Here is a 56,813-nt window from a genome sequence, read left to right on the forward strand (position 1 = left end):
TGCGCACGATCGGATCTTCGGGGGCCAGCGACACGGCGAGCGCGAGGTCGGCCAGCGCTTCCTCGTCGCGTCCTTCACGCTCCAGCCAGAGCGCGCGCAGGTTGAACAACAGCGGATGGCGCTGGCCGGCTTCGAGGGCCGCGCGCGCCAGGCGGATCGCGCCGTCCACGTCGCCGCGCTGGATCGTGCTCTTGATCTCGCGCAGGCGATCGGAGTCCGCCACGATCGGGTTGGATGCGTCCTGCATCATCTTCCTCGTTCCACTCGCCCAGAGTGATGCCCATGACCAAGCCGCCCAGCAAGCAGAAGCCGAGACGACTGTGTGTCAGGGGACGCCTTCTTGTTTGTGGCGGGCGGCGACCGGCGATACGTTGGGTGCGAAGGCGGCCTGCGAAGCCGTAGGGCGTTGTGTCTAGAGCGGTGGGTATGAGCAAGACTTCCAATAAGCGCATGGCGTCGTCCGGCGGCGATGTCATGCCCGCCGTCCACGCGGCGCTTGCGGCGGGAGACACCACCCGTGCGGTCACGCTGGCGCAAGCCGCCCTGGCGCAGGGTGTGGAGGCGCCGCTGCTGTTGAACCTCTGCGCCTACAGCCTGGAGCTGGAGGGGCGGCTGGTCGAGGCGATGGACCTGCTGGACCGGGCGTTCCGGCTCGCCCCCGCCGATCCCACCATCCTGAACGCCATCGGGCGCAACTACTCCAAGCAGGGACGGGCCGACGAGGCCCTGCGCGCCTTCGACGTCGCCATCTCCGTGCTCCCGAGCTACGCGCCGGCCCATAACGGCCGTGGTCTGGCGCTCGAGATGCTGGGCGATCCCGAGGGCGCGTGGGCCAGCCAGGAGACGGCGTCCCGATTGGAACCCCAGTATCCCGACCCCCTCGGCGCCCTGGCCGCGCTGGCGGTGCAGCGGCAGGACTGGACCGCGGTGCGCGCGCATGCGGAACGCGCCCTGGCGCTGGATCCCTATCAGTCGGCCGCCACCCTGAGCCTGGCGACCCTGGAGCAGCATGAGGGTGACACCGCCGCCGTCGTCGCCCGCCTCGCGCCCCTGCTGCAGCAGGGCGGCCTCGCGCCCCTGCACGAAGCCTCCGCCCAGCGCATGCTCGCGGACGCGCTCGATACTCAGGGCCGCGCGGCGGAGGCCTTCCCCGCCTACGCCGCCGCCAATCGCCTGCTGCGCCACGCCCATCAGTCCACCTTCGGTCGCGATGGGGTCGAGGGCGGGGTCGCGCTGACCGAACGGCTGGGCGCCTATTTCGAGGCGGCCGATCCCGCAGCGTGGGCGGGCGCGCCGGGCGAGCCCGGCAAGGGGCCGGACGTCCTGGGCCATGTGTTCCTGGTCGGCTTTCCGCGTTCGGGGACCACCCTGCTGGAGCAGGTGCTGGCGAGCCATCCCAAGATCGTCGCGCTTGAGGAACGCCCCACGCTTGGCGATGTGGGCGCCTTCTTCTTCACCGCCGAGGACCTCGACCGGCTGGCCGATCTGGATGGACCCGCCGCCGATCGGCTTCGCGCGGACTACTGGAAGCGAGTGGCCGAATGTGGGATCGATCCCGCAGGCAAGGTGTTCGTCGATAAACTGCCGCTGGCCACGCTCTGGCTACCCTACATCGCCAAGCTGTTCCCCGACGCCAAGGTGTTGTTCGCCCGTCGCGACCCGCGCGACGTGGTGCTGAGCTGTTTCCGCCGCCGCTTCGTGGTCAACGGCGCCCTGTACGCCTTCACCGAGTTGGAAGACCTGTCGCGGTTCTACGCCGGGACCATGGGCCTGGCGGAGGTCTACCGCGAGAAGCTGTCCCTCGCCTGGCAGGTGCACCGCCATGAAGACCTGATCGAGGATTTCGACGCCGAGGCCAAGTCCATCTGCGCCTTCCTCGACGTGAAGTGGGACAAGGCCATGCGCGACTTCGCCGAGACCGCCAAGCGGCGCGACGTGCGCACGCCCAGCGCCAGCCAGGTCCGGCGCGGCCTGTATCGCGAAGGCATGGCCCAATGGCGCGCCTATGCCGAACCGATGGCCCCAGTGCTGCCGATCCTGCAGCCGTGGGTCGAGCGTTTCGGTTATCCCGCCGCTTGAGCGCCATCCTCGATATCGCCGCTTCGCCGGCCCTCTATCCGATCCAAGACCACGGCGCGGACGTCCGGTCGATCCGGCTGGAGGAGGGGGACTACGTCCGCGCCAGCTTCCTGGATGAGCGGTTGAGCGGGCCGGGGATGGTCGAGGATCAGCGCCCGTGGACCGAGGTGGCGGAGGCGGTCGCAGGCCTGCCTCGGCGCGCCGACTTCGTCTTCCATATCGGCCATGTGGGTTCGACCTTGATGGCGCGCCTGCTGGGCGAGCATCCCCGGGTGTTCAGCCTGCGCGAGCCGGCCCTGTTGCGTCCGCTGGCGGCGGTGTGGCCGACGCCCTCGCTCGAAGCGGAGGCGCGGCTCGACACGCTGATGCGCCTGTTCTCCCGCACCTGGCGCCCGGAGCAGACCGCGCTGATCAAGGCCACCAGCTTCATTTCCGAAATGGCGGAGGACCTGCTCGTGCGCGACCCCGAGGCGCGGGCGATCGCCATGGGCGTGACGCCGCCGAGCTATCTTCGCGGCATCCTCGGCGGCCCAGGTTCGCGCGAGGAGATCGCCTTCATGGTCCCCCAACGCCTGGCGCGCCTGGAACGTCGGTTGGCGGCGGCGGTCGTGATCCGCTCCGAGGGCGAACAGATCGCCATGAGTTGGCTATGCGAGACCCTGGCGCTGCACGCCGCCGCCGAGCGCCATGGCCCGCGCGTGCTCTGGATCGACTTCGACCGCTTCCTGTCCGATTCGGCGACGAGCCTCGGGGCCGCTTTCACCCATCTGGGCGCGGAGACGCAGGCGGATTTCGTCGACGGCCTGGTTCGCGGTCCCCTGATGCGGCGCTACTCCAAGGGGCCGGAGCACGCCTACGACGCCGATCTCCGCCGCCAGGTCCAGGCCCAGGCCGAGCAGGAACATGGAGTCGAGGTGCGCGCGGGCATGGACTGGCTGCAGCGCATGGCCCATGCGCATCCCCTGGCGCTGGCGGCCCTGCGCCGCGCCGCTGCCGCCGCCCGACCGGTTGCGGCGACCGTCCCCGCTCGCTAGAGCAGGATAGCCGAAAGTGGACGCCGGTTTCGGCGACTATCATGCTCTAACTATTAAAGAATATGAGCATTTTTGTTTCGAATCAAAAATGCTCTAGCCTGATCCTGCCGAGGCGGACCCGCTCATGTTCCTGGAAATCGCCGATCTCCTCACGCCGCCGGAACTGGCGCACCTGCAGCAGGCGGCGCGCACCGGCAGCTTCATCGACGGGCGCATCACCAACCCGCATTCCAAGGTGAAGAACAACCTGCAGCTCGGCTATGGCGATCCGCTCTACCGGGAGACTTCGCGGCTGATGGCCGAGGCGTTGCAGCGCCACGAGGACTTCCGCAACTCGGCCTTCCCCAAGATCATGGCGCCGCCGATGCTGACCCGCTACCCGCCGGGCAACGCCTACGGCGCCCATTCCGATTCGGCGTTCCTGCCCATCGGCGAGCGGCCCCTGCGCTCGGACCTGTCCTGCACCATCTTCATCTCGCCGCCCGGGGCCTACGAAGGCGGCGAACTGGTGGTGCGGCTTGGAACCCAGCAGGTGCGGATCAAGGGCGCGGCGGGTTCGGCGGTGATCTACCCTTCCGACACCCTGCACGAGGTGACGGCCGTCACCGCCGGCGAGCGGGTGGTCGGGCTGACCTTCATCGAAAGCCGTATCGCCGACCGGGCGCGGCGTGAACTTCTGTACGATCTCAACGAGGTCGCGGCGCTCGAAGGGCTCGGCATGAGCTGGGAGAACTACACCCGGATGCAGCACGTGCAGATGCGCCTGCTGCGCATGTGGGCCGATCCCGGTTGATGATCTCAGCCACATTGCGGGATGGACGCGGGCGGCTTAGGCTCTAACTCAGATTCTCTCGAAATCGCGGGTCGCCCATGTCCGACACCAACGCCCAGGAACCGACGATGGAGGAAATTCTCGCCTCCATCCGCCGGATCATCTCCGAAGACGATGCGCCGGCCGCTGCGGCGCCCTCGGAGAGCCATGTGCCGCCGTTGCAGGCCGAGCCCGCGCCGGCGCCGGTCCATGTGCCGCCGCCGAGCATCCTGCACGACGAGGACGACGTGCTGGAGCTGACCGAGCCGCTCGACCCGCCGACGGCCTACGTCGCGCCCGAGCCGATAGCCCAGGCGCCGCACTTCGAGGAGACGGTTGGCGATCTCGATGTCTTCTCCAGCAAACCCGCCGCGGTCGCGGCGACGCCCGCCTACAGCACATCTTCGCCGGCGCACGAGGAGCCGCTGGTCGGCGGTTCGGTGGCGGACAGCAGCGCCAGCCATTTCGGCGCGCTCGCCCGCACCGTGACCATGCCCAAGGATGGCCGCAACCTGGAGGACGTGGTGCGCGAACTGCTGCGGCCGATGCTGAGCGACTGGCTCGACCGACACCTCACCGCCATCGTGGAAGCCCGGGTCCAGGCCGAGGTGGAACGGATCGCCCGCCGCCACGACTACTGAGGCCGGGGCGCATCCGCCCGCCTGTCTCGACCCTGCGTCGCCTCATGGGGCGCAGGGCTTTGCGTCCAAAGCGACGGGCCCAGCCCCGTCTCGACGCTGACCCTCGCGACGTTCGCTCGCCAACGCCGATTTCGCTTGCCAGCCGTACGTGCATCGCGCTTTTCCGACCCCCATCATGCTCGACAAGACTTTCGACCCGAAATCCGCCGAACCCCGCCTGTATGCGACCTGGGAGGCGTCCGGCACCTTTCGTCCCGAGCACGTCCTGAGCCGCGATTCCCACGCGACGCCGTTCTGCATGGTGATCCCGCCGCCCAACGTGACCGGCTCGCTGCACATCGGCCATGCGCTGAACAACACGCTGCAGGACATCCTGGCCCGCTATCACCGCATGAGGGGCCACGCGGTGCTCTGGTTGCCGGGCACCGACCACGCCGGCATCGCCACCCAGATGGTGGTGGAGCGGCAGCTCGCCGCCGAGGGCAATGTCGGCCGCCGCGAGATGGGCCGCGACGCCTTCGTCGAGCGCATCTGGGCCTGGAAGGCGCAGTCGGGCGGGACCATCACCCAACAGCTCCGGCGGCTGGGCGCGTCCTGCGATTGGAGCCGCGAGCGCTTCACCCTGGACGAGGGCCTGTCGCGCGCGGTGCGCAAGGTGTTCGTCGAGCTGCACAAGGCCAACCTGATCTATCGCGACAAGCGGCTGGTGAACTGGGACCCGCACTTCCAGACCGCCATCTCCGACCTGGAGGTCGAGACCCGCGAGGTGCAGGGCAAGATGTGGCACTTCGCCTATCCGCTGGAGGGCGAGCCCATCGACGGGGTCAGCGAGATCGTCATCGCCACCACCCGGCCCGAGACGATGCTGGGCGACGGCGCGGTCGCGGTGCATCCCGACGATCCGCGCTACACCAGGTTCGTCGGCCGCCAGGTCCGCCTGCCGATCGCCGACCGGCTGATCCCGATCATCGCCGACGAATATCCCGATCCCGAGAAGGGCTCGGGCGCGGTGAAGATCACCGGGGCGCACGACTTCAACGACTTCCAGGTGGCGGCCCGCCACGGCCTGTCGATGATCTCGATCATGGACGAGCGCGCCCGCATGGCCGGCCCGATCCCCGAGCGCTATCTGGGCGTGGACCGCTACGCGGCGCGCAAGATGGTGGTCGAGGAGATCGAGGCGCTGGGCCTGCTGCGCCAGATCGAGGAGCGGGTGATCGCCCAGCCCCACGGCGACCGCTCCGGCGCGGTGATCGAGCCCTACCTGACCGACCAGTGGTACGTCGACGCCAAGACGCTCGCCGCCCCCGCCATCGCCGCGGTCGAGGACGGGCGTACGGTGTTCGAGCCGAAGAACTGGGAAAAGACCTACTTCGAGTGGATGCGCAACATCGAGCCCTGGTGCATCTCGCGCCAGCTCTGGTGGGGCCACCGCATCCCGGCCTGGTACGCGCCCGACGGCGAGGTGTTCGTGGCCGAGGACGAGGCCTCAGCCAAGGCCGCCGCGCGCGCCAAGCTCGGCCGCGATGTCGAGCTGCGCCAGGACGAGGACGTGCTCGACACCTGGTTCTCCTCCGCCCTGTGGCCGTTCTCCACCCTGGGCTGGCCGAACGAGACCCAGGACCTGAAGCGGTTCTACCCGACCTCGACGCTGGTCACCGGCTTCGACATCATCTTCTTCTGGGTCGCCCGGATGATGATGATGGGCATCCAATTCATGGACGAGGTCCCGTTCCAGCGCGTGGTCATCAACGGCCTGGTGCGCGACGAGCGCGGGCAGAAGATGTCCAAGTCCAAGGGCAATGTGATCGACCCGCTGGACGTGATCGACGACCTGGGCGCGGACGCCCTGCGCTTCTCCATGGCCATCCTGTCGGGCGCGCGCGACATCAAGCTGTCGAAGAACCGGATCGAGGGTTATCGCAACTTCGGCACCAAGCTGTGGAACGCCGCACGCTTCTGCCAGATGAACGAGTGCACGCCAGACGCCGCCTACGACCCGGCCGCGGTCAAGGAAACGCTCAACCGCTGGATTCGCAGCGAGACGGTGAAGACCGCCCAGGCGGTCAGCGCGGCGCTGGACGCGGCCGACTTCGCCGAGGCGGCCAACGTGCTCTACCGCTTCGTCTGGAACGTGTTCTGCGACTGGTATCTGGAGCTGGCCAAGCCGATCCTGAACGGCGACGAAGGGAGGGCCAAGGCCGAGACCCGCGCCACCGCCGCCTGGGCGCTCGACCAGATCCTGCGCCTGCTGCACCCCATTTCGCCCTTCATCACCGAGGAGCTGTGGGACAAGACCGCCGAGTTCGGCCCCCGCCGCGACGGCCTGCTGATCGAGGCCAAGTGGCCGGCGCTGTCCGGCGAATGGATTGACGAGGCGGCCACCGCCGAGATCGACTGGCTGATCGGGCTGGTCAGCGAGGTGCGTTCGATCCGCTCCGAGATGAACGTGCCGCCCTCCGCCCGGCCGCCGCTGGTCCTGGTGGGCGCGGGGCCGCTCACGCAAGAGCGGCTGAAGCGCAATCGCGACCGCCTCTGCACCCTGGCCCGGCTGGAGGCCGTGCGCGAGGCGCCCGCGACCCCGCATGGCGCGGTGCTGTTCGTGGCCGGCGAGGCGACGGCCGCCCTGTCGGTGGCCGAATACATCGACCTCGCCGCCGAGAAGGCGCGCCTGGCCAAGGCCCTGGCGGCGGCGGAGCAGGACGTAGCCCGCATCGCCAGGAAGCTCGATAACGCCGACTTCGTCGCCCGTGCGCCGCCGGAGGTGGTGGAGGAGAACCGCGAGAAGCTCGCCGAGGCCGAGGCCGCGCTGGAGAAGCTGAAGGCGGCGGCGGCGCGTCTGAAGACGGTGAGTTAGCCTTCTTCTCACCTGCGCGGCGGCTATGGGAACTCGTCGTGGGCGCAGAGCCTGCGGCCGAGCCGGGTGGCGCACATGCCCATGTCGTAGCTGCCGGAATGCAGCGGGACCCACTGGTCGAAGCGGCACTTGTCCCAAACCCGCATGTAACGGTGCTCGTCCTCGCGCCTGAACACCGGATGTAGGTTGACGGTGTAGAACGGCGTCATGTTGTCGACGCCCGTGTCCCACCGATTGACCAGCCCACAGATTTGGCCCCTCCGCGTGGACCACACCGCACCGAGTTCAAGCGGTAGGGGCTGCTGCGGCAGGCGCTGGACCAGACGGGCGTAGACGACGCGCCATGCCGCGTGAGCCGCCGGCGCGGCGGCTGCGGTCTCGGCCGGGGTGGGCGGTCTCGGCGGCGCCAGCTCGATCTGATCGATGGTCACTTCCACCACGACCGCGATCAGCCAGCAGAGCCCCAGCGCCGCGACCAGGATGTCCATAAGGCTGGGCCGCTGTCGCTCCATCCGGGCGCTCTCATGACGATATGGAACGACTACACTTGTAGATTTTGTCTATTACAAGCGTAATCTGCTCATATCAATCGAGCGCTTTAGTCTTTTCCTCCCCCGCTTTGCAGGGGCGGACAGCTGTCAGTCCCGGTAGTCCAGCCCGATATCCAGCACCCGCGCGCTGTGGGTCAGCCAGCCGGCGGAGAGCAGGTCGACGCCGGTTTCCGCGATGGCGGGGGCGGTCTGGGGGGTGATGCGGCCCGAGGCCTCGGTGATGGCGCGGCCGGCGACCATGGCCACCGCCTGGCGCAGCAAGTCTGGTCCCATGTTGTCGAGCAGCACGGCGTCCACCCCGATCGCCAGCACCTGTTCGAGCTGGGCCAGCGTGTCGACCTCGACCTCGAGCTTCACCAGGTGGCCGACATAGGCGCGGGCGCGTTCGATGGCGGGGCGCACGCCGCCGGCGACTGCGATGTGGTTGTCCTTGATCAGCACCGCGTCATCCAGGCCGAAGCGATGGTTCATGCCGCCGCCGAGCCGCACGGCGTGCTTCTGCAGGGCGCGCAGGCCGGGCGTGGTCTTGCGGGTGTCGGCGACGCGGGTGCGGGTGTGGGCGATGGCGTCGGCGATGGTGGCCGTGCCGCTGGCGATCCCGCTCAGGTGGCCAAGGAAGTTCAGGGCCACCCGCTCGCCGGTGAGCAGGCCGCGCGCCGGGCCGGAGACGATGGCGATGTCGTCGCCGGGGACGATGCGCGAGCCGTCGCCCTTCAATACCTCGATCTTCAGGTTCGGGTCGATCAGGCGGAAGGCCATGATCGCCACGTCCAGGCCCGCGACCACGCCAGGCTCGCGGGCGGCGAGCGCCGCGCGGGCGGTGGCGTCCGCGGGCACGATGGCGTCGGTGGTCAGGTCGCCCGCGCGGCCGAGGTCCTCCAGCAGCGCGGCGCGCACCAGCGGCTCGATCATCACGGCGGGCAGGGGGGGGGGAAGGGTCATCGGGGCCTGCGGCTTGGTGCGGGTGGGATGCGCTTGCAGGAGCTATCGCCCGTCCCCTTCATTGTCATCCCGGAAAGCGCGTCAGCGCTTATCCGGGACCCAGGGGCGGCGCGCGATCACCTGGGTCCCGGCTCTCCGCTCTGCTGCGGCCGGGATGACAGGACATGTAAGGCGAGGAGGGGGCTAGGCGCTGACCAGCAGCGACAGTTGGCGCTCGTTGGGTTCGTTGCGGCCTTCGGCGATCTCGCGGTCGAGCAGGCGGGTGGGGTAGTCGCCGGTGAAGTAGTGGTCGGTGAACTGGGGCGTCACCGGATCGCGCTGGCCGACGCCCATCGACCAGTAGAGGCCGTCCACCGATAGGAAACCCAGGCTGTCGACCTCCAGCATCTCCTTCATCTCCTGCATGGTCTTGGTGGCGGCCAGCAGGCGGTCGCGGTCGGGCATGTCGATGCCGTAGAAGTCCGGCCACTTGATCGGCGGCGAGGCGGAGCGGAAGTGGATCTCCTTGGCGCCGGCCTCGCGCACCATGCGCACGATCTTCAGCGAGGTGGTGCCGCGCACCACCGAATCGTCGATCAGCACCACCCGCTTGCCGGCCAGCACCTGGCGGTTGGGGCTATGCTTCATGCGCACGCCCAGTTCGCGCACGCCCTGGCTCGGCTGGATGAAGGTGCGGCCCATATAGTGGCTGCGAATGATGCCGAGCTCGTAGGGGATGCCGCTCTCCTGGGCGAAGCCAAGGGCGGCGGGCACGCCGCTGTCGGGCACGGGCACCACCACGTCGGCCGGCACCCCGGTCTCCTGGGCCAGCCGCGCGCCCATGCGCTTGCGCACGTCGTAGACAGAGCGGCCGTTCACCACCGAGTCCGGGCGGGAGAAGTAGACATACTCGAACAGGCAGGGACGGGCCTGGGCGGCGGGGAAGGGCCGCGAGGAATGAATGGTGCGCTGACCGGAGATCACCACCACCTCGCCGTGCTCGATGTCGCGCACGAACTTGGCCCCGATCATGTCGAGCGCGCAGGTTTCCGACGCCAGCACATAGGCGCCGTTCAGGTCGCCCAGCACCAGCGGGCGGATGCCCAGCGGGTCGCGGGCGCCGATCAGGCACTCGTTGGTCAGGGCCAGCAGGGCGTAGCCGCCCTCGATCTTGGACAGGGCGTCGATGAACCGCGCCTCCATCGAGCCTTTGCGCGAGCGCGCCACCAGATGCAGGATCACCTCGCTGTCGGAGGTGGACTGGAAGATCGACCCCTCGGTGACAAGCTGGGCGTGCAGGGCGCGGAAATTGGTCAGGTTGCCGTTGTGGGCGATGGCGATGCCGCTGGCCTCGAGGTCGGCGAACATCGGCTGGACGTTGCGGATCACGCTGGCGCCGGCGGTGGCGTAGCGGGTGTGGCCGATAGCGTAGCGGCCGGGCAGGCGATGCATGAGGTCGTTGCCCGAGAAGGCCTCGCCGACATGGCCCATGTGGCGCTCGGTATGGAACAGCTGGCCGTCGTAGGCGGCGATGCCGCACGCCTCCTGTCCCCGGTGCTGCAAGGCGTGCAGGCCGAGGGCTGTGACCGCACTGGCCTCGGCGGCGTTCCACACGCCGAACACGCCGCATTCCAGGCGCATCTGGTCGTCGTCGGGTTCTCGGACATGACCCTGCACGTCGCTTAGCGAAGTCAGACGAGGAGACGTCATAGGGTCACTCCACCGGCTCGGACGGATGAACATGGCGATGATGATGCGGCCGTTCCGGCTCGCCGGTCATCACTTGCAAAGTGCGGTGCGACGGCTCGGGCGGGGGTGGCGCGGGCGCATCGGTGTCGGGCGGGGGGGGCGGGGGCAGGACGGCGGAGACGCCGCTCTGCTCCGCGCCGGGATCGGTGTCGGAGGCCGCGTTGCTGGCCCGATCCTTCAGGATTCGGCCCAGGCCCGACATGTTGTGCAGGCTGCCCGGCGCCAGGGTGGCCAGGGTCTGGCCCGAGGCGCGGCAGAGCGGATAGAGCCGGGCGCGCGTCACCAGGGCGGGGGGATGGCCCAGCGGGGTGGCGTTGAAGATCAGGTAGAAGACGCCGAAGATCACCAGCGCGCGGACCACGCCGAAGCCCAACCCGACCGCCCGGTCGATAGTCCCCAGCGTCGCCTGGCTGCGCAGCGCCTTGGAGATCGAGGAGCCCAGCACCCGCAGTGCGATGTAGGCGATCAGGAAGGCGATGATCACCGCCACCGCATTGGCCGCCCAGGCCGGATGGACGCCATGGCGCGCGATCGGCGCAGTGAAGGGCAGCAGATAGACCGATAGCGCCGCCGCTATGGTGAAGGCGAACAGCGTCACCAGCTCCAGCACCGCCCCCCGGCTGAAGCCGACGATGGCGGAAACGAGGAGGATGAGGCCGGCTGCGAGGTCGAACAGGTTCACGCGCGCTTTCCGATTGGCGCTCCGTAGCCTGACGAGGTCTCATCGCCAATCACCGTCGCCAATTCGTCGCACGGCGTCGGCCAACCGCGTCGCGCCGGCCACGGTGACGGGACCGCTGACGGACGGGCCGGGGGCCAGCGCGCGAGCGAAGCCGAGCTTGGCGGCTTCCTTCAGGCGCGAGTCGGTGCGGCCCACCGCGCGGACGTCGCCCGAGAGGCTGATCTCACCGAAGACGACGCAATCCTGTGGCAAGGGCTGATCCAGGGCCGAGGAGGCCAGCGCCGCGGCTGCGGCGAGGTCCGCCGCCGGCTCTGTGATACGCAACCCACCGGCGACATTCAGGTAGACATCGCGATCCCCGAATCCAAGCCCGCAACGCGCTTCCAACACCGCCAGGACCATGGCCAGACGCCCGGAATCCCAACCGACCACCGCCCGGCGAGGCGTTCCGTAGGCGGACGGAGCGACAAGGGCTTGAAACTCCACCAGAACCGGACGCGACCCTTCGATGCCGGCGAACACGGCGGCGCCGGCCGACCGCTCGCCGCCGTCATTGAGGAACAGGGCCGAGGGGTTCTTCACCTCGCGCAGGCCGCCGTCGCCCATCTCGAACACGCCGATCTCGTCGGTGGCGCCGAAGCGGTTCTTCGCCGCACGCAGAATGCGGAAGGGATAGCCGCGCTCGCCCTCGAACGAGAGCACCGCGTCGACCATGTGCTCGACCACGCGGGGGCCGGCGATCTGGCCGTCCTTGGTGACGTGGCCGACCAGGATCACGGCGATGCGGCGCTTCTTGGCCAGCCGCACCAGTTCGCCCGCCGCCGCCCGCACCTGGGCCACCGAGCCGGGGCCGGCTTCGAGCTGGTCGCTCCACAGGGTCTGGACGGAGTCGATCACCACCAGATCGAAGGCGTCGCGCTTCAGCCCTTCGACGATGTCGCGCAGCGCCGTCTCGGCGGCCAGCTTCACCGTGGCGTGGCCCAGGCCCATCCGCTGGGCGCGGGCGCGGACCTGCTCGATCGCCTCCTCGCCCGAGATATAGGCGACGCTGGCCCCGTTGATCGCGGCCGACGCGCAAACCTGCATCAGCAGGGTGGACTTGCCCACGCCGGGGTCGCCGGCGAGCAGGATGGCCGAGCCGGGCACGACGCCGCCACCGCAGACGCGGTCGAATTCCTCCATGCCGGTGACGATGCGGGGCGGGGCGGGGGTTTCGACGTCGAGGGTCTCAAAGGTCAGTCCGCCCCGGACCTTGCCGGACTTGGCCGGGGCCAGCGCGCCGGGCGGGCGGCTGGATGACACCTCCTCGACCAGGGTGTTCCAGGCGCCGCACGCCGTGCACTGGCCGTTCCACTTGTTGTGGACGGCGCCGCAAGCCTGGCAGACGTAGATCGCGCCGTCGCGCGCCATGGGCGGACCTGCTGTTACGCAAGGAAAAGGAAGTCTGCCGCGAGTCGCACTTGCGCGCGCCCTTTGACAGCGTTGGCTGCCTAGATGCGCGCCTAAGTCGCCAGATCAAGTGGCCGCTGCGTTGCGCCGCAGCACGGCTGTCCTCTATAAGCCCCCGCAGCATCGCGAGCGCAGCAGAGTTCACAGACCCATGAACATCCACGAACACCAGGCCAAGGCCGTCCTGAAGGAATTCGGCGCGCCGGTCCCGCAAGGCTATCCCGCCTTCACCGCCCAGGAAGCCGAGGACGCCGCCAAGAAGCTGGGCGGCCCGGTGTTCGTGGTGAAGTCGCAAATCCACGCCGGCGGGCGCGGCAAGGGCAAGTTCGAGGGCCTGGGTCCCGACGCCAAGGGCGGCGTCCGCGTCGTGAAGTCGGTCGAGGACGTGCGCAAGAACGCCGAGGAGATGCTCGGCCGCGTGCTCGTCACCCACCAGACCGGCCCCCACGGCAAGCAGGTCAACCGCCTCTATATCGAGGAAGGCGCCGACATCGCGAAGGAGCTGTACATCTCGCTCCTCGTCGATCGTGCGACCTCGCGCGTGGCGGTGGTCGCCTCCACCGAAGGCGGCATGGACATCGAGGAGGTGGCCACCCACACCCCTGAGAAGATCATCACCATCCAGATCGACCCGGCCACCGGCGTGTTCCCGCACCATGGCCGCGCCCTGGCCGAGGCGCTCGAGCTGAAGGGCGACCTGGCCAAGCAGGCCTACAAGCTGCTCGGCCAGCTCTACGCCGCCTTCGTGGCCAAGGACATGGACATGCTGGAGGTCAACCCGCTGATCATCACCGGCGACCAGCAGCTCCGCGTGCTCGACGCCAAGATCAGCTTCGATTCCAACGCCCTGTTCCGCCACAAGGATATCGTCGAGCTGCGCGACATGTCGGAAGAGGACGCCAAGGAGATCGAAGCCTCCAAGTACGACCTGTCCTACATCACGCTGGACGGCGAGATCGGCTGCATGGTCAACGGCGCGGGTCTGGCCATGGCCACCATGGACATCATCAAGCTGTACGGTTCCGAGCCCGCCAACTTCCTCGACGTGGGCGGCGGCGCCAGCAAGGAGAAGGTGACCGCGGCCTTCAAGATCATCACCTCGGACCCCAGCGTGAAGGGCATCCTGGTCAACATCTTCGGCGGCATCATGCGTTGCGACATCATCGCCGAGGGCGTGATCGCGGCGGTGAAGGAAGTTGGCCTGAAGGTGCCGCTGGTGGTGCGCCTCGAAGGCACCAACGTGCAGCAGGGCAAGGACATCCTGAACGCCTCGGGCCTGAACGTGATCGCCGCCAACGACCTGTCCGACGCGGCCGAGAAGATCGTCAGCGCCGTCCGCGCCGCCGCCTAGTCCTACGCAAAAGCCGGCCGCATCGTCTCGACGTGCGGCCGGTTCCCTGGCCTGTTAAGCTCGACCGAGGCCGGGGGCTATGCGTGCGATTCTTTAGTCTGATCCCATTTGTCGCCGTCCTGGCCGCCGCTGCTTCGGGCGCGGCGAGCGCCCAGACCCTGGACGATGATTTCCGTACACTCTGTGTCGCGCCCAAGGGCGAGATGACCCGCACGACGACCCTGGCCGACGCGGCGGGGTGGAAGACCCTTCCCGCCGATGCGACGCCGCCCACCGTTCCGGGCGGCGCCAAGCTGAACAAGTACGCGATCCGCCTGCATTCGGTCGGCGCCACAACCCACCTGCTGGTGGTCGGCGAGGGCGAGCCGGCGCTCGCCCAGGGTGGCCCGAAACGGGTCCGGGTCTGCTTCATCGCCACGCCCCAGTTCGACGCCGTCAGCCTCGCGAGCGAGCGGGCGCTGCTGAAGGGGGCGCCGGTGTTTCTGGACGCCCAGTCGTCGGTCTATCTGGTGGACAAGACCACCGACCAGGTGACGGCCCTCCATGGCCAGGCCTCGACCGCGAAGATGAACGCCGGCGGCCTGGCGATGGTGATGCTGATCAACACCCCCCGCGCGACCGCGTTCGCCTACCAGACCCCGCAGCCCGACAAGTAGGTCGCGGCCGTCCAGGGACGGGGGTCGTAGCATCGTTTCGGGCCGCCGTGTCGCGCGCCCAATGTCATACCGTCATACATTCTGGCCGATGACGGCGCATAAAACGCCGAATAGGGTTTCCCCCGCGGCGATCCTGCGCTAATCCGAGCCCCGCCAACGGCGCTGCATGCTGCGCCTGCGAACGAGAGAGCTTGAGCGCGCCCGTGTCCATTCTGATCGACAGCAACACCAAGGTCATCTGCCAAGGCATCACCGGCGCGCAGGGCACGTTCCACTCCGAACAGGCCATCGCGTACGGCACCAAGATGGTCGGCGGCGTCACCCCCGGCAAGGGCGGCATGACCCATGTCGGCCTGCCGGTGTTCGACACCGTCGCCGAAGCGCGCGAGCGCACGGGCGCCGACGCCAGCGTGATCTACGTGCCGCCTCCCTTCGCCGCCGACTCCATCCTCGAGGCCATCGACGCCGAGATCGGCCTGATCATCTGCATCACCGAGGGCATACCGGTGGAAGACATGGTCAAGGTGAAGCGCTCGCTGTCGGGCTCCAAGTCGCGCCTGATCGGACCCAACTGCCCGGGCGTGCTGACGCCGGGCCAGTGCAAGATCGGCATCATGCCGGGCAACATCTTCTCCGCCGGTTCGGTGGGCGTGGTCTCGCGCTCCGGCACGCTGACCTATGAGGCGGTGTTCCAGACCACCAACGCCGGCCTCGGCCAGACCACCGCCGTGGGCATCGGCGGCGACCCGGTGAAGGGCACCGAGTTCATCGACATCCTCGAGATGTTCCTGGCCGACGACAAGACCGAGTCGATCATCATGATCGGCGAGATCGGTGGCTCCGCCGAAGAAGAAGCGGCCGAGTTCATCAAGCAATCCAAGCGCAAGAAGCCCATGGCCGGCTTCATCGCGGGCCGCACGGCGCCTCCGGGCCGCCGCATGGGCCACGCCGGCGCCATCATCTCCGGCGGCAAGGGCGGCGCGGAAGACAAGATCGCAGCCATGGAATCTGCGGGTATCAAGGTTTCTCCGTCTCCGGCGAAGCTTGGTGAAACCCTTTTGCAGGTTTTGAAGGGCTAAAACTCGCCACGAGGTTCCGGTAGGGGCTTCGGGGCACCACATACGCACCGCGCGATCCGCGTCTGCCGTCTTTCCCGACGACACCCTGGCCGGATCGGGGCAAGGGAAAGACTATGGCGGACGACGCAGGACTACGGAACACCGCTCGGATCGATCAGATCATGGGCGAGACCTCCTTCCTGTATGGCGGCAACGCCGCCTTCGTCGAGGATCTCTACGAAAGGTACGCCAAGGACCCGGGTTCGGTCGAACCGTCTTGGCGGGCCTATTTCGAGAGCCTGCGCGAACCGGCCCAGGCGATCAGCGCCGCAGCGGTCGAGCCGAGCTGGACCCGCAAGTCCGTCCCGGCCCAGCGCCCCGACTGGCTCTCGGCCATCGATGGGCTCTGGCCGGCGGTGGAGGCCAAGGTTTCTAAGGCCATCGCCGAGAAGAAGCCCGCCGCCTCCCAGGCTGACGTCCGCGCCGCCACCCTGGATTCCGTGCGCGCGATCATGATGATCCGCGCCTATCGCATCCGCGGCCACCTGTCGGCGAACCTCGATCCGTTGGGCATCGAGCCGAAGATCGACAATCCCGAGTTGGAGCCGTCCTCCTACGGCTTCGCGGAGAGCGACTACGACCGCCCGATCTTCCTCGACTATGTGCTCGGGCTTGAGACCGCCAACATCCGCGAGATCCTTGCGATCATGCGGCGCACCTATTGCGGCAGCCTCGGCGTGCAGTTCATGCACATCTCCGACCCGCAGGAGAAGGCCTGGCTGCAGGAGCGGATCGAGCACAAGGACAACGAGATCGCCTTCACCGCCGAAGGCAAGATCGCCATCCTGAAGAAGCTGATCGAGGGCGAGGGCTTCGAGCGCTTCCTGCACAAGCGCTTCCCCGGCACCAAGCGCTTTGGCCTGGACGGGGCGGAGGCCATGGTCCCGGCGCTGGAGCAGATCATCAAGCGCGGCGGCGCGCTGGGCGTGGACGAGATCGTCATCGGCATGCCCCACCGGGGCCGCCTGAACGTGCTGGCCGCGGTGATGGGCAAGCCCTACCGCGTGATCTTCCACGAGTTCCAGGGCGGTTCCTCGCTCCCCTCCGACATCGAGGGTTCGGGGGACGTGAAGTACCACCTGGGCGCCTCGTCGGACCGCGAGTTCGACGGCAACACCGTGCACCTGTCGCTGACCGCCAACCCCTCCCACCTGGAGATCGTCAACCCGGTGGTGCTGGGCAAGGCGCGCGCCAAGCAGACCCTGGACTTCCGCGCCGACCCGACCGCCGAGCGCAGCAAGGTGCTGCCGCTGCTGCTGCACGGCGACGCCGCCTTCGCCGGCCAGGGCGTGATCGCCGAGTGCTTCATGCTGATGGGGCTGAAGGGCTACAAGACCGGCGGCACCATCCACTTCATCGTCAACAACCAGATCGGCTTCACCACCAGCCCGCGCAACTCGCGCTCCTCGCCCTATCCCTCGGATACGGCGCTGATGGTCGAGGCGCCGATCTTCCACGTCAACGGCGACGACCCCGAAGCCGTCACCTTCGCCACCAAGATCGCCATCGAGTACCGCCAGCTGTTCGGCAAGGACGCGGTGATCGACATGTTCTGCTATCGCCGCTTCGGTCACAACGAAGGCGACGACCCCACCTTCACCCAGCCCTTGATGTACGCCAAGATCAAGGACCAGCCCTCCACCCGCGAGCTGTACAGCCAGCGCCTGGTCGCTGAGGGCGTGACCACCGACGCCCAGGTCGAGGCCTTGGTCTCCGAGTTCGAGACCTTCCTCGACCAGGAATTCGACGCCGGGAAGAACTTCCACGCCAACAAGGCCGACTGGCTGGACGGCATCTGGTCGGGCATGAAGCTGACCCCCGGCGCGGAGCTGCCGATCGGCGACACCGGCGTGCCGGCCCAGAAACTGCTCGACCTCGGCCAGAAGATCACCGCCATCCCCGAGCGGCTGAACGTCCACAAGACGCTGCAGCGCGTCCTCGACGGCCGTCGCAAGGCGGTCGAGACCGGCGAGAACATCGACTGGGCTCTGGCCGAGCACCTGGCCTTCGCCAGCCTGCTCGACGAAGGCTATCCCATCCGCTTGTCCGGCCAGGACAGCGTGCGCGGCACCTTCTCCCAGCGCCATTCCGCGGTGGTCGACCAGACCACCGAGGAGCGCTACCTGCCGCTGAACCACCTTCGCGAGGGCCAGGGCTATTACGAGGTGATCGACTCGGCCCTGTCGGAAGAGGCGGTGCTGGGCTTCGAATACGGCTACAGCGTCGCCGACCCGAACACCCTGACCCTGTGGGAAGCCCAGTTCGGCGACTTCGCCAACGGCGCCCAGGTGGTGGTCGACCAGTTCATCTCGTCGGCCGAACGAAAGTGGCTGCGCATGTCGGGCCTGACCCTGCTGCTGCCTCACGGCTACGAGGGCCAGGGGCCGGAACATTCCTCTGCCCGTCTGGAGCGCTATCTCCAGCTCTGCGCCGAAGAGAACCTGCAGGTCGCCAACTGCTCGACGCCGGCCAACTACTTCCACATCCTGCGTCGCCAGATGCACCGGCCGTTCCGCAAGCCGCTGATCCTGATGACGCCCAAGTCGCTGCTCCGCCACAAGAAGGCGGTCTCGACCATGGCGGACCTAGCCGAGGGTTCGACCTTCCACCGCGTGCTGCACGACGACGCCCAGCGCCGTCCGGCGATCGCGGGCGTGACCCTTAAGCCCGACGACAAGATCCGCCGCGTCGTCCTGTGCTCGGGCAAGGTCTATTACGACCTGCTCGACGCGCGGGAGAAGAAGGGCGTCGACGACGTCTACCTGATGCGCCTGGAGCAGTTCTATCCCTGGCCGATCCAATCGCTGCGCAAGGAGCTCGGCCGCTTCGTCAACGCGGAGTTGGTCTGGTGCCAGGAAGAACCCAAGAACATGGGCGGCTGGACCTTCGTCGATCCCTGGATCGAGCTGACGCTGAACAAGATGGAGATCGCCGCCAAGCGCGCCCGCTATGTCGGTCGCCCGGCCTCGGCCTCCACCGCGGCGGGCCTGATGACCCGCCATCTGAAAGAAGTCGAGACCTTCTCAAACGAGGCGTTCGCCTAACCGTCCGCCCACAAACGAAAAACCTGGGACCTCCTCCACCATGACCGACATCCTCACGCCGACACTCGGCGAGTCCGTCAGCGAAGCCACCGTGGCGCGCTGGACCAAGAAGCCGGGCGATCCTGTGAAGAAGGACGAGGTCCTGGTGGAGCTGGAGACCGACAAGGTCAGCCTCGAAGTCGCCTCGCCCTCCAATGGCGTGCTGGGCGCGATCTCGGCGCCGGAAGGCGCGACCGTGATCCAGGGCCAAAAGCTAGGCGACGTGACCGAGAACGGCGCCGCCCAGCCCGCCAAGGGCAAGGCCGCTCCGGCCGCTGCGCCTGCCAAGGCCGCCCCCGCGCCGGCCGTCGCTGCGCCCGCGCCGGCCGCCGTCGCCCCGGCCAAGGCGGTTGAAGCCTCCGCCGCCGTCGAGGTGGTCGTGCCCACCATGGGCGAATCTGTGACTGAGGGGACCATCTCCACCTGGTCCAAGAAGGTCGGCGACAAGGTCAGCCGCGACGAGGTCCTGGTCGAGATCGAGACCGACAAGGTCGCGGTCGAGGTCTCAGCCCCCGCCGACGGCGTGCTGAGTGAGATTCTGGCCCCCAACGGCGCCACGGTGACGCCGAATCAGGTCATCGCCCATATCGGCGGTGCATCCGGCCAAGTCGCAGCGGCTCAGCCTTCGGCCGCCGGCCAGTCGACCCCGGCCAACCAGCCGCCCGCCGCCCAGAAGGGCTCGGCTCCCGCCACCCTGTCGCCGTCGGTGCAACGCATCGTCACCGAGAACAAGCTCGACCCGTCCGCCATCTCCGGCACCGGGCCGGACGGCCGCATCCTGAAGGGCGACGCGCTCCAGGCCAGCGCCGCGCCGGCGGCGGCTCCTCCGGCCGCGCCTGTGGCTCCCGCCGCGCCGCGTGCACTGGGCGCCCGCGAAGAGCGGGTGAAGATGACCCGCCTGCGTCAGACCATCGCCAAGCGGCTGAAGGACGCGCAGAACTCCGCCGCCATGCTGACGACCTTCAACGAGGTCGACATGACCAACGTCATGGCGCTGCGCAACCAGTACAAGGACGTGTTCGAGAAGAAGCACGGCGTGAAGCTCGGCTTCATGAGCTTCTTCACCCGCGCCTGTATCGCGGCCCTGAAGGAGGTCCCCGACGTCAATGCCGAGATCGACGGCACGGACCTGATCTACAAGAACCACTACGACATCGGCGTGGCGGTCGGCACCGAGCGGGGCCTGGTGGTCCCGGTGGTGCGCGACGCCGACCTGCTGTCGCTGGCGGGCATCGAGAAGGCCATCGGCGATCTCGGCAAGAAGGCGCGCGACGGCAAGCTGTCCATCGAGGACATGCAGGGCGGCACCTTCACCATCACCAATGGCGGGGTCTACGGCTCGCTGATGTCGACGCCGATCCTCAACGCGCCGCAGTCGGGCGTGCTGGGCATGCACAACATCGTCCAGCGCCCGATGGCGGTGAACGGCCAGGTGCTGATCCGGCCGATGATGTATCTGGCGCTCAGCTACGATCACCGCATCGTCGACGGCAAGGGCGCGGTGACCTTCCTGGTGGCGGTGAAGAACGCCATCGAGGATCCGCAGCGCCTGCTGCTGGATCTGTAACCCATGCACGCCGAGGCGCTGGTCCAGGTCATCGAGGACGGGGAGGAGCAGATCGTCCTGCTTACGCCCGGCTTCGAGCTGGACAGCGCCGAGGTCGTGCTCGAGCGGGTCGGCGGCGCAGTGGCGATCCATCCGGTTCCGCGCCGGCCCGCCGGATCGGCGGCGTCCAGCCAATGACGACGCGCCTGTTTCTGCTCGGCGGAAACGACCCTTTCCGCGTCTACGATGCCGGCTTACCTGCGCACAGCGGCTGCGCGGAGGACCGGATGAACCCATCGGCGCTTTCTGCGAAGCCGCCGGCTCTGAGGATTTGACAAATGGCTGACCAAACCCAGTACGACGTCGTCATCATCGGGGGCGGTCCCGGCGGCTACAACGCCGCGATCCGCGCCGGCCAGCTCGGGCTGAAGGTCGCCTGCGTGGAGATGCGCAAGACGCTCGGCGGCACCTGCCTGAACGTGGGCTGCATCCCGTCCAAGGCCCTGCTGCACGCCTCGGAAATGTACGAGGAGGCCAAGACCGGCTTCGCCTCGCTGGGCATCAAGGTGTCGCCCGAGCTCGACCTGCCGCAGATGCACAAGCAGAAGGCCGACAGCGTCGATCAGCTGACCAAGGGCATCCAGTTCCTGTTCAAGAAGTACAAGGCCGACTGGGTCAAGGGCCAGGGCCGCATCGCTGGCCCCGGCAAGGTCGTGGTCAAGGCCGAGGACGGGTCCGAGCAGACGCTGGAGACCAAGAACATCATCATCGCTACGGGTTCGGAGCCGTCGCGGCTGCCTGGCGTCGAGGTGGACCAGAAGCGTATCGTCGATTCGACCGGCGCCCTGACCATCCCGGACGTGCCCAAGAAGCTGATCGTCATCGGCGCGGGCATCATCGGCCTGGAGCTGGGCTCGGTGTGGCGCCGCCTGGGGGCGGAGATGGAGGTGGTCGAGTATCTGGACCGCATCATCCCCGGCGCCGACGGCGAGGTGGCCACCGCCTTCCAACGCTCGCTGACCAAGCAGGGCGTCAAGTTCCACCTCGGCATGAAGGTGACGGGCGCAACGACGTCGGATACCGGCGTGAAGCTGACCGTCGAGCCCAAGGCCGGCGGCCCGGCCGAAACGCTGGAGGCGGACGTGGTGCTGCTGGCGGTCGGCCGCCGTCCGTTCACCGAGAACCTCGGCCTGGACAGCGTGGGCATCAAGGCCGACCCGCGCGGCTTCATCGACACCGACCACTACAAGACCTCGGCGCCGGGCGTGTGGGCCATCGGCGACGTCACCCACGGCCCCATGCTCGCCCACAAGGCCGAGGACGAGGCGGTGGCCTGTATCGAACTGATCGCGGGCAAGGCCGGCCATGTGAACTACGACGTGATCCCGGGCGTGATCTACACCACCCCGGAAGTGGCCTGGGTCGGCAAGACCGAGGAGGAGCTGAAGGCCGCGGGCGTCGCCTACAAGATCGGCAAGTTCCCCTTCTCCGCCAACAGCCGCGCCAAGGTGAACCATGAGGCCGAGGGCTTCGTGAAGGTGCTGGCCGACGCCACCACCGACCGCATTCTGGGCGTGCACATGATCGGGCCGTCGGTCGGCGAGATGATCGGCGAATACTGCGTGGCCATGGAGTTCGGCGGCGCATCCGAGGACGTGGCCCGCACCTGCCACCCGCACCCCACCCGCTCCGAAGCCCTGCGCCAAGCGGCCATGGGCGTCGAGGGCTGGACCATGCAGGCCTAGTTTCGTTTCTCCTCCTCTGCGAAAGCGGGGGAGGGGGACCGCGCGTAGCGGGGTGGTGGGGGCTGCAATCCGCAGCGCTTAACGAGCTCCCTCCGTCGGCTTCGCCGCCACCTCCCCCGCTGCGCAGGGGAGGAGAAGGGTCAGGCTGGCCGCGCCCCGAAAGCCGCCACGAAGGTCTCGACCGCCGCCTCGATATTGTCGTCGATCGCCTTGGCGCTTGGCGGCGCGATCACGTTCCAGAGGCGTGGGCGGTAGAGACCCGCAAGGCATAGCTCAAGGAATTGTTCCGCTGCGCGGCGCGAATCGGTGCTGCGCAGGCGGCCAGCCTGCATCTGCTCTTCCATGTAGGCCGATAGACGCCGCACGCCTTCACGCGGACCCGCCTCGTACATGGTCTGGCCGAGCGCGGGGAAGCGCAGCACCTCGGACACCAGCATCCGCGTGAAGGTCATCACATCGTCGCTGAGCACCATGGTGGTGTAACGGGCGCCGAGCGTGCGCAGGCCGTTGGCCACGTCGTCGTCATTGGTGGCCACGCCGTCGAACATCAGCGCCATCTTGCGTTCGCACTGGTCCTCGATCACCGCCCTGAACAGCTCCTCCTTGGACGCGAAGTAGTTGTAGAGCGTGCCTTTGGAGCCGCCGAGCCGGGCGGCGATGGTCGACATCGAGGCGGCCGCATAGCCGTCCTCCATGAAGGTCGTGCGAGCGATTTCCAGGATAGTCTGACGGCGGATGTCCTTCGCCGTGACCCTGATGCATCCGTCATCCATATCTCTGACCATACCGTACGGTTTTTTCTTGAACGGTCACCGATCAAGGTGTAACCCGCCGCTTATTGGCCGAACCGTACGGTACGGTCAGAAGATTGTCGAGATGCATATGACCCTTTTGTGTGTCGCCGGCCCATCCCGTGGCCGGCCGGGGCGGACCCGCTCCTATCGTGAAGTCCTGCTCGCGAGCCTGGCGTTGTGCGCCGCGGCCCTGTCGGCCTGCGCGCCGGACCTGGGCCCCGCGCCCAAGCTGTCCGAGCCGGCGGCTTACGCCACCGAAAAGAGCTTCGCCGTCGCCGGTACAGACTGGCCCGCGCAGGACTGGTGGACTGTCTATGGCGACCTGCAGCTGGACCAGCTGGAGGGCGAGGCCATCCATGGCGCGCCGGACCTGAAGGCCGCCCAGGCGCGGGTGCGTTCCGCCCAGGGCGTCGCCGAGCAGGCGCGGGCGGCGTTGCTGCCCCAGTTCAGCGGCGACGGCAGCATCCAGACCACCAAGCAGAGCGTGAACGAAGGCTTCCCGCCAGAATTCCAGGCCTTTCTGCCGCACGGCTATCATACCCAGACCCGCATCGCCGCCGACCTGGACTGGCAGCTCGACTTTTTCGGCCGCAATCGCGCGGCCCTGGCGGCGGCGACCTCTTCGGCCCGCGCGACCGAGGCCGATGCGGCGGCGGCGCGGCTGCAGATCACCGCGGCGGTGGCGAGCAGCTACGCCGACCTAGTGCGGCTCTACGCCGACCGGGACGCGGCGGCCGATGCGCTGCGGGTGCGCGAGGATACGCTGAAGCTGGTCGGCCAGCGGCTGCACAACGGGCTGGAGACGCGCGGCGAATACAGCCAGCAGGCCCAGACCGTGCCGACCGCGCGCGGCGACCTGGAGGCCATCGACCGTCAGATTCTGACTGTGCGCCATGAGATCGCGGCCCTGATGGGCGAGGGGCCCGACCGGGGCCTGGCGATTTCGCGGCCGGCGTCGACCCAGCTTCGCGCTTTCGGACTGCCGCCGCACCTATCGGCCGACCTGATCGGGCGTCGGGCTGACATCGTCGCCGCCCGCTTGCGAGCCGAAGCCGCCTCCAAGCAGGTGAAGGTGGCCAGGACCGACTTCTATCCGAACGTCGACCTGACCGGCTTTTATGGGGTGCAGTCGCTGGGGCTCAACACCCTGACCCAGTACGGCTCGGTGATCGGGGCGATCGGGCCGGCGGTGCGCCTGCCGATCTTCTCCGAGGGACGGCTCGAAGGCGCCTATCGCGGTGCGCGGGCCGAATACGACGCGGCGGTGGCCAACTACGACCAGGCGCTGACCAATGCGCTGCGCGATGTTGCCGACGCCGTCAGCGACCAGCGCGCCCTGCAGTCCCAGGTGGTCGACGCCGAACAGGCCCGCACCTCGGCCGAGGACGCCTTCCGCATCGCCAAACTTCGCTATCAGGGCGGCCTTTCGCCCTATCTGAACGTGCTGACCGCTGAAAACGGGGTGCTTACGGCCCGGCGCAATGTCGCCGATCTGCAGGCCCAGGCGCTGTCGCTGGACGTCTCCCTCGTGAGGGCGCTCGGTGGCGGCTACACTGAACCCACCCGTCTCGCCGTCCGCTGACCGAGGACTTCGACATGCCTGACGATATGAGCCCGCCCGCGGAAACGCGTCGCGTGGAAGCCGCCCCGGCCACCGCCGCCGCACCACATTCCGCAACAGCCGCCAAGCCTGGCCGCAAGCGCCTGTTCGGCCTGCTGGGCGCGGTCGTGCTGATCGCCGCCATCGGCTACGGGGTCTACTACGTGTTGGTCCTGTCCAACTTCGTCTCCACCGACAACGCCTATGTCGGCGCGGACGTGGCCCAGATCACTCCCCAGGTGTTCGGGCAGATCCAGGATGTCCGAGCCCAGGATACCCAGACGGTGAAGAAGGGTGACATCCTGGTGGTGATCAACCCGGCCGACGCCGATATCGCCGTCGCCCAGGCGCAGGCCCAGTATGGCCAGGCCGTGCGGCGAGTGCAGCAGTATCTGGCCAACAACCAGGCGTCCGGCGCCCAGATCACTGCGCGCAACGCCGACATCACCCGCGCCGCCGCCCAGCTCGCCGCGGCCCAGAGCGACGTCGACCGCACCGCCATCGACTACAAGCGGCGCGAGGCCCTGCAGGCTTCGGGCGCGGTGTCGGGCGAGGAGCTGAGCACGGCGCGCAACGCCTACCAGACCGCCGTCGCCAATCTGGCCGCCGTAAAGGCCGCCGGGGCCCAGGCCCAGGCCAACAAGACCGTGGCCGAAGGTCAACTCGCTTCCGGCGTGGCGCTGACCAGCGGTGTCGACGTGGCGCATAACCCCGAGGTCGCCGCCGCCAAGGCCGCCCTGGACAACGCCTTGCTCAGCCAGTCCCGCACCGTGCTGCGCGCGCCGTTCGACGGCGTGGTGGCCCAGCGTCAGGTCCAGGTCGGCCAGCGCGTGGCCATCGGCGACAAGCTGATGACCGTGGTGCCGATCTCCAAGGTCTATGTCGACGCCAACTTCAAGGAATCCCAGCTGCGCAAGGTCCTGGTCGGCCAGCCGGTCGAGCTGACCGCCGACCGCTGGGGCAAGGGCGTGAAGTTCCACGGTCGCGTGCAGGGCCTGTCGGGCGGCACCGGCTCGGCCTTCGCGGTGATCCCGGCGCAGAACGCCACCGGCAACTGGATCAAGGTCGTGCAACGCCTGCCGGTGCGCGTTTCGCTGGACCCGCGCGAGCTCGAGCAGCACCCGCTGCGGGTCGGCCTGTCCATGGATGCGGTCGTCGATGTCGGCGCCAAGGGCGAGGGACGTCCGGTCGGGGCCGACCGGCCGTGAGCGATCTCCCCGTCTCCGCCCAGGGGTCGGGCGAGGGGATGGCGCCCGTCGCGGCCGGAACCGGCGCGCCCCGCGCCGCCCGACGCGAGCTCAAGCTTCCCGCGGGACCGTTGACGGGCAAGGCCCTGTTGGCGGCGGGACTGCTTCTCTCGCTGGCCAACTTCATGGTGGTGCTGGACCTGACCATCGCCAACGTGTCGGTGCCCAACATCGCCGGCGGCCTGGGCGTGTCCTCCAGCGAGGGCACCTGGGTCATCACCTCCTATTCGGTGGCCGAGGCGATCACCGTGCCGCTGACGGGGTGGCTCGCCGGCCGTTTCGGGGCGGTCAGGACCTTCGTGGTCGCCATGGTCCTGTTCGGCATCTTCTCCGCCGCGTGCGGCATGGCCTCCTCGCTGAGCATGCTGGTGGTGTTCCGCGTCCTCCAGGGCCTGTCCGGCGGCCCGATGATCCCGCTCTCCCAAACCCTGTTGCTGCGGGTCTTCCCCAAGGAGAAGGCGGGTCAGGCCATGGGGCTGTGGGCGATGACCACGGTGGTGGCGCCCATTGCGGGCCCGATCCTGGGCGGGGTGTTGTGCGACACCTACAGCTGGCCGTGGGTCTTCTTCATCAACGTGCCGGTCGCCCTGGTGTGCGCCTTCTTCGCCTGGCGTCTGCTGAAGCCACAGGAGACGCCCACCCAGAAGCTGCCGGTGGACGTGACCGGCCTGGGGATCATGATCGTCTGGGTCGCCTGCCTGCAGATCGTGCTCGACAAGGGCGAAGAGCTGGACTGGTTCCAGTCGCACACCATCGTCATCCTGGGCTTGGTCGCGCTGGTGGGTTTCTTCGCCTTCGTGATCTGGGAGCTGACCGACGCCAACCCGATCGTGAACCTGCGGGTGTTCCGCTCGCGCGACTACTGCATCTCGCTGGCGGTGCTGTGCCTGTGTTTCGGCTCCTATTTCGCGGCGGTGGTGATCATGCCGCTGTGGCTGCAGACGAACATGAACTACACCGCCACCTGGGCCGGTTTCGCCGTGGCGCCGTCAGGGGTGTTCGCGGTGATCATGTCGCCGATCGTGGCCAAGCTGATGGGCAAGGTGGATTCGCGCCTGCTGATCTTCATCGGCGTGCTCGGCCTGGCCGGCACCATGTTCTGGCGCGCGACCTTCGCCTCCAACATCGACTTCCTCCACATCATCGTGCCGCAGTTCGTGCAGGGTTTCTTCGTGCCGCTGTTCTTCGTGCCGCTGTTCGGGCTGGCGCTGGGCGCGCTGTCTTCGGCGGAACTCGCGGGCGGGGCGGGGCTGCTGAGTTTCGCGCGGACCATGGCGGGCGCCTTCGCCACCTCCATCTCGCAGACCTTCTGGAACAATTCCGCGCGTTCCGGCCGCGTCCAGTTGCTCAACCAGTTCGACTCGGCCAAGTCGTTGGCCATGATCCACAGCGGCGGCATGAGCCATGCCGGCACGCTGCGGCAGTTGGAGAACATCGTGCAGGGGCAGAGCGTGATGCTGGCGACGGACAAGTTCTTCATGAGCATCGGGCTGCTGATGGTCGTGGCCGCCTTCAGCATCTGGCTGACTTCCAAGCCAAAGGCGGGCGGCGCGGCGGTGGCGGCGCACTGAGGCGGACGTGGCCATCCAACCCGTCTCCCTCAGCGGCTACCGCACCGACTTCGACGCCTTTTCCCGCGACCTCGGCGGCGCCTTCGAACGGTACGGCTTCGCGATCCTTTCGGATCACGACCTGCCGCAGCGCGAACTCGATGAGGCGCTGGCCCAGACCCGCGCCTTCTTCGCCCAACCCGAGACGGTCAAGCTGGCCTACAACGCACCGGGCGGCGCGGGTCAGCGCGGCTACACCCCGTTCGGGCGTGAGGCCGCCAAGGGCGCCAGCCTCAGCGACCTGAAGGAGTTCTGGCACATCGGCCGCGAGCTGCCGGCGGGCCATCCCTATCGCGCCGTCATGCCCGACAACGTCTGGCCCGCCGAGGCGCCGCAATTCCAGCTGGCCATGCTGGGTCTGTACCGGGCGCTCGACGATCTCGGCGCGCGGGTGCTGAAGGCGATCGCTCGCCACCTCGACCTTGCCGACGATGCGTTCGAAGACCCCACGCGCGACGGCAACAGCATATTGCGCCTGCTGCACTATCCCCCGGTCGCCGCGAACGCATCCGGCGTGCGAGCTGGAGCGCACGAGGACATCAACGCCATCACCCTGCTGCTCGGCGCGGAAGAGGCGGGGTTGGAACTGCTGGACCGCGACGGGCGCTGGCTGCCGGTCAACCCGCCGCCGGGCTCGGTGGTGTGCAACATCGGCGACATGCTGCAGCGGTTGACCAACCACGTGCTGCCATCCACCACCCACCGGGTGGTGAACCCGGCGGCGGAGCGTTGCGGCGTGGCGCGTTATTCCACGCCCTTCTTCCTGCATTTTCGGCCGGACTTCCTGATCGAGACCCTGCCGTCCTGCGTCGGGCCGGATCGGCCGGATCGCTATCCCGAGCCCGTCACCGCCGACGCCTATCTGAGAGAGCGTCTGCGTGAGATAGGACTGGCCTGAAGCTGGCGGACCTGGACAATGGCTCCGGCGTGCTGAACGGGCGTCAGGAGTCCAGATGGGGATGTTCACGAAGGGTTTGATCGCCGCCGTCTCGGGTGTGGCGACGGCCGTCGTCCTCGCGTCGTCGCCGGTTGCGGCGCGCCTGCCGCCCGCGTCCGCCTCCGCCGCCAAGGCTGCGAGCGCAAAGTCGGGCGCGCAAGGCTATCTCGCGCCTGGCAAGCTGCCCGACGCCATCCATCTGCTGGGTCCGCCGCCGCCCGAGGGTTCGGGGACCAAGACCGGCGATGTCGCCACCTATGAGGCCACCCGACTGCTGCAGGGGAGCGAGCGCTGGGTGCTGGCCGCGCACGATGCGGCGTTTGGGGCCGATGCGATGATGCAGGACTTCTCCTGTGCGTTGGGTGTGGAGCTGACGCCCGCGCGGGCGCCGATCCTGTATCGCATGCTGGAGCGTCTGGTGTTCGACGCCGACGGAGTGGGCGGCGCCGCCAAGGCCTATTACCGCCGGCCCCGACCTTTCGTGGAGAACGGCGGTCCGATCTGCGTCGAGGCGGAGGACTGGCTGAGGCGCAGCTATTCCTATCCGTCCGGCCATTCGACCTACAGCTGGGCCGTGGCGCTGGCCCTGACCCAGATCGCGCCGGACCGCGCCGAATGGGTGCTGGCGCGGGCCAGGGCCTATGCCGAAAGCCGGGTCGTGTGCGGCGTCCACTATGAGAGCGATATCCAGGCCGGACGGGTGACTGCGACCATGGTCTACGCAGCGCTGGAGGCCGACGAGGCGTTCCGGCGCGACCTCCAGCGGGCGCGGCTTGAGCTGAAGCGCCTTCGCGTCCATCCGGCGCCCCCGCCCAAGGAGGAGTGCCGCATCGAGGCCCAGGCCGGGGCGACGCCGATCTGGTGAGCCCGCCCCTCCGAGGGCCGCCGCTGCGGGCTTGCCGGTCCTAGCGTCGGCCGCCCGGAACGAGGGGAAGCGGCGTGCTGTAGGTGTTCGCGGCGCCAGTGGGCCCAAAGCCGTCGGCATAGGTCCGGCTGGTGGCGACCGCCGAACTGAAGCCATAGCCTTGCGAAGCGACGCCATACGCCATGGGCGCCCCTCCGGTGAAGGCGGCCGATCCCTGGGCGCGCAGGTTGTTCTCGACCACTGAGTCCCGAACCGAGGAGGCCGAGCTGGCGATGGCTTCGTCGGGGTCGCTGAAGCGGGATGCGGGGGCGTCGCTGCCGAGCGGGGCCTGGGTTACAGTGAAGGCCAGACAGGGCGTGGCGATGGCGAGCATGAGGGCCGTGGCCAGGGCGGTCTTTGTCGGGAGACGCATCGATACCTCCAACGGATCAACTTCGGATCAAGCCTTACGCCGACCCTGTGGTGCGGCAAAGATGTTTTGTTATAACATCGCATTTCCTTCGCCGGGCGATGCGCTAGGATCGATTCCACGATGGGAGATGGTCGGATGAGAAGGCTGCTGATCGCAGGTGCGGTTGCGCTGTCGCTGGGTGCGGGCGTCGCTTCGGCCCAGGCGCCGACCGCGCCCCTGATCGCGCGCGCCAAGCTGTTCGGCAATCCGAGCCGGGTCGCCGGCAAGCTCAGCCCCGATGGTCGCTGGCTGGCCTGGATCGCGCCGCGCGCCGGGGTGCTGAACATCTGGGTCGCCCCCGTTTCCGATCCGACCCACGGCAAGCCGCTGACCGACGAGAAGGCCCGTCCCATCCGGGAGTACTTCTGGTCGCCGGATTCCGGTTCGATCCTGTTCGTCAACGACAAGGGCGGCGACGAGAACTTCCATCTCTACGACGTGGACGTCGCCACCGGCGCGCAGCGTTCGCTGACCCCGTTCGACAAGACCCGTGTCGAGGTGGTCGAGGTCAGCACCCAGGTGAAGGACCGCATCCTGGTCGGGCTGAACAACCGCGACCCGCGCTGGCACGACGTCTACAGCCTGAACCTCAAGAGCGGGGCGCTCACCCCCGTGCTGATGAACATGGGCGGCTATGGCGGCTTCACCGCCGACGAAAGCCTGAGGGTGCGGCTGGCCGACAAGCCCCGTCCCGACGGCGGCGACGAACTGTTCCGGGTGGTCGACGACAAGGTCGAGGCCAAGCCCCTGGCCGAGATCGGCCCCGACGACGCCCGCACCACCGGCCCGGCCGGCTTCACCACCGACGGCCGCACGCTCTACTGGCTCGACAGCCGGGGCCGCGACACCGCCGCCCTGACCGCCCAGGACGTCGCCACCGGCGCCGTGACAGTGATCGCTTCGGACCCGAAGGCCGATATCGGCGCGGTGATGTCCGATCCCAGGACCGGGCGCGTGCAGGCCTATGCGGTCAACTACCTGAAGACCGACTGGACGGTGGTCGCGCCTGCGATCAAGGCTGACATGGCGTTCCTGAAAGCGCATCTGCCGGGCGAGTTCTCGGTCTCGTCGCGCACCTATGCCGACGACCTGTGGACGGTGACCGACGATCCCGTGACCGCGCCGCCGGCGACCTACCTCTACGACCGCAAGTCGAAGACGCTGACCAAGCTGTTCGTCAGCCGGCCGGAGCTGGAGGGCGCGACCCTCGCCGCCCAGCATCCGGTGGAGATCAAGACCCGAGACGGCTTGACCGAGGTCTCCTACCTCACCCTGCCGCCGGGTTCGGATCGCAACGGCGACGGCAGGCCCGACCATCCGCTGCCGATGGTGCTGTTCGTCCACGGCGGCCCCTGGGCGCGCGACGACTATGGCTACAGCGGCTACCACCAGTGGCTGGCGAACCGCGGCTATGCGGTGCTGTCGGTCAACTACCGGGGCTCGACCGGCTTCGGGAAGGGCTACACCTCCGCCGGCGACCACCAGTGGGGCGCCAAGATGCACGACGACCTGATCGACGCGGTGGACTGGGCGGTGGCCCACGGCATCGCTGCGCGCGACAAGGTGGCGATCATGGGCGGCTCCTACGGCGGCTACGCCACCCTGGTCGGCATGACATTCACCCCCGACACCTTCGCGTGCGGTGTCGACATCGTCGGACCTTCCAACCTCAACACCTTGCTCGAGAGCATCCCGCCGTATTGGGAAGCGGGGCGGGCGCAGATGTACCGCTCCATGGGCGATCCCAACACCGAGGCGGGCCGCGCCCTGCTGCACGATCGCTCGCCCCTGTTCAAGGCCGCCGCCATCCAACGGCCGCTGCTGATCGGCCAGGGCGCCAACGACCCCCGGGTCAACCACCGCGAGGCCGACCAGATCGTCGACGCCATGGCCGCCAAGCACATCCCGGTGACCTATGTGGTCTTCCCCGACGAGGGCCACGGTTTCGCCAGGCCGGAGAACACCATCGCCTTCAACGCCGTCACCGAGCAGTTCCTGGGCAGCTGTCTCGGCGGCCGGGCCGAGCCCATCGGCGGCGCGCTCAAGGCGTCCAGCGCGACCGTGCTCCACGGCGCGGAATACACGCCGGGCCTGGCGGCGGCGGTCGCCGCCAAATAACTGAAATCATGGATCTTAAGGCCGGTTCGGCTCCCGCCGAATCTGTCCAAAACTTAATTCTGCAAACACAGGGATGCGGTCTATGCCGCTCCCACAGGTGCTATCCAAGTCGTAGGGGATAATTGCGTTGAAAAAGACCTTGTTGCTGGCCGCTTCCGTGTGGGTGCTGGCCGGTGCGGCCCTGGCGGTCGATGCGCACAAGCCGGCCGAGGCCGATAGCTCCAAGTACGACAAGGCCGCCGTCCCGGCCGATCGCGTCGGCCTGTTCAAGCCCGAGAGCGTGACCACCGAGGGCTCGGTGACAGTGGAAGGCCAGCGGGTGGACTACCGCGCCGTCGCCGGCACCCTGGTCGTGCACGGCAAGGACTGGGACGACGCCGCCTGGCGCGAACAGGCGGTCAAGGACGACAAGGACCCGGGCGACAAGAACGCCGCCGAGGCCTCGATGTTCTACGTCGCCTACTTCAAGAAGGGCGTTCCCTCGACCGACCGCCCGATCACCTTCATCTACAACGGCGGTCCCGGCTCATCGACCGTCTGGCTGCACATGGGCGCCTTCGGGCCGCGCCGCGTAGTGACCAAGGACGACACCCACACCCCGGCCGCCCCCTATGAGGTGGTCGACAACGCCTACAGCCCGCTGGACGCCACCGACCTGGTGTTCATCGACGCGCCCGGCACCGGCTTTGGCCGCATCGCCGGCAAGGACAAGGAAAAGGCGTTCTGGGGCGTGGACCAGGACCGCGACGCCTTCGACCAGTTCATCCGCATGTTCCTGTCCAAGTACGGCCGCTGGAATTCGCCCAAGTACCTGTTCGGCGAAAGCTACGGCACGCCGCGTTCGGCCCTGGTGGTCAACTCGCTGGAGACCGCGCACAACGTCGACTTCAACGGCGTGATGTTGCTGTCCCAGATCCTCAACTTCGATCTCAGCGTGGACGGGCCCGAGGCCAATCCCGGCATCGACACCGCCTATGTCGTCGCCCTGCCGACCTATGCGGCGACCGCCTGGTATCACAACCGGCTCCCCGGCCAGCGTCCTGCCGAGCTGGAGCCCTTCCTGAAGCAGGTCGAGCAGTTCGCCACCGGCGACTACGCCCAGGCCCTGGGCCAGGGGGCCGAGCTCGACCCCGCACGCAAGCAGGCGATCGCCGAGCGGGTCAGTCAGTACACCGGCCTGCCGGTCGCCTACGTGCTGAAGGCCAACCTGCGCATCAACGGCGGCGAGTTCGAGAAGAACCTGCTCGACGACCAGGGCCTGACCACCGGCCGCTTCGACACCCGCTTCACCGGGGAGCCGATGGACCCGCTGAGCCAGGGCATCGACTACGATCCGCAGTCGGCGGCGATCAGCTCGGCCTATGTCACCGCCTTCAACGACTATGTCCGCCGGCAGCTCGGCTACGGCGAGGGCCAGATCTACAAGGAAGAGATCGACGTCTTCAAGTTCTGGGACTTCAAGCACCAGCCTCCCGGCGCGCCGTTCCCGTTGCCGGGTTCGACCAACGTCATGCCGGACCTGGCCTCGGCGATGAAGTACAATCCCAACCTGAAGGTGATGCTGAACGGCGGCTACTTCGACCTGGCCACGCCCTTCTACGAAGGCTGGTACGAGATGCACCACCTGCCCATGCCGGTGAAGCTACAGAGCAATATCGAGTACCATTACTATCAGTCGGGCCACATGGTTTACGCCCACCAGGAAGCGCTGAAGCAGCTGCACGACAACATGGTCGCCTTCATCCACGGGTCGGACAACCTGCATCGGTAGGGCTTGTCAGCGGGGAGGGTCGGCTGTCGAGGCCTTCCCCGCCCTCCGGCTCTGGACGCCGCCGCCGGGCTCTGCGTAGAGGACAGGGTGTCCCGCAACCTGCCGCCCCATTTTACCCTGCTCCAGGTCGTCCCGGCCCTCGACGCCGGCGGTGTGGAGCAGACCACGCTCGACGTCGCCCGTGCGGTGGTGGAGGCGGGCGGCCGTGCGCTCGTGGCCTCGGTCGGCGGACGGCTGGAGGGCGAACTGGCGGCGCGAGGCGGCGAACTGGTCCGCTTGCCGATGGCCTCCAAGAACCCGCTCACGGTCCTGCAGAACGGCGGTCGTCTCGAGCGGTTGATCGGTGAGCGCGGCGTCAGCCTGGTCCACGTCCGTTCGCGCGCACCGGCCTATTCGGCCTGGATCGCGGCTCGACGAGGCAAGGTCCCGTTCGTGACCACCTATCACGGCGTCTACAACGCGCACTCCGCACCCAAGCGGCTGTACAACCGGGTGATGGCGCGCGGAGACGCGGTGATCGCCAACTCCGAGTTCACCCGCGAGCACCTGCTGTCCGAGCACCACGGGATCGATCCCGCGCGGGTGACGGCGATCCCGCGCGGCGTGGACCTGGGCCTATTCGATCCTTCGGCGGTGCGAGGCGATCGGCTGGCGGCGACGCGCGCGGCCTGGGGGCTTTCGGTCGAAGACCCGCGCCCGGTGCTGCTGCTGGCCGGACGGCTGACGGCCTGGAAGGGGCAGGGGCTGCTGATCGAGGCGGTGCGGCGATTGAAGGCCGAAGGCGGCGAAGACCCGATCCTGGTGCTGGCCGGCGACGATCAGGGCCGCGCAGGTTACCGGGCCGAACTGGACGCCGCCATCGCATCGGCGGGCCTTCAGGACACGGTCAGGATCGTTGGGCATTGCACAGATATGCCGGCCGCCTACCTCGCCGCCGATTTCGCCCTGGCGCCGTCGCTGGAGCCCGAGGCTTTCGGGCGCACTGCGGTGGAGCCCCAGGCCATGGGCCGCGTCGTGCTGGCCGCCGACCACGGCGCGGCGCGTGAGACGGTGCTGGATCGCACCACCGGCTGGCGCGTCAAGCCCGGCGATGCGGACGCCTGGGCCGAGGCCCTGCGCGAAGCCCTGGCCACCCCGCCCGAGGTGCGCCGCGCCATGGGCGAGGCGGGTCGCGAGCGGGTGCAGCGGCTGTATTCGCTGGAGGCGATGACCGACGCCACCCTGGACGTCTACGCCAGGCTCATGCAGGAGACCGCGCGGTGATCGCGCGGCCGATCCGCAAGGTGCTGGTGATCAAGCTGGCGGCGCTGGGCGACGTGGTCCAGGCTTTCCCGCCGTTCGCCCATATCCGCGCGGCGCACCCGCACGCCCATATCACCCTTCTCACCACGCCGCCCTATGCGACGCTGGCGGCGGCCTCGCCCTATTTCGACGCCATCGAGACCGACGGGCGGCCCAAGCGCGTGTCGCAGACCGTGGCCATGCTGAGCCGTCTGCGCCGGGCCGGCTACGACCGGGTCTACGACCTGCAGACCTCCACCCGCTCCAGCGCCTATTTCTACGCCCTGTGGCCAGCGCCGCCGGAATGGTCGGGGATCGCGCCGCTGAGCTCGCACCCCCATCGCAATCGCGAACGCGACCATATGCATACCCTGGAGCGGCAGACCGAGCAGCTTCGCGACGCCGGCATCTGGCCCGACGCGCCGATTGTGCGGGGGACGGCGCCGGCGCCGGACCTGTCCTTCATGCTGGCCGACGCCGCGCCTGAGCGCCGGCCCCAGCATTTCGGGCTGACGGAGCCGTACGCGCTGTTGATTCCCGGCGCCTCGATCCAGCGGCCCGGCAAGCGCTGGCCCTGGGAGCGCTACGCCGAACTGGCGCAAGGGCTGATGGCGCGGGGCGTCCAGCCAGTGGTGATCGGCGGGCCCGACGAACTGGAGATCGCGGCGCAGATCGCGTTCCAGGCCCCGATGACGATCAACCTCGCCGGACGCACGGACTACGCCCAGATCGCCGGCCTGGGCGCGCGCGCGGCGTTGGCGGTCGGCAATGACACCGGGCCCTCGCACTTGATCGCGGCGGCCGGGGCGCCGACATTGGTGCTGTTCTCCGCAGAATCCGATCCCGCCCTCTGCGCCCCGCGCGGGCGACGGGTGGAGGTTCTGCAGGAGATACGGCTGGCCGATCTGTCGGTGGAGCGTGTCGATCAGGCCGCGCAGGCGCTTCTCGGCGCCGCTTGATCGGAATCGGTCGCACAACCATATTTCATGTGAGCCAGATTGGGCGCATTATGCCCACTCAGGTCGTTACGTACATTCGGATCAACGGTCCCAGGAGTCCAAGCCTATTCGCCGCCCCATGCAAGCGCCGCCGCCCCGCAACGACGGACCGCGTATCAACGAAGACATCCGCGTTCCCAAGGTGCTGCTGATCGACCAGAACGGCGAGAAGCAGGGGATCATGCCCACCGCCGCCGCCGTCGAGGCTGCGCTGGAGGTCGGGCTGGATCTGGTCGAGGTGTCTCCGAACTCCGATCCGCCGGTCTGCAAGATCCTGGACTATGGCAAGTACAAGTTCCAGGAGCAGAAGAAGAAGAACGAGGCGCGCAAGCGGCAGAAGGTGGTCGAGGTCAAGGAGATCAAGCTCCGCCCGAACATCGACACCCACGATTACGATGTCAAGGCCAAGGCCATGCACCGCTTCTTCGAAGAGGGCGACAAGGTCAAGGTGACGCTGCGTTTCCGTGGTCGCGAGCTTGCGCACCCGGAGCTGGGCATGAAACTGCTCCAGCAGGTGAAGACCGAGTTCGAACCCATCGCCAAGGTGGAGTACGAGCCCCGGATGGAAGGCAAGCAGATGATCATGATCCTCGCCCCGCGCTGAGGATCACGACGATCTGCAGAATGCGAAAGCCCCCGGCGATCCGCCGGGGGCTTTTTTCTTTTCGGCTGTAAACGTCGGGCAGTCGGCTACTGGCCACCATTGTTCGCGGCGAAGGCGATGGGGACCATCACGGCCGGCGGCGCGCTGCGCTGCGCTGGAGTGGCGATCGGGACCGAGACGGACAGGGGCGAGCCGGGAACCGGCAGCGCCGCCCATCCGGCGGCCTTCACCACGCATTGGCCGGTGTCCATCATCGCGTGCTGGCCCAGGCAGAAGACGTCCTCGTACTGAGGCCCCGCCACCGACAGGCATTGATAGAGGTTCAGCCGGGCCATCTTCACGCACTCGGTGGTCTGGGCGTCGGCCAGCAGGGGCACGATCTGCTCCCCGTGCTCCTCGTCCGCCTGGCCGAGCACCGCCAACGCCGCCAGCGCGAGGCCGCGGGCGACCACCGGCGACACCGGGCCGGCGGGCGTCATGGGCGATTCGCCGGATTTGCGCATGGCGACCAGCGAGGTCATCAGGGCGCCAGTGTCCTCGGCCTTCATGGCCACGGGCGTGTCCGACTGGGCCTTGATGCGGGTGAGTTGGACCTGCGGGGCCAGGATCGCCGAGTGGGACCATGCCTGGTGCTGGACGTCGTAGGCGGCGTGCTTCACCGAGGCGCCGGTGGTGTAGAGATCCGCGCCCATGCGTCCGAGCACGAGGGCGGCGCGAGCGGCCGCGCGCCCGGCGCCGGGCGCCTGCATGATCGCCTCGGGGTGGTCGATCAACTGGCGGGCCACCGCCATGCGGGCGTTGGGGTCGGGGCTGAGTTCACCGAGCGTCTCGACGAACGCGGGCTCCTGCAAGGCGGTCAGGGCGGCGTAGGCGACCGCACCTTCCTCGAGCTGGGCCTGATCGTAGGTGGCGCCCGTTTCAAGGGCTCGCGAGACCGCTTCCCCGCCGTTGAAATCGGGATGGATGGCCGAGGCCTGGCGCATGTAGTGTTCGAAGGCGCCGGCGGAATCGATCACCCGGCGGGCGATGGCGACCGAAGGCGAATTGTCGGCTGGCTGGGTGGGCTGGACCGCTTCAACCGGTTGCGGCGCCAGGAACGACTGCCCCGGGGCCTGGGTCAGGGCCGCATATTGGGCGTTCAGGGTGACGGCGGAAGCGGGCGCTTCGAAGGCCGCGCGCGGGGCGCCCATGGCGTCCTGCTGTTCCGGTCCCTGGCCAGCCGCAGCGGCGGCGTCATCGACATCGGGGAGCATATGGATCGGGGAAGGCGCGACTGGCGTCGACGCCAGGGGCGTGAGCGTGCGGGTCTGGGCCCCGGCCGCGGTCGCGGTCAGCGCCACGCCCATCAGGCAGGTGAGGGCGAGCGCCGCCCCTCGAGTACGGTTCGTCGTCATCGCCGGATATCTCCCCCGCGAGACGGCCTACCCGGACGACCGCCAATCGGCCGCCCCATCCGCCTCGCCACATATGAGGCAAGCTACCGGCTCATGATTAAGGAGCCATGTTTAAAAGCAGTCGCGGCGCGAAAAAACCTTTGAAAGCGGCGTTATGAAGCAGACCGTTCATTTTAGTCTGTTTTTGAACGTTCACCATCATGTCTTTATGCGGTTGTGATCGCGTGATGCACGGTGGAGGCGAAGGTAGCTCTGCCGTTCGCCGATGCACCCGGGCGGCTCGCGCCCGCCGGGAAATAGGGCGTTTCCGCGTCGGGCGAGGCGTAGACTTTACGCGTGTAAGTCTTTTTCTCCGCTGTTGTGCATTCCGGCGAACCGTGTTGCACTCCGGTCTGCGGTCCCGATCGCTGATAACAATAATAAGGGAGGTTACGTATGAGTTGGCTCCCCAAGTTGCATAGGGAGTTCCGGATCCAGGCCGATCCGGATCGATTGTCACACGATCTCGTCTCCGAACTGCGCCATCACGGCATGGCGGTGCAGAGCCATTATCCGGGCTCTCGTATCATCGCGTCGGTGCTACGCCCGATGGGGATGAGCGGGGGTCAGCAGGTGCGGGTTGATTTCCGGCCGTTGGCGGATGGCGCGATGGACGCGGTGGTGGAAAGCCGCTTCCGCTTTCCCGGCGTGGATTTCACCGGCGAGAACGAGAAAAACGTCAGTCTTATCGATGAGCTGCTTCACCGCTTGGCCGGAGCGGTTGCGAAACCGGTCGCCGCCTGAGCCTCTGAGGGCCGAAGGGCTACATCAGTGTAGAAGGCGCGCCGCACCCGAATGTCCTGGAGCCGTCACGTTCCGGGGACGTGGAAGGGTGTGGCCGCCGACTTCCAGCGCACTCGCCACCGTCTGGAGCGAAAGCAGCATGGCCTCAGTCGCGCGGCTGTCCACCAGCCGGGAAAGGTGAGCGCGTACGCCGGTCTCGTCGCCGTCGGACAGGGAGGCCTGGGCTTCGGCGAACAGGGCCAGGATCGCCCGCTCGTCGGGGCTGACGGCCATGCATCCCGGCACATGCAGGCGAAGCTTGCGCTGTCCGCACCACCCCAATGTACGCACCGTGACGAAGAAGCCGAGGAAGGCGTCGTCCGCGCCCTGGCCGAAGGTCATGGCGAACATCTGCCTCAGCGTGGCGCATTCGCCGTGGCCGACCGCGATGGAGCGCAAGGTCCACACGATCAACTGCTCGGTTCGTGCGAGATGGGCGAAGTCGTCGGCGGGGTTTGGAGCGGCGATGGGGACGGAAAGGCGAGCGGAGGGCATGGAGGGTTCCTCGAAACGACCTCCAGCAGCCTTTCATAAATGATAATGCGTCGCAAGAGCGATATCGGGGCGAGTTCCTGCTTTGAGGCCCCTTCAAAGCTGCGGATCAGGTTTTCCTGCTCTCGGGTCCCTTCCGTCCGTCATACCTGCCTCAGACGAAGCGCAGAGCGGGGACCCGGGCGAGTACGCGGCAGGGCGTGGCCCCGGAAAGCGCCTGAGCGCTTTCCGGGGTGACAGGGAACGGTGCGGCGGTCAGCCGTGCTCGTCTTGGTAGGTCTTCAACGCGGTCAGGGCGTTCTCGACGTGATGGTCCGGATTGCCGTCGGTGTAGGTGTAGAGGACCTTCCCGCCCGGGGCGATCACGTACGAGGTCCGGGCGGCGAACTTGAACGCCACGAGCGTGTCGTAGGCCTTGATGACCTTGAAGGTCGGATCGGCGGCCACCGGGAACTTGCTCTGGCACTCCGACACGGAGAACTTGTCCAGCTTTTCGATGTCGTCGGCGCTGACGCCGATGACGGTGGCGTGCATGGCCTTGAACTTGTCGATATTGGCGGCAAATTCATGGGCTTCGATGGTGCAGCCCTTGGTGAAGGCGGCCGGGTAGAAATACAGCACGACCGGTCCCTTCTTCAGGGCCTCGGCCAGGGAAAAGGTGAACTGCTTGCCGCCGATGGTGGCCTGGGTGGTGAAATCGGGGGCGCTGGCGCCCACCGTCAGGGCCGCCATTGCGGGGCTCGCAACCGCGCCTGCGAGGGCGAGGGCCGCCAAAAACCGCTTCATCGACTGTCTCCGGAAAGATTGATCGCCAAGCTTTATCATGCGGCTCGGATATTCGACACCGGACATGGGCCTTAAACGAACTTTCACAGGCGGCCCGGCATAAGTCGCAAAGTGCGCAGCGTAGGTGCGCGGCCGGGAACGCGTTTACATGGCCAAGACGGTGCTGATCGTCGACGACGACCCCACCCAGCGGCGGCTGATTCAAGCCGTGCTGGAGCGGGAGGGTTTCGCTGTCTCCCAGGCCGACGGTGGCGACGCCGCGTTGGACCGTATCGCTACGGGGCTGAAACCCGATGTGGTGATCCTGGACCTGGTGATGCCGCACACGCCGGGGCTGGAAGTGCTCAAGAGCCTGAGGGCCCAAGGGTTCGCCGCGCCGGTCATCGTGCTGACCGCCACCGGCGGGGTGGATACGGTGGTCCAGGCGATGCAGGCCGGGGCCCAGGATTTCTTCATCAAACCGGCGAGCCCGGAGCGGATCATCGTCTCGATCCGCAACGCCCTGCAGATGGGCCAGCTCACCGCCGAGGTGGATCGGCTGTCCAAGAGGGTCGGCGGTTGCACCGGCTTCGACGATCTTGTGGGCGCGTCGGCGCCGATGGAGCGGGTGAAGGCGCTGGGCCTGAGGGCGGCCAAGTCTTCGATCCCGGTGCTGGTGCTGGGCGAGAGCGGGGTGGGCAAGGAGCTGATCGCGCGCGCGGTCCACGGCGCCTCGGAGCGTGCGGGCAAGCCGTTCGTGGCGGTCAACTGCGGCGCTATTCCGGAGAACCTGGTCGAGTCCATCCTGTTCGGCCACGAGAAGGGCAGCTTCACCGGCGCCCACGACAAGCACTCCGGCAAGTTCCTGGAGGCCAGCGGCGGCACCCTGTTCCTGGACGAGGTCGGCGAACTGCCGCTGGACATGCAGGTCAAGCTGCTGCGGGCGTTGCAGGAAGGTGAGATCGACCCGGTCGGCTCCAAGCGGCCGGTCAAGGTGGACGTGCGCATCGTCTCGGCCACCAACCGCGACCTGGCCGGTCAAGTGGCCGCGGGCCGGTTCCGCGAGGACCTGTTCTATCGCCTGAACGTCTATCCGATCGAGGCGCCGAACCTGCGCGAACGGCGCGAGGACGTGCCGGCCCTGGTCGACGCCTTCGTGCGCCGCTTCAATGTGGAGGAAGGCAAGCGGGTGGCGGGGGCCACGCCCGCCACGCTGGCCATGCTCAAGGCTTTCGACTGGCCCGGCAACGTCCGCCAGCTGGAGAACGCGGTCTATCGGGCCATCGTGCTCGCCGACGACCCGTTCTTGCAACCGCACGACTTCCCGTCGATCTCGGGCGTTTCGGTCCCGCTACCTGCACCCTCGTCCGCGCCGGTGGGCGGGGCGGCGTCTTCGGCCCAGGCCTCCGACAAGGACGTTCCTGGCCAGCCCGTCCGGGTGCTCGACGAAAAAGGCCATCTGCGACCGCTGGAGGAGATCGAGCGCGACCTGATCCAGTTCGCCATCGAGACCTACGCCGGACGCATGACCGAGGTCGCCCGCCGTTTGGGCATCGGCCGCTCCACCCTGTACCGCAAGGTGCGCGAGCAGGGCCTGGAAGGCGTGCTCAGCGAGGTCGGCTGACGGCGAAGGTTGCCCTGAACGTACTTTCCGTCGAAAACCCTTCTCGGCGGGGGCGCCATTCCGGATAGGACTGCATGGGCGACCTGAATACGGCGATCACCAACCTGCTGATCGCACTCTTCAGCACCAAGGGCGCCGCCCTTGGTCTGGCTGGCCTTATCCTGCTCGCCGCGGTGGCGATCCTGATCGGGGTCTACTTCACCCGCGTGGTGCCGATCCGCAAGGCCGTGATGCGGCGCATCGTCGACTTCCCGCGCACGGTGGAGCCCAACGACCTGGAGCGCGTCTCCGGTCTGATGAGCCGGCCGGATCGGCAGAGCTTCAACCTCGAACGCGCCTGGGCCGCCTTCCGCAGCGCCCTGCTGCTGACGCCCGAGGGACAGCTGCGCAGCGGCGCGCCGGCCTGGACGGTGTTCAGCGTCGTCACCTCCGAGACCCAGGTGCTGGGCTGGTGGTCCAACCTGTTCGTGGCCATCGGCCTGATCTTCACCTTCCTGGGCGTGGTGGCCGCGCTGAGCGAGGCCACCAACGTGCTGGGCACGGGCGGCGGCTCCAACACCGCGGTGATGCAGGCGGCGCTGTCGGGCCTGCTCACCATCACCGCCACCAAGTTCTTCACCTCCATCGCCGGCATCTTCGCCTCGGTGCTCATGCGGGTGTACGAGCGCCGCTGGTCCTCGCGCATAGACAAGGCGGTGGAGGACCTCTGCGAGATCATCGACGTGCGCATCCCGCCGGTCTCGCCGGGCATGCTGGCGGGCGAGCAGCTCAACGAGATGAAGCGCCAGACCCAGATGCTGGCCGAAATTCGCGACGCCCTTGGCCGCGACGCCGCCCACGCATCGGCCCAGCGGGCGCGCGCCTCGTGAGCGCCATCGCCACGGTTCGCCGCCGTCAGGGCGGCGAGCAGGAGGAAAGCTACTTCGTCTCCATGACCGACATGATGGTCGGCCTGGTGTTCGTGCTGATGGTGATGCTGGTCTACTACGCCCTGCAGTATCACCAGACCACCGTGGAGCTGACCGACACCAAGGTCCGTCGCACCGAGCTGCTGCAGAAGCTCCAGGCGCGGTTGAAGGCCGAGCACCTCGACGTCGCCATCGACACCGACGCCGGCGTGCTGCGCCTGCCCGAGGGCGTGCTGTTCGACAAGGGCAGCGACGTGGTCAAGCCGGAGGGCCAGCAGGCCCTGGCCAAGGTCGGCCAGGCGCTGCGGATGGAACTGCCCTGCTACACCGATGCGACCCCGCCCAAGGGGTGCGCCTCGAGCCATAGCGGGCTGGAGTCCGTCTTCATCGAAGGCCACACCGACAACGACCAGATGAGCGGCGCGCGTGACAACTGGAACCTGTCGGCCGATCGGGCGGTGAACACGTATCGCAGCCTGGTGGGCCAGACCCCGGTGTTGAGCGGTCTGCGCGACGCGCGCGTGCGCCCGACCGATCCCCAGCCCGTGTTCGGTGTCAGCGGCTATGGGCCCACCCGCCCGCTGATGGCGGAGAGCTCCGAGGACGCCAAGCGCCACAACCGGCGCATCGACATCCGCTTCAACATGGTGACGCCGTCCCAGGCCAAGTGAAGTCCGAAGCGACCCGGGGCGGCTAGAACCGCCCCGGTCGTTTGTCTCCAGTCTATCGGATAGTTGTCGTTTATCTTTCGGATGACCGGGCCGCGTGGGCGTGCGAAAGGCAATGGGCTTGGCCGGGAGCGCCCGCGTTCTCGGCTGACGGGCTTTACGGGAGTTCGGAATGACTGCGATCGTTATCGCCTCCGCCGCGCGCACGCCGGTGGGTTCATTCAATGGTGGGTTGTCGAGCTTGCCGGCCCATGAGTTGGGCGCGATCGCCATACGTGCGGCGCTGGAGCGCGCCGGCGTGGAGGCCGACAAGGTCGACGAGGTGATCCTCGGCCAGGTGCTGCAGGCCGCCGCCGGCCAGGGCCCGGCGCGCCAGGCTTCGGTCAAGGCGGGCATCCCGGTCGAGGCGCCGGCCTGGAGCCTCAACCAGCTCTGCGGATCGGGCCTGCGCTCGGTCGCGCTGGCCTACCAGCAGATCGCCCAGGGCGACGCCCAGATCATGGTGGCGGGCGGCCAGGAAAGCATGAGCCAGGCGCCCCACGCCGCCCACCTGCGCGCCGGCCACAAGATGGGCGACCTGAATTTCATCGACACCATGATCAAGGACGGCCTGTGGGACGCCTTCCACGGCTACCACATGGGCCAGACCGCCGAGAACATCGCCAGCCGCTGGCAGATCACCCGCGAGGACCAGGACCGCTTCGCCGCCGCCTCGCAGAACAAGGCCGAGGCCGCCCAGAAGGCCGGCCGCTTCGACGAAGAGATCACGCCCGTCACCATCAAGGGCCGCAAGGGCGACACCGTGATGGACAAGGACGAGTACATCCGCGCCGGCTCCACCTACGAGGCCATGGCAGGCCTGCGCCCGGCCTTCGACAAGCAGGGTTCCGTCACCGCCGGCAACGCCTCGGGCCTGAACGACGGCGCCGCCGCCCTGGTGCTGATGACGGCGGACGAGGCCAAGCGGCGCGGGATCGAGCCCCTGGCCCGCATCGCCGGCTGGGCCACCGCCGGCGTCGATCCGGCCATCATGGGCACCGGCCCGATCCCGGCCAGCCGCAAGGCCCTGGCCAAGGCCGGCTGGTCGGTCGCGGACTTGGACCTAGTCGAATCCAACGAGGCCTTCGCCGCCCAGTCGCTGTGCGTAGTGCGTGAACTGGGCTTCGATCCGGACAAGGTCAATGTGAACGGCGGCGCCATCGCCATCGGCCATCCCATCGGGGCCTCGGGTGCGCGCATCCTCACCACCCTGCTGCACGCCTTGAAGCAGCGTGGCGGCGGCAAGGGCCTCGCGACCCTCTGCATCGGGGGCGGAATGGGCGTGGCCCTTTGCGTCCAGAGGGACTGATCGCGCGTTAAGGCAGGCACAACAGGGCGTAGACCCCTTGCATCTGATCGGGAGTTGAGACGAATGGCCAGGACGGCTTTGGTCACGGGCGGTACCCGTGGCATCGGTCTAGCGATCAGCAAGCGGTTGAAGGCCGACGGGTTCAAGGTCGCCGCCGGCTATGCCGGCAACGAGGAGGCGGCCCAGTCCTGCGCCAAGGAACTCGGCATCGTCATCGTCAAGGGCAATGTCGGCAACTTCGACGACTGCGTGCGGGCGGTGAAGGAGGTCGAGGACCAGCTGGGTCCCATCGACGTGCTGGTCAACAACGCCGGCATCACCCGCGATTCCATGCTGCACAAGATGACCCCGCAGCAGTGGAACGACGTGATCTACGTCAACCTGGCCTCGATCTTCAACATGAGCCGCCAAGTGATCGAAGGGATGCGCGAGCGCAGTTATGGCCGCATCATCAACATCTCGTCGATCAATGGTCAGAAGGGCCAGATGGGCCAGACCAACTATTCCGCCGCCAAGGCTGGGGTGATCGGCTTCACCAAGGCTCTGGCGCAGGAGAGCGCCGCCAAGGGCATCACCGTCAACGCCGTGGCGCCGGGCTATATCGATACCGAGATGATGTCTGCGGTTCCCCAGAATGTCCTGGACAAGATCGTCGCCGGCATTCCGGTGGGGCGACTTGGGCGGGCGGAGGAGATTGCCGCTTGCGTCGCCTTCCTGGCGCGCGAAGACGCCGCCTTCATCACCGGCGCCACCGTGACGGCGAATGGGGGGCAGTACTTCGCCGGATAAGCTTTGGCGTCTTTAAGATGCTGGCATAAGCGCCACAGTATGTGGCGCGCCCGAAACGCACACTCCTCCTGTCCAAAAAGCGCCCCACTCGGGGGGCATCCGGCATGGATGGTTCCACGCGTAGAGGTGAAGGCGGGCGTCGGCGTCGTATTGGCGTTATGCGTCGGGGCAGGTCATGCCTCGGCCGCCGACCCTGTGAGCCTGCACGACTTCCTGTTCGGCGGCCATTCCAGCACCTCGGACGCCCAGCCCACCATCGCCAAGTACAAGGCCGACGGCGGGGAAGGCTTCGTGTTCGACCGCACTTCCGGTCGCGGCGCGCTGATCAAGTACGACGACTCCTCGGAGATCTGGGCGCTGACGGCGACGCCCGGTCCGCGAGGCGATGTCATCTACAAGAACGACATGGGCCAGCCGGTCCTGCGGGCCACGCGGCTTGGCGGATTGACCCTGTTCACAGCCGACTATCCGGGAGGCACGGCGGCGGCGGCGGCGGGTTTGGCGGCGGCGCCTCGGCCCCCGCCTATCCTGGGTCCGGAGGCGTTGCTGAGGGTCCTGCTCCAAGCCGGCGCCCGCGCCACTCGCGCGGCCCAGCACCTGGTCTATTTCGACGCCGGCGACGCCAATGTGAGCCCCAGCACCGAGAGCGTGTTCGCCGACTGCTTTGGCCTCGCCGCCGACGCCATCGTCCAGGTGAGCGGGCAGGGCAGGGCGGGCCAGATGGTCGTCGGACGTCTGGTCAAGGTGCGCTTCATCCAGGGACCGGCGCCCAACGCCATGGTGATCGGATCGACCGTCCAGATCGTCGTCGCGCCGCAGATGGGGCTGGCGGGACGGCCCTCGTCCAAGCGCATCGCCGCGGCGATCTTCCGGCGCTGACGATGGACGACGTCAGCTCTGGGCGGCGACCCTGAGGCGATCGAGCGCGCCCTGGAGGATATAGGCCGCAGCCGCTCGGTCCACGACCTCGGCCCGGCGGGCGCGGGTCATGTCCAGCTCGTCGATCAGCATCCGGTTCACCGCCATGGTCGACATCCGCTCGTCCCAGAAGGCGATGCTCAGTTCCGGACGCAGCCGCAGCAGGTTGCGGGCGAAGGCCCGGTTGGACTGACAGCGCACGCCTTCCGTCCCGTCCATGTTCAGGGGCAGGCCGATGACGATGGTGCGCGCGGTGCGGCCGTCCATCAGGGCGAACAGCTCTTTGGCCTCCTCGGTGAACTTGCGCTTGTGGACCAGCGCCAACGGGCTGGCGACCGAGCGCATCACGTCGCTGACCGCCACGCCGATGGTCTTCTCCCCGAGGTCGAGGCCGAAGATCGCGGAATAGTCGCTGGGCAGGTCGAGAAGATCGAGCACGGGCATGAGCACCTCTTAGCGTGGGTTCGCCTGGGCCGTCCCGCCCTTCCGCACGCATCGCGATGACGGGTTCGCTTGCAAAGATGCGCGGGGAGCGGCAAACCCGCCGCTTCGAAAAGAGGTTGTCATGTCCATCGACGCCGCGACCGTGAAACGGGTCGCCAAGCTCGCCCGCATCGCTGTCCCAGAGGATCGGCTCCAGCCCTTGGCCCAGGAGCTGTCCGGGATCATGGCCTGGATCGAGCAATTGAACGAGGTGGACACCGACGGGGTCGCGCCGATGACGGCCTGCGTGACGTGCAAGCTGCCGCTGCGCGAGGACGTGGTCACCGACGGTCACAAGCGCGATGCGGTGCTGTCGAACGCGCCCAAGGCGATCGGCGGCTTCTTCGTGGTTCCCAAGGTGGTGGAATGAGCGCTTCCGATCTGACCGGGCTGACGCTGAAGGGGGCGCTGGACGCCCTGGCCGAAAAGCGCGTCTCCGCCGTCGAGCTGGCCCAGGCGCACATCGACGCCATCGCCGTCGCCAACCCGCACCTGAACGCCTACGTGCTCGAGACGCCGGACAAGGCGCTGGAGATGGCCCGCGCCTCCGACGACCGCCGCGCGCGCGGCGAGGCCGGGCCGCTGGACGGCGCGAGCCTGGGGATCAAGGACCTGTTCGCGACCAAGGGCGTGCGCTCCACCGCCGGCTCCAAGATCATCGGCGAGTTCATCCCGCCCTACGAGTCCACCGTCACCGCCAACCTGTGGCGCGACGGGGCGGTGATGCTGGGCAAGCTGAACATGGACGAGTTCGCCATGGGCTCGTCCAACGAGACCTCCGCCTTCGGGCCGGTGGTAAACCCGTGGAAGACCCGCGGCTCCAACCAGCCGCTGACCCCCGGCGGTTCGTCCGGCGGCTCGGCGGCGGCGGTGGCGGCGGACCTGTGCCTGGGCGCGACCGCGTCCGACACCGGCGGCTCCATCCGCCAGCCGGCGGCCTTCACCGGCACGGTGGGGATCAAGCCGACCTATGGCCGCTGCTCGCGATACGGCATCGTCGCCTTCGCCAGTTCGCTCGACCAGGCGGGGCCCATCGCCAAGACGGTTGAGGATGCGGCCATCCTGCTCCGTTCGATGGCGGGACACGATGCGAAGGACTCGACCTCGCTGGACGTAGAGACGCCGGACTTCACCAGCTTCCTCGGCAAGTCGCCCAAGGGCCTGCGTATCGGCGTGCCAAAGGAATACCGCATCGACGGCATGCCCGACGAGGTCGCCAAGCTGTGGGACCAGGGCGTGGAGTGGCTCAAGGCCGCCGGCTGCGAGATCAAGACCGTCAGCCTGCCGCACACCAAGTACGCCCTACCGGCCTACTACATCATCGCCCCGGCCGAAGCCTCGTCCAACCTGGCGCGCTACGACGGGATGCGGTTTGGGCTGCGCGAACTGGGCAACGGCACGCTGACCGACGTCTACGAGCAGAGCCGGGCCAAGGGCTTCGGCGAAGAGGTCAAGCGCCGCATCCTGATCGGCACCTATGTGCTCTCGGCCGGCTACTACGACGCCTACTATCTGAAGGCGCAGAAGGTGCGTCAGCGCATTGCCGACGATTTCGACGCGGTGTTCCAGGAGGTCGACGCCCTGTTGACTCCGACCGCGCCCTCCGCCGCCTTCGCGCTGGGCGACCGGGTCAGCGATCCGGTGGCCATGTATCTCAACGACGTGTTCACGGTGACCGTGAACCTGGCCGGGCTGCCGGGGATCAGCATTCCGGCGGGCGTGGACGCGGGCGGCCTGCCGCTGGGTCTGCAGCTGATCGGCCGGGCGCTGGACGAAGGCACCCTGTTCACCCTGGGCGGGGTGGTCGAGCAGGCGGCGGCGTTCCGCGCCAAGCCGGAGCGCTGGTGGTGAAGCTTACGTTCCGTTGGCCGCCGATCCAGCGTCGGTTGCTGGTGCTGCTGCCGTTCGTGCTGATCGGGCTCGGCGGCTGGTGTCTGATGGCGTCGCCCTGGCCGGAAATCCTCAAGGCCTCACTGCATGGAGCCCATATCGGCTTTGTGCGGCTGGGCTGGAGGACGGCAGGTCTACCCGCGGTGACGGTGGTGAGTTGGGCCGCAGCGATCTGGCTGTCGCTGGTAATCGGCCCCAGGCCTGGCAGGACCTAGCCGCCTCGGCCGCGAACGGCCGATGGGCGGCGGGTCAGCGCGCGTCGCTGACTACGTAGTTGACCTTGATCAGGTCGGCCTGGACCTGATTGAGCTTGGCCGTGGTGATGCGGCCGCCGGACATGCCGGCCAACGCCTTCAGGCTCATGCCCTTGAACATGCCGAACTCCGGACGTTCACACAGGCCCGGCAGGTCGTGATCGAGCACGGCCCGGCCCGCAGGCGCAGCGGCGATGGAGGAAAGCGGCGCGTCGATCGACAGGCGTGGACCCGAATGCACCACCTTCTGCTCGGGCAGAGGGACGCCCAGATCGTCGGGCATGTCGGAATCGGGCGCGTTCACCGTAGCCACCTTGACGGCTCCAGGCGCCGCTTTCGCGGCCGTTGTGGAGGCGCCGAGATATGCGCCCGACGTGGCGCAGCCACCCAGGGTCGCGGCTGTCGCGAGGCCGGCGAGCGCCAAGCCGGCGCATTGGCAAAACCTAAGATCGGAACGGGCGGACAAGACGTCTCTCCCTTGCTGTCCCACACCCGATGATAACGCGGATACGGATTTTTCGCCTCATGAAACTACGCGATTTTTCCCGGTCCATGTGTCTCCAATGTTACAGCGCCGGTCGGGGTCGCCTTGCTCGCGCGCGCCTGCTACCCAGACCGGGTCCGTCGCCCCTATATCCAGTGCGGCGGCCAGAGGTTTTGGAGTGGTTATGAGCGAGCGTGCGCCTTATCGGATCGACGGCCGCACCGGCGAATGGGAAGTGGTGCTGGGCCTGGAAATCCACGCCCAGGTGGCGTCCGACGCCAAATTGTTCTCCGGCGCGCCGACGGGTTTCGGCGCCCAGCCGAATGAGCATGTCAGCCTCGTGGACGCGGCCTTTCCAGGGATGCTGCCGGTGATCAACCGCCGCTGCGTCGAGCAGGCGATCCGCACAGGGCTGGGCCTGCGCGCGCAGATCAACCTGGTCTCGCGCTTCGACCGCAAGAACTACTTCTATCCCGACTTGCCGGCCGGCTATCAGATCAGCCAGTTCAAGGACCCGATCGTGGGTGAGGGTGTGCTCGAGGTGGAGCGCGACGACGGCTCGACCTTCAAGGTGGGGATCGAGCGGCTGCACCTGGAGCAGGACGCTGGCAAATCGATCCATGACATGGACCCCAACTGGACCTACGTGGACCTGAACCGGGCCGGCGTGGCCCTGATGGAGATCGTCTCGCGTCCCGACATGCGCTCGCCCGAGGATGCGGCCGCCTATGTGAAGACGATGCGCGCCCTGGTGCGCCGGCTCGGCACTTGCGACGGCGACATGGAGAAGGGCAACCTGCGCGCCGACGTGAACGTGTCCGTACGCAAGCCCGGCGATCCGCTCGGTACGCGCTGCGAGATCAAGAACGTCAACTCGATGCGCTTCATCCAGCAGGCCATCGTCTATGAGGCCCGCCGCCAGGTGGAAATCCTGGAGGACGGCGGCAAGATCGATCAGGAGACGCGCCTGTTCGACGCCCACAAGGGCGAGACGCGCTCCATGCGCTCCAAGGAAGAGGCGCACGACTACCGCTACTTCCCCGACCCCGACCTGTTGCCGCTGGAACTCGATCCGGCCTGGGTGAAGGCGATCGAGGCCACCCTGCCGGAACTGCCCGATGCGCTGCGCGCCCGGTTGCAGACCCAGTACGGCCTGTCGTCCTACGACGCGCGGGTGCTGTCGGCCGACCACGTGCTGGCGGACTATTTCGAGACCGCGGTTAAGGGGCGCGACGCCAAGCTGACCGCCAACTGGGTCTGCAACGACCTGATCGGTCGCCTCGGCAAGGAGGACAAGGGCATCGAGGACAGCCCCCTGCCGCCCGAAGCCATCGCCGAACTGGTCGCCCTGATCGAGGAGGGCGTCGTTTCGTCCAAGATCGCGCGCGACGTGTTCGAGCGGATGTGGGCGGGCGAGGGGGCGCCGAGGGCCATCGTCGAGGCTCATGGCCTGACCCAGATGAGCGACACCGGCGCGCTGGAAGCCGCCATCGACAAGCTGATCGCCGCCAACCCCGACAAGGCCGAGGCGGTGAAGACCAAGCCGCAGGCGCTCGGCTGGTTCGTCGGTCAGGTGATGAAGGAAACCGGCGGCAAGGCCAACCCGGCGACGCTCAACGAACTGCTGCGCAAGAAGCTGGGCTAGGGGCGGCTGAGCGCGCCGCCCTTCTCACATTCCATCTCATCCCGGCCATAGCGAAGCGGAGAGCCGGGACCCAGGGACATACGCGTCGCCCCTGGGCCCGGATAAGCGCTCACGCGCTTTCCGGGATGACGAGGGGCCTGGTCAATGTGGACCGGCCGCCACGTCAGTTCACCACCAGAACGCGCCGTAGACGGCGTCGACCACTGCGCCGTTGTAGGTGTTCACCAGCAGGGCGTCCGGCCCGAACTGCACCCAGCGGCAGCCGGGAGGCGGCGGTCCGAAGTTGTAGTTCGCATAGTCGTCGATGAAGTAGCTGTTGTTCAGGAACAACGCCGGCAGGAAGGCCCCGATCTCCCAGCGCTGATAGCCCCAGCCATAGGGGTAGACGAAGGGATCGACGTGGAACCGGCCGAAACTGCGTCCCCGATAGAAGAAGTTCCCTGTACCGTGGAAGCCGCCCCCGCGTCCGCCGTACCCGCCGCCACCATATCCGCCGCCACCATATCCGCCGCGTCCACCCTGGCCGTACCCGCCGCCGTTTCCGTTGTTGGGACCGCCGCGCCCACCCTGGGACCCCTGGCCACCGCGTCCGCCCTCACCGCCATTGGAGCTGCCGCGTCCGCCCTGTGCGCCTTGCCCGCCCGGCGCAGCTTGGGAGCCGCCTCGGAAACCGCCGGCCGCCGCGCCAGGGGGGCCTCGGAAGCCGGCTCCGGGCGCGCCAGGCGCGCCGCCCGGGGGTCTCGCCGGAGCGCCTGGCGCCGGACGCGCCGCGGCGGCGGGCCGGGCCGCGGGTGCAGGGTGACCGCCCTTGTCGTGTTCGTGGTCCTGCGCCCACGCCGCTGGCGCGCCGGTCAGAGCGGCGACCGCCGCTGTGATCAATAATCTTTTCATTGGCCCAGCTCTCCCTCGGGCAAGCCAGTTCCGCGACAATGGCTCCTCCCCGCGAGGCGCGCACGGTCAAGCTTGCGCCCATTTAAGCGCCGCACTCCACATCCGGTTCCAAATCTTCGGTGGAAATCGAGGCTTGGTGCAGGAGTCGAGCTCGACTCTGTTCGCATCTCGATAACCAGTCTTTTCAAGATGTGAACGGAGTTTTCGCTGTAAAGATTTGGGTGACAAAAAACATATTCATCCTGATTGCACGCTTAACCTTATGTTCAGCGGAAACGGACTTTCCTGCGTTCCTGACAAACGGGTCGGCCAGCGCCGAATGCGCCTGGAAGGAAAGCAAATGATCCAAGTGGAAGTGAACGAAATCGAAAGGCCGAGCATGCCCCTGCCAGGCCCGATGTCCACCGGCGACGAGCTGTGCCAGATGGCGCTGCTGTATTCGACCGGACAGGGCGGGGCGCCGCTCGATTATGTTTCGGCGCACATGCTGTTCAACCTGGCCGCCATGCGCGGTTCGGAAGAGGCCAAGCGCTATCGCAGCGAGATCAGCCGCGAGATGGATCGCGAAACCATCGCCGAAGCCCAACGCGCCGCGCGCGAATGGCTCGTTTCAGCCTGAGCTCCTGAGCCTCGGCGCCGATGGGCGGCGAAGCCCCTATGGCACGCCCGCAAAGGTCGTCGGGCTCAGGGAGTAGCTGAACTGGATCGGGACCAGGTCGCGTATGTATTGCTCGACGAAGATTCCCGCGTCGCCGATATTGGTCCTCGGCACATAGATCACATCGAAGCGGCGGAGCGGCACGGCGTCGACGCCTCCCGCGTTGAACACCGCCTGGCGCAGGTCGACGACCCGCATCATCGGCCGTCCTCCCTCGCCGCGTCGGATCACCACCACGTCGTGGCGCTTGGCCAGGTTGGTGAAGCCGCCGGCCATGATCACCGCCTGCAGCGCGTTGATGTCGCCGGGCATGTCCAGGATGCCGGGCTTCTGCACCTCTCCGCCGACGAACACCCTGAGCGGCGTCGCCGTCTTCACCAGCACGTCCACCTCCGGCCGCACCAGTTGGGTCGCATAGGCCTGCGACAAGATCGCCTGCAGTTCCGTCACCGAGCGATCCGCCGCCATCGCCGGCGCGACCAGCGGCAGGGCGATGCGGCCGTCCGGCTGCACCGTCACCTCGCGATTGAGCTCGGGCGCGGAGGGGAATGTCAGGTCCAGCACATCGCCGGGATACATCCGGTAGGCAGGCTCGTCCGCGCTCCAAGTGGCGTAGCCGATGTCCGGAAAGCCGCTTCCATGCGACGCTCCGATCAGGCCGCTGCGGGGCGTCTGCGACGAGGCGCACCCGGCGAGCGCCACGGCGATCGCGGTGGCGGGGATCAAGATCCGGATAGGCCGGGACATGGACGACCTCGGAGGCGGAAGGAGCCCCCTAAAGTTATGGTTAATTGGTAATGTTCGGTTAAGGGCTCTCGGGCACCGTCCACACAGTAGCGCGCGGACGGGTACAGATGCAGAACGCCTGGGCTTGGCGGACCGAACAGCCGCAGGTCGCCCCAGGCTCCGAGGCCGCGGTCGCGGTCTATACGCCGCACGACCTGCTGGCGATGCTGTGGCGCGAGCGCTTCCTGATGCTCGGCGTGTTCCTGACCATCGCCGTCCTGGGCCTCTTGGCCGCAACGCAGATGAAGGCGGTGTTCCAGGCCCATTCAAGCCTGCTGATCCGTCTCAGCCCCGAATACGTCTACAATCCGCGTGTCGGCGACGCCGCGCGCGGCCTGGCCCCGGAAACCGACCAGGTGGTCCAGTCCGAGACCGAGATCCTGGGCAGCGGCGCGCTGAAGACCCGCGTGCTGCACGACATCGGCCTGGGGCGGATGTTTCCCAAACTCGCCCGCGCCTACGCCGCCGCCGGACCCGCCAAGCGCGAGACCATCGAAGGCGCCGCGATCCACGCCATGGACACCAGCCTGAAGATCGTCAGCGCGCCGGACACCTCGGTGGTGCGGCTGACCTACACCCATCCCGACGCCCAAATGTCGGCCCTGACGCTGAACACCCTGGTTGACGAGTACCTGCGTTATCGCTCCAGCGTGCTGATGGGCCACGACGCGACGGTGGTCGGCGGACAGCGGCGCATCTTCTCACAGCGGCTGGATGAGGCGGACCAAGCCTATTCGCGCTTCCTGACCGACAACGGGATCAGCGACTTCGACAACGAGAAGGCGGCGCTCGGCCAGATCTACGCCCAGCTGCTGACCGACAGCTACAACGTCACCGCCCAGTTGGCGGAGGCGGAAGGCCGGCTTGGGGTCACCAGCCAGGAGATGGGACGCTCCCCGGCCGAGATCGGCCTGTATCGCGACGTGGACCACGCCGCCGCCGACAAGCTGGTCACATTGCGCCTGAGCCGCCAGGACCTGCTGTCCCGCTACAAGGCCGACGCCCAGCCGGTGAAGGACGCCGACCGCCAGATCGCCGAGTTGGAGGCGCTGAACGCCACGGGCGACGCGGCGGGACCCGGCGCGCGGCGGGTGGGGATCAACCCCGTCTACCAGACGCTGCAGACCGAACATAACCAGCTGTCCGCCGAGGCTGCTTCGCTGCGCAGCCGCAAGGCGGCGCTGGGCGCCGAACTGGGCCAGGTCAACGCGCGACGCCAGAAGCTGACCGACCTGCAACCCCAGTACGACGACCTGGTGCGTGAGCGCGATGCGCTGTCGGCCAACGTCAAGACCTTCACCCAGCGCGAGCAGGAGGATCAGGCCCAGCAGTCGATCACCCAGCAGCAGGGCGACGGCAACGTGCGCGTGGTCCAGCGCGCCATCGTCCCCACTGTCGGGACCAGCCTAAAGAAGCCGGTCATGCTGCTGGCCGTAGGTTTCGCCGCCTTCGCCGCGCTCTGCGTCGGCCTGGTGGCGGCCTTCCTGCGTCGGGGCGTGCCGACACCGGGCTTCGCGGAGCGGTCCCTGGGCCTGCCCGTGCTCGCCGCGCCGGGACACAAACCCGTCCACGCCTGAAAACATCTTGCAGTGAGGCCATGCGCCCGGCTGCGCTTAGGCCGGACCCGGCCTATGGTGGATTTCGTGCGCACAGGCGATTCGGTCATGGTGGACCTCTCTACGGACATGGCGGAGCTGGCCGGTCGGCTCCTGGCCACGCCGGGAGGGCCGGGCCGTGTGCTGCAGTTCGCCTCGGCCGAGAGCGGCGAGGGCGTCTCCACCGTCGCGCGCGAGTTCGCCCGCTTCGTCGCCCCCCACGCCCAGAAGGGCGTCTGGCTGGTGGAGCTGGACGTGCTCAAGGGCGAGCAGTACGCCGTCATCGCCGCCGACCCGGAAGGTTATGGCGCCCTGGGCGCGCCCACGCGGGCTAGTCCCAACGAAGCCTGTTTCTTCAGCGTCGATCCCAAGGTCCAGGGCGTGGACGGACGGCCCTGGCCGGATATCCGCTACCTGGACGCCTATCCGGTGGGTGAGGCGCGGTGGTGGATCACCCGCTTCCGGCGCGAGGCGCTCAAGCCCGGCCAGTCGGTCAGCATCGTCAATGCGCCCGGCTACTGGAACACGCTGCGCGCCCACGCCGACTTCGTGATCATCGACGCGCCGGCGCTGGAGCGCTCGCAGGTGGCGGCGGTGATCGCACCGCTGGTGGACGCGACCGTGCTGGTGGTCTCCGCCGACCGGGTCGACATGGACGGGCCGCAGGCGCTCAAGGCCGCCCTGACCTCGGCCGGCGGGCGCTGCGCCGGCATGGTGTTCAATCGCGCGCCCAAGCCCCCGCCGCGCTTCCTGTCGCGCTTGCTGCCTTGACCGCCGACGCGCCTGCGGTGTCGAAACGGCTTGACGCGACGGGTGCGGCGCCCTTGATCTCAGCCTCTACGGCCGTGCTCCGGCCCCGAAGCGAGGTTGAGGCGTCTTGAAGTTCGCCGGGCGTTGGGCCGCGTTCGCCGGGGTCGCCATACTGAGTGCCGTAGCTGTGGCCGGACTGGGCCTGGCCATCTATGCGGCCCTGCTTTTCAAGGACTTGCCCGACGCCGCCGATCTGGCGGAGTACCGGCCGCCGACCTCCACCCGCGTCTACGCCTCCGACGGCACCCTGATCGCCCAGCTCGGCCAGGAGCGGCGCATCTTCACCCCCTACGACCAGATCCCGCCCCTGGTGGTGCGCGCCTTCCTCGCCGCAGAGGATCACAAGTTCTTCGAGCACGGCGGTATCGACGTGGAGGGCCTGGGCCGCGCAATGTCGCGCGACGTGTTCCGCGCCGCCAATGGGCGCCGGCTGGAGGGCGGTTCGACCATCACCCAGCAGGTGGCCAAGAACATCCTGCTGACCAACGAGGTCACCTTCGGACGCAAGGTGAAGGAAGCCATTCTGGCCCAGCGGATCGAGCAGACCCTGCCCAAGACCCGCATCCTCGAAATCTATTTGAACCAGATCCCGCTGGGCTATCAGTCCTATGGCGTGGGCGCCGCCGCCTACAACTATTTCGGCAAGCCGCTCAGCGCGCTGACCCTCTCCCAGGCGGCCTTCCTCGCGGCGTTGCCCAAGGGCCCGGCCAACTATCATCCGATCCGCCACAAGGCCGCCGCCATCGGGCGCCGGAACTGGATTCTGGGCCAGATGGCCGAGCTCGGCTGGGCGACGCGCGCCGAAACCCAGGCGGCGATGAAGGAAGACCTGGTCGTCGAGACCAAGCCTTTGCGCGCCCACTATCACGACGCCGACTATTTCGTGGAAGAGGTCCGCCTGCGCGCGCGCGGCACCATCAGCAAGGATGCGGAGACCTCGGGCCTGTATCTGCGCACCACGCTGGATTCCAAGCTGCAGAGCGCCGCCCGTATCGCCCTGATGAAGGGGCTGGAGACCTACGACCACCGCCATGGCTGGC

Annotated in this window: 52 protein-coding genes (2 of these 52 running past the window's edge); 37 read left to right on the forward strand and 15 right to left on the reverse strand. The window is 67.9% G+C overall.

Annotation, left to right across the window (positions count from 1 at the left end; genetic code table 11):
• Positions 1-250: the beginning of a sulfotransferase family protein gene (locus tag GSQ87_RS20140; protein WP_158918097.1), read on the reverse strand. 1,400 nt of this gene lie to the left of the window's left edge; 250 of the gene's 1,650 nt are visible here — the first part of the coding sequence; it begins with the start codon at positions 248-250; the stop codon falls past the left edge of the window.
• Positions 251-426: 176 nt separating this feature from the next.
• Between GSQ87_RS20140 and GSQ87_RS20145 the strand changes: the two genes are divergently transcribed.
• The 5 genes from GSQ87_RS20145 (at position 427) to GSQ87_RS20165 (ending at position 7,422) form a co-directional block, all read left to right on the forward strand.
• Positions 427-2,079 carry a sulfotransferase gene (locus tag GSQ87_RS20145; RefSeq protein ID WP_158918099.1) on the forward strand — a complete coding sequence of 551 codons (1,653 nt, stop codon included), beginning with the start codon at positions 427-429 and terminating at the stop codon, positions 2,077-2,079.
• Entirely contained in the window at positions 2,076-3,113 is a 1,038-nt protein-coding gene (locus GSQ87_RS20150; RefSeq protein WP_158918101.1) for a hypothetical protein, read from the forward strand. The genes GSQ87_RS20145 and GSQ87_RS20150 overlap by 4 nt, the downstream gene beginning before the upstream one ends.
• A 124-nt stretch (positions 3,114-3,237) precedes the next feature.
• Positions 3,238-3,906 carry a Fe2+-dependent dioxygenase gene (locus GSQ87_RS20155; RefSeq protein ID WP_158918103.1) on the forward strand — a complete coding sequence of 223 codons (669 nt, stop codon included), beginning with the start codon at positions 3,238-3,240 and terminating at the stop codon, positions 3,904-3,906.
• 77 nt (positions 3,907-3,983) lie between these two features.
• Positions 3,984-4,565: a DUF2497 domain-containing protein gene (locus GSQ87_RS20160; protein ID WP_158918105.1), complete on the forward strand. Its 582-nt coding sequence runs from the start codon at positions 3,984-3,986 to the stop codon at positions 4,563-4,565.
• 175 nt (positions 4,566-4,740) lie between these two features.
• The gene (locus GSQ87_RS20165) at positions 4,741-7,422 is read left to right on the forward strand and encodes a valine--tRNA ligase (RefSeq protein WP_158918107.1); all 2,682 of its coding nucleotides are present in this window, start codon (positions 4,741-4,743) and stop codon (positions 7,420-7,422) included.
• Between the two features lie 23 nt (positions 7,423-7,445).
• On the opposite strand, the gene GSQ87_RS20170 is transcribed toward GSQ87_RS20165, so the two are convergent.
• The 5 genes from GSQ87_RS20170 to radA form a co-directional block, all read right to left on the reverse strand.
• Positions 7,446-7,934, reverse strand: coding sequence for a hypothetical protein (locus tag GSQ87_RS20170; protein ID WP_158918109.1), 489 nt, complete (start codon positions 7,932-7,934; stop codon positions 7,446-7,448).
• Positions 7,935-8,060: 126 nt separating this feature from the next.
• Positions 8,061-8,915 carry a carboxylating nicotinate-nucleotide diphosphorylase gene (nadC, locus tag GSQ87_RS20175; protein WP_158918111.1) on the reverse strand — a complete coding sequence of 285 codons (855 nt, stop codon included), beginning with the start codon at positions 8,913-8,915 and terminating at the stop codon, positions 8,061-8,063.
• 183 nt (positions 8,916-9,098) lie between these two features.
• On the reverse strand, positions 9,099-10,604 hold the full coding sequence (gene purF / locus GSQ87_RS20180) for an amidophosphoribosyltransferase (protein ID WP_158918113.1): 1,506 nt from the start codon (positions 10,602-10,604) through the stop codon (positions 9,099-9,101).
• Between the two features lie 4 nt (positions 10,605-10,608).
• The gene (locus tag GSQ87_RS20185) at positions 10,609-11,325 is read right to left on the reverse strand and encodes a CvpA family protein (RefSeq protein WP_158918115.1); all 717 of its coding nucleotides are present in this window, start codon (positions 11,323-11,325) and stop codon (positions 10,609-10,611) included.
• Positions 11,326-11,364: 39 nt separating this feature from the next.
• A complete protein-coding gene (radA, locus tag GSQ87_RS20190; protein ID WP_158918117.1) occupies positions 11,365-12,735 on the reverse strand; it encodes a DNA repair protein RadA in 1,371 nt (456 codons plus the stop codon).
• A 190-nt stretch (positions 12,736-12,925) separates the two neighbouring features.
• Here radA and sucC point away from each other — a divergent pair, with 190 nt between their 5' ends.
• The 7 genes from sucC to lpdA all read left to right on the forward strand — a co-directional run bounded on the left by sucC (position 12,926) and on the right by lpdA (position 22,273).
• A complete protein-coding gene (gene sucC / locus GSQ87_RS20195) occupies positions 12,926-14,125 on the forward strand; it encodes an ADP-forming succinate--CoA ligase subunit beta (RefSeq protein WP_158918119.1) in 1,200 nt (399 codons plus the stop codon).
• An 83-nt stretch (positions 14,126-14,208) separates the two neighbouring features.
• Positions 14,209-14,781 (forward strand): hypothetical protein, encoded by a 573-nt coding sequence (locus GSQ87_RS20200; protein WP_158918121.1) that lies wholly within the window; start codon positions 14,209-14,211, stop codon positions 14,779-14,781.
• Between the two features lie 203 nt (positions 14,782-14,984).
• Positions 14,985-15,860 carry a succinate--CoA ligase subunit alpha gene (sucD, locus tag GSQ87_RS20205; protein WP_158918752.1) on the forward strand — a complete coding sequence of 292 codons (876 nt, stop codon included), beginning with the start codon at positions 14,985-14,987 and terminating at the stop codon, positions 15,858-15,860.
• A 113-nt stretch (positions 15,861-15,973) separates the two neighbouring features.
• Positions 15,974-18,943 (forward strand): 2-oxoglutarate dehydrogenase E1 component, encoded by a 2,970-nt coding sequence (locus GSQ87_RS20210; RefSeq protein ID WP_158918123.1) that lies wholly within the window; start codon positions 15,974-15,976, stop codon positions 18,941-18,943.
• 40 nt (positions 18,944-18,983) lie between these two features.
• Positions 18,984-20,549 carry a 2-oxoglutarate dehydrogenase complex dihydrolipoyllysine-residue succinyltransferase gene (odhB, locus tag GSQ87_RS20215; RefSeq protein ID WP_158918125.1) on the forward strand — a complete coding sequence of 522 codons (1,566 nt, stop codon included), beginning with the start codon at positions 18,984-18,986 and terminating at the stop codon, positions 20,547-20,549.
• Between the two features lie 3 nt (positions 20,550-20,552).
• Positions 20,553-20,726 (forward strand): hypothetical protein, encoded by a 174-nt coding sequence (locus GSQ87_RS20220; RefSeq protein ID WP_158918127.1) that lies wholly within the window; start codon positions 20,553-20,555, stop codon positions 20,724-20,726.
• A 140-nt stretch (positions 20,727-20,866) separates the two neighbouring features.
• Positions 20,867-22,273 (forward strand): dihydrolipoyl dehydrogenase, encoded by a 1,407-nt coding sequence (lpdA, locus tag GSQ87_RS20225; protein WP_158918129.1) that lies wholly within the window; start codon positions 20,867-20,869, stop codon positions 22,271-22,273.
• A 140-nt stretch (positions 22,274-22,413) separates the two neighbouring features.
• Here the strand turns inward: lpdA and GSQ87_RS20230 are convergent, their stop codons facing one another.
• Entirely contained in the window at positions 22,414-23,046 is a 633-nt protein-coding gene (locus tag GSQ87_RS20230; RefSeq protein WP_158918131.1) for a TetR/AcrR family transcriptional regulator, read from the reverse strand.
• Positions 23,047-23,155: 109 nt separating this feature from the next.
• Here GSQ87_RS20230 and GSQ87_RS20235 point away from each other — a divergent pair, with 109 nt between their 5' ends.
• From GSQ87_RS20235 to GSQ87_RS20255, 5 genes are read left to right on the forward strand one after another with little or no spacing between them, the layout of a single operon-like run.
• Positions 23,156-24,649: an efflux transporter outer membrane subunit gene (locus tag GSQ87_RS20235; RefSeq protein WP_158918133.1), complete on the forward strand. Its 1,494-nt coding sequence runs from the start codon at positions 23,156-23,158 to the stop codon at positions 24,647-24,649.
• A 14-nt stretch (positions 24,650-24,663) separates the two neighbouring features.
• Positions 24,664-25,875 carry an HlyD family efflux transporter periplasmic adaptor subunit gene (locus GSQ87_RS20240; protein WP_158918135.1) on the forward strand — a complete coding sequence of 404 codons (1,212 nt, stop codon included), beginning with the start codon at positions 24,664-24,666 and terminating at the stop codon, positions 25,873-25,875.
• Positions 25,872-27,485, forward strand: a complete 1,614-nt coding sequence (locus tag GSQ87_RS20245; RefSeq protein ID WP_254063181.1) for a DHA2 family efflux MFS transporter permease subunit — start codon at positions 25,872-25,874, stop codon at positions 27,483-27,485. Before GSQ87_RS20240 ends, GSQ87_RS20245 begins: the two co-directional genes overlap by 4 nt.
• 7 nt (positions 27,486-27,492) lie before the next feature.
• Entirely contained in the window at positions 27,493-28,422 is a 930-nt protein-coding gene (locus GSQ87_RS20250; RefSeq protein ID WP_158918137.1) for an isopenicillin N synthase family oxygenase, read from the forward strand.
• 55 nt (positions 28,423-28,477) lie between these two features.
• Positions 28,478-29,326, forward strand: a complete 849-nt coding sequence (locus GSQ87_RS20255; protein WP_158918139.1) for a phosphatase PAP2 family protein — start codon at positions 28,478-28,480, stop codon at positions 29,324-29,326.
• Positions 29,327-29,366: 40 nt separating this feature from the next.
• On the opposite strand, the gene GSQ87_RS20260 is transcribed toward GSQ87_RS20255, so the two are convergent.
• Positions 29,367-29,738 (reverse strand): hypothetical protein, encoded by a 372-nt coding sequence (locus tag GSQ87_RS20260; RefSeq protein WP_158918141.1) that lies wholly within the window; start codon positions 29,736-29,738, stop codon positions 29,367-29,369.
• A 135-nt stretch (positions 29,739-29,873) separates the two neighbouring features.
• Here GSQ87_RS20260 and GSQ87_RS20265 point away from each other — a divergent pair, with 135 nt between their 5' ends.
• The 5 genes from GSQ87_RS20265 to infC all read left to right on the forward strand — a co-directional run bounded on the left by GSQ87_RS20265 (position 29,874) and on the right by infC (position 36,549).
• Positions 29,874-31,895: a S9 family peptidase gene (locus tag GSQ87_RS20265; RefSeq protein WP_158918143.1), complete on the forward strand. Its 2,022-nt coding sequence runs from the start codon at positions 29,874-29,876 to the stop codon at positions 31,893-31,895.
• A 127-nt stretch (positions 31,896-32,022) separates the two neighbouring features.
• Positions 32,023-33,666: a S10 family peptidase gene (locus tag GSQ87_RS20270; protein ID WP_158918145.1), complete on the forward strand. Its 1,644-nt coding sequence runs from the start codon at positions 32,023-32,025 to the stop codon at positions 33,664-33,666.
• Between the two features lie 87 nt (positions 33,667-33,753).
• Entirely contained in the window at positions 33,754-34,929 is a 1,176-nt protein-coding gene (locus GSQ87_RS20275) for a glycosyltransferase family 4 protein (protein ID WP_158918147.1), read from the forward strand.
• Positions 34,926-35,906: a glycosyltransferase family 9 protein gene (locus tag GSQ87_RS20280; protein WP_158918149.1), complete on the forward strand. Its 981-nt coding sequence runs from the start codon at positions 34,926-34,928 to the stop codon at positions 35,904-35,906. The genes GSQ87_RS20275 and GSQ87_RS20280 overlap by 4 nt, the downstream gene beginning before the upstream one ends.
• A gap of 118 nt (positions 35,907-36,024) precedes the next feature.
• Entirely contained in the window at positions 36,025-36,549 is a 525-nt protein-coding gene (gene infC, locus GSQ87_RS20285) for a translation initiation factor IF-3 (protein WP_158918151.1), read from the forward strand.
• Positions 36,550-36,635: 86 nt separating this feature from the next.
• On the opposite strand, the gene GSQ87_RS20290 is transcribed toward infC, so the two are convergent.
• Entirely contained in the window at positions 36,636-37,943 is a 1,308-nt protein-coding gene (locus tag GSQ87_RS20290) for a hypothetical protein (RefSeq protein ID WP_158918153.1), read from the reverse strand.
• A 435-nt stretch (positions 37,944-38,378) separates the two neighbouring features.
• On the opposite strand from GSQ87_RS20290, the gene GSQ87_RS20295 reads away from it, so the two are divergent.
• Complete coding sequence (locus tag GSQ87_RS20295) at positions 38,379-38,726, forward strand: hypothetical protein (RefSeq protein ID WP_158918155.1); 348 nt, start codon at positions 38,379-38,381, stop codon at positions 38,724-38,726.
• A gap of 24 nt (positions 38,727-38,750) precedes the next feature.
• Here GSQ87_RS20295 and GSQ87_RS20300 read toward each other — a convergent pair whose 3' ends face one another.
• Positions 38,751-39,260, reverse strand: a complete 510-nt coding sequence (locus GSQ87_RS20300) for a hypothetical protein (RefSeq protein WP_158918157.1) — start codon at positions 39,258-39,260, stop codon at positions 38,751-38,753.
• A gap of 252 nt (positions 39,261-39,512) precedes the next feature.
• Positions 39,513-40,043 (reverse strand): peroxiredoxin, encoded by a 531-nt coding sequence (locus GSQ87_RS20305; RefSeq protein ID WP_158918159.1) that lies wholly within the window; start codon positions 40,041-40,043, stop codon positions 39,513-39,515.
• 148 nt (positions 40,044-40,191) lie between these two features.
• Here GSQ87_RS20305 and GSQ87_RS20310 point away from each other — a divergent pair, with 148 nt between their 5' ends.
• The 6 genes from GSQ87_RS20310 (at position 40,192) to GSQ87_RS20335 (ending at position 46,238) form a co-directional block, all read left to right on the forward strand.
• Positions 40,192-41,646 carry a sigma-54 dependent transcriptional regulator gene (locus tag GSQ87_RS20310; RefSeq protein WP_158918161.1) on the forward strand — a complete coding sequence of 485 codons (1,455 nt, stop codon included), beginning with the start codon at positions 40,192-40,194 and terminating at the stop codon, positions 41,644-41,646.
• A 74-nt stretch (positions 41,647-41,720) separates the two neighbouring features.
• A complete protein-coding gene (locus GSQ87_RS20315; RefSeq protein WP_158918163.1) occupies positions 41,721-42,515 on the forward strand; it encodes a hypothetical protein in 795 nt (264 codons plus the stop codon).
• Positions 42,512-43,225, forward strand: coding sequence for an OmpA family protein (locus tag GSQ87_RS20320; protein ID WP_158918165.1), 714 nt, complete (start codon positions 42,512-42,514; stop codon positions 43,223-43,225). The genes GSQ87_RS20315 and GSQ87_RS20320 overlap by 4 nt, the downstream gene beginning before the upstream one ends.
• 169 nt (positions 43,226-43,394) lie before the next feature.
• Positions 43,395-44,570: an acetyl-CoA C-acetyltransferase gene (locus GSQ87_RS20325; protein WP_158918167.1), complete on the forward strand. Its 1,176-nt coding sequence runs from the start codon at positions 43,395-43,397 to the stop codon at positions 44,568-44,570.
• Positions 44,571-44,633: 63 nt separating this feature from the next.
• On the forward strand, positions 44,634-45,359 hold the full coding sequence (gene phbB, locus GSQ87_RS20330; RefSeq protein WP_158918169.1) for an acetoacetyl-CoA reductase: 726 nt from the start codon (positions 44,634-44,636) through the stop codon (positions 45,357-45,359).
• A gap of 108 nt (positions 45,360-45,467) precedes the next feature.
• On the forward strand, positions 45,468-46,238 hold the full coding sequence (locus GSQ87_RS20335; RefSeq protein WP_158918170.1) for a DUF4908 domain-containing protein: 771 nt from the start codon (positions 45,468-45,470) through the stop codon (positions 46,236-46,238).
• A 12-nt stretch (positions 46,239-46,250) separates the two neighbouring features.
• Here GSQ87_RS20335 and ruvX read toward each other — a convergent pair whose 3' ends face one another.
• Positions 46,251-46,721, reverse strand: a complete 471-nt coding sequence (gene ruvX / locus GSQ87_RS20340) for a Holliday junction resolvase RuvX (RefSeq protein WP_158918172.1) — start codon at positions 46,719-46,721, stop codon at positions 46,251-46,253.
• Positions 46,722-46,842: 121 nt separating this feature from the next.
• Here ruvX and gatC point away from each other — a divergent pair, with 121 nt between their 5' ends.
• The 3 genes from gatC to GSQ87_RS20355 are packed head-to-tail and all read left to right on the forward strand — an operon-like array spanning position 46,843 to position 48,865.
• Entirely contained in the window at positions 46,843-47,130 is a 288-nt protein-coding gene (gene gatC, locus GSQ87_RS20345) for an Asp-tRNA(Asn)/Glu-tRNA(Gln) amidotransferase subunit GatC (protein WP_158918174.1), read from the forward strand.
• The gene (gene gatA, locus GSQ87_RS20350) at positions 47,127-48,611 is read left to right on the forward strand and encodes an Asp-tRNA(Asn)/Glu-tRNA(Gln) amidotransferase subunit GatA (RefSeq protein ID WP_158918176.1); all 1,485 of its coding nucleotides are present in this window, start codon (positions 47,127-47,129) and stop codon (positions 48,609-48,611) included. The genes gatC and gatA overlap by 4 nt, the downstream gene beginning before the upstream one ends.
• Positions 48,608-48,865 (forward strand): hypothetical protein, encoded by a 258-nt coding sequence (locus GSQ87_RS20355; protein WP_158918178.1) that lies wholly within the window; start codon positions 48,608-48,610, stop codon positions 48,863-48,865. Before gatA ends, GSQ87_RS20355 begins: the two co-directional genes overlap by 4 nt.
• A gap of 34 nt (positions 48,866-48,899) precedes the next feature.
• Here the strand turns inward: GSQ87_RS20355 and GSQ87_RS20360 are convergent, their stop codons facing one another.
• Positions 48,900-49,217, reverse strand: coding sequence for a hypothetical protein (locus tag GSQ87_RS20360; RefSeq protein ID WP_158918180.1), 318 nt, complete (start codon positions 49,215-49,217; stop codon positions 48,900-48,902).
• Positions 49,218-49,572: 355 nt separating this feature from the next.
• Between GSQ87_RS20360 and gatB the strand changes: the two genes are divergently transcribed.
• A complete protein-coding gene (gatB, locus tag GSQ87_RS20365) occupies positions 49,573-51,033 on the forward strand; it encodes an Asp-tRNA(Asn)/Glu-tRNA(Gln) amidotransferase subunit GatB (protein ID WP_158918182.1) in 1,461 nt (486 codons plus the stop codon).
• 168 nt (positions 51,034-51,201) lie between these two features.
• On the opposite strand, the gene GSQ87_RS20370 is transcribed toward gatB, so the two are convergent.
• Complete coding sequence (locus GSQ87_RS20370; RefSeq protein WP_158918184.1) at positions 51,202-51,924, reverse strand: RcnB family protein; 723 nt, start codon at positions 51,922-51,924, stop codon at positions 51,202-51,204.
• Positions 51,925-52,264: 340 nt separating this feature from the next.
• Between GSQ87_RS20370 and GSQ87_RS20375 the strand changes: the two genes are divergently transcribed.
• Positions 52,265-52,543, forward strand: a complete 279-nt coding sequence (locus tag GSQ87_RS20375) for a sel1 repeat family protein (RefSeq protein ID WP_158918756.1) — start codon at positions 52,265-52,267, stop codon at positions 52,541-52,543.
• A gap of 36 nt (positions 52,544-52,579) precedes the next feature.
• On the opposite strand, the gene GSQ87_RS20380 is transcribed toward GSQ87_RS20375, so the two are convergent.
• The gene (locus GSQ87_RS20380) at positions 52,580-53,329 is read right to left on the reverse strand and encodes a polysaccharide biosynthesis/export family protein (protein WP_158918186.1); all 750 of its coding nucleotides are present in this window, start codon (positions 53,327-53,329) and stop codon (positions 52,580-52,582) included.
• A 107-nt stretch (positions 53,330-53,436) separates the two neighbouring features.
• Between GSQ87_RS20380 and GSQ87_RS20385 the strand changes: the two genes are divergently transcribed.
• The 3 genes from GSQ87_RS20385 to GSQ87_RS20395 form a co-directional block, all read left to right on the forward strand.
• The gene (locus GSQ87_RS20385; RefSeq protein WP_158918188.1) at positions 53,437-54,945 is read left to right on the forward strand and encodes a GumC family protein; all 1,509 of its coding nucleotides are present in this window, start codon (positions 53,437-53,439) and stop codon (positions 54,943-54,945) included.
• An 87-nt stretch (positions 54,946-55,032) separates the two neighbouring features.
• Positions 55,033-55,734 carry a sugar kinase gene (locus GSQ87_RS20390; protein WP_158918190.1) on the forward strand — a complete coding sequence of 234 codons (702 nt, stop codon included), beginning with the start codon at positions 55,033-55,035 and terminating at the stop codon, positions 55,732-55,734.
• Between the two features lie 106 nt (positions 55,735-55,840).
• Positions 55,841-56,813: the 5' portion of a penicillin-binding protein 1A gene (locus tag GSQ87_RS20395; protein ID WP_158918192.1), read on the forward strand. 1,433 nt of this gene lie beyond the right edge of the window; the window shows 973 of its 2,406 coding nt (coding positions 1-973); the start codon lies at positions 55,841-55,843; its stop codon lies off the right edge, out of view.

This window comes from Caulobacter sp. S45, from assembly GCF_009765965.1.
Classification (GTDB): domain Bacteria; phylum Pseudomonadota; class Alphaproteobacteria; order Caulobacterales; family Caulobacteraceae; genus CAHJWH01.

Bases quoted from the DNA above. Each gene is read 5' to 3' on its own strand.
- GSQ87_RS20145 (WP_158918099.1), top strand. From the start codon at position 427: ATGAGCAAGACTTCCAATAAGCGCATGGCGTCGTCCGGCGGCGATGTC.
- GSQ87_RS20155 (WP_158918103.1), top strand. From the start codon at position 3,238: ATGTTCCTGGAAATCGCCGATCTCCTCACGCCGCCGGAACTGGCGCAC.
- GSQ87_RS20160 (WP_158918105.1), top strand. From the start codon at position 3,984: ATGTCCGACACCAACGCCCAGGAACCGACGATGGAGGAAATTCTCGCC.
- GSQ87_RS20165 (WP_158918107.1), top strand. From the start codon at position 4,741: ATGCTCGACAAGACTTTCGACCCGAAATCCGCCGAACCCCGCCTGTAT.
- GSQ87_RS20170 (WP_158918109.1), bottom strand. From the start codon at position 7,934: ATGGAGCGACAGCGGCCCAGCCTTATGGACATCCTGGTCGCGGCGCTG.
- nadC (WP_158918111.1), bottom strand. From the start codon at position 8,915: ATGACCCTTCCCCCCCCCCTGCCCGCCGTGATGATCGAGCCGCTGGTG.
- purF (WP_158918113.1), bottom strand. From the start codon at position 10,604: ATGACGTCTCCTCGTCTGACTTCGCTAAGCGACGTGCAGGGTCATGTC.
- radA (WP_158918117.1), bottom strand. From the start codon at position 12,735: ATGGCGCGCGACGGCGCGATCTACGTCTGCCAGGCTTGCGGCGCCGTC.
- sucC (WP_158918119.1), top strand. From the start codon at position 12,926: ATGAACATCCACGAACACCAGGCCAAGGCCGTCCTGAAGGAATTCGGC.
- GSQ87_RS20210 (WP_158918123.1), top strand. From the start codon at position 15,974: ATGGCGGACGACGCAGGACTACGGAACACCGCTCGGATCGATCAGATC.
- odhB (WP_158918125.1), top strand. From the start codon at position 18,984: ATGACCGACATCCTCACGCCGACACTCGGCGAGTCCGTCAGCGAAGCC.
- GSQ87_RS20220 (WP_158918127.1), top strand. From the start codon at position 20,553: ATGCACGCCGAGGCGCTGGTCCAGGTCATCGAGGACGGGGAGGAGCAG.
- lpdA (WP_158918129.1), top strand. From the start codon at position 20,867: ATGGCTGACCAAACCCAGTACGACGTCGTCATCATCGGGGGCGGTCCC.
- GSQ87_RS20230 (WP_158918131.1), bottom strand. From the start codon at position 23,046: ATGGATGACGGATGCATCAGGGTCACGGCGAAGGACATCCGCCGTCAG.
- GSQ87_RS20235 (WP_158918133.1), top strand. From the start codon at position 23,156: ATGACCCTTTTGTGTGTCGCCGGCCCATCCCGTGGCCGGCCGGGGCGG.
- GSQ87_RS20240 (WP_158918135.1), top strand. From the start codon at position 24,664: ATGCCTGACGATATGAGCCCGCCCGCGGAAACGCGTCGCGTGGAAGCC.
- GSQ87_RS20255 (WP_158918139.1), top strand. From the start codon at position 28,478: ATGGGGATGTTCACGAAGGGTTTGATCGCCGCCGTCTCGGGTGTGGCG.
- GSQ87_RS20260 (WP_158918141.1), bottom strand. From the start codon at position 29,738: ATGCGTCTCCCGACAAAGACCGCCCTGGCCACGGCCCTCATGCTCGCC.
- GSQ87_RS20265 (WP_158918143.1), top strand. From the start codon at position 29,874: ATGAGAAGGCTGCTGATCGCAGGTGCGGTTGCGCTGTCGCTGGGTGCG.
- infC (WP_158918151.1), top strand. From the start codon at position 36,025: ATGCAAGCGCCGCCGCCCCGCAACGACGGACCGCGTATCAACGAAGAC.
- GSQ87_RS20290 (WP_158918153.1), bottom strand. From the start codon at position 37,943: ATGACGACGAACCGTACTCGAGGGGCGGCGCTCGCCCTCACCTGCCTG.
- GSQ87_RS20295 (WP_158918155.1), top strand. From the start codon at position 38,379: ATGAGTTGGCTCCCCAAGTTGCATAGGGAGTTCCGGATCCAGGCCGAT.
- GSQ87_RS20300 (WP_158918157.1), bottom strand. From the start codon at position 39,260: ATGCCCTCCGCTCGCCTTTCCGTCCCCATCGCCGCTCCAAACCCCGCC.
- GSQ87_RS20305 (WP_158918159.1), bottom strand. From the start codon at position 40,043: ATGAAGCGGTTTTTGGCGGCCCTCGCCCTCGCAGGCGCGGTTGCGAGC.
- GSQ87_RS20310 (WP_158918161.1), top strand. From the start codon at position 40,192: ATGGCCAAGACGGTGCTGATCGTCGACGACGACCCCACCCAGCGGCGG.
- GSQ87_RS20315 (WP_158918163.1), top strand. From the start codon at position 41,721: ATGGGCGACCTGAATACGGCGATCACCAACCTGCTGATCGCACTCTTC.
- GSQ87_RS20325 (WP_158918167.1), top strand. From the start codon at position 43,395: ATGACTGCGATCGTTATCGCCTCCGCCGCGCGCACGCCGGTGGGTTCA.
- phbB (WP_158918169.1), top strand. From the start codon at position 44,634: ATGGCCAGGACGGCTTTGGTCACGGGCGGTACCCGTGGCATCGGTCTA.
- GSQ87_RS20335 (WP_158918170.1), top strand. From the start codon at position 45,468: ATGGTTCCACGCGTAGAGGTGAAGGCGGGCGTCGGCGTCGTATTGGCG.
- ruvX (WP_158918172.1), bottom strand. From the start codon at position 46,721: ATGCCCGTGCTCGATCTTCTCGACCTGCCCAGCGACTATTCCGCGATC.
- gatC (WP_158918174.1), top strand. From the start codon at position 46,843: ATGTCCATCGACGCCGCGACCGTGAAACGGGTCGCCAAGCTCGCCCGC.
- gatA (WP_158918176.1), top strand. From the start codon at position 47,127: ATGAGCGCTTCCGATCTGACCGGGCTGACGCTGAAGGGGGCGCTGGAC.
- gatB (WP_158918182.1), top strand. From the start codon at position 49,573: ATGAGCGAGCGTGCGCCTTATCGGATCGACGGCCGCACCGGCGAATGG.
- GSQ87_RS20370 (WP_158918184.1), bottom strand. From the start codon at position 51,924: ATGAAAAGATTATTGATCACAGCGGCGGTCGCCGCTCTGACCGGCGCG.
- GSQ87_RS20375 (WP_158918756.1), top strand. From the start codon at position 52,265: ATGATCCAAGTGGAAGTGAACGAAATCGAAAGGCCGAGCATGCCCCTG.
- GSQ87_RS20380 (WP_158918186.1), bottom strand. From the start codon at position 53,329: ATGTCCCGGCCTATCCGGATCTTGATCCCCGCCACCGCGATCGCCGTG.
- GSQ87_RS20385 (WP_158918188.1), top strand. From the start codon at position 53,437: ATGCAGAACGCCTGGGCTTGGCGGACCGAACAGCCGCAGGTCGCCCCA.
- GSQ87_RS20390 (WP_158918190.1), top strand. From the start codon at position 55,033: ATGGTGGACCTCTCTACGGACATGGCGGAGCTGGCCGGTCGGCTCCTG.